This is a genomic window from Limnoglobus sp., assembly GCF_059499385.1.
Window position 1 is genome coordinate 59566 of sequence record NZ_JCABYM010000018.1, and the last position, 56916, is coordinate 116481.

Annotated in this window: 53 protein-coding genes and 1 pseudogene (1 of these 54 only partly in view); 23 read left to right on the forward strand and 31 right to left on the reverse strand. The window is 66.8% G+C overall.

Features of this window, described 5'->3' with window-relative positions:
- Positions 1-139: 139 nt before the first annotated feature.
- The 10 genes and pseudogenes from AC5JJ2_RS03050 to AC5JJ2_RS03095 all read right to left on the reverse strand — a co-directional run bounded on the left by AC5JJ2_RS03050 (position 140) and on the right by AC5JJ2_RS03095 (position 10204).
- Positions 140-4801 (reverse strand): efflux RND transporter permease subunit, encoded by a 4662-nt coding sequence (locus AC5JJ2_RS03050; RefSeq protein WP_495856483.1) that lies wholly within the window; start codon positions 4799-4801, stop codon positions 140-142.
- A gap of 12 nt (positions 4802-4813) precedes the next feature.
- Complete coding sequence (locus tag AC5JJ2_RS03055) at positions 4814-5599, reverse strand: anti-sigma factor family protein (protein ID WP_495856484.1); 786 nt, start codon at positions 5597-5599, stop codon at positions 4814-4816.
- On the reverse strand, positions 5596-6177 hold the full coding sequence (locus AC5JJ2_RS03060) for an RNA polymerase sigma factor (RefSeq protein WP_495856485.1): 582 nt from the start codon (positions 6175-6177) through the stop codon (positions 5596-5598). Before AC5JJ2_RS03060 ends, AC5JJ2_RS03055 begins: the two co-directional genes overlap by 4 nt.
- Positions 6178-6314: 137 nt before the next feature.
- The gene (locus AC5JJ2_RS03065) at positions 6315-6593 is read right to left on the reverse strand and encodes a TfoX/Sxy family protein (RefSeq protein WP_495856486.1); all 279 of its coding nucleotides are present in this window, start codon (positions 6591-6593) and stop codon (positions 6315-6317) included.
- A gap of 168 nt (positions 6594-6761) precedes the next feature.
- Positions 6762-7754 carry a DUF1559 domain-containing protein gene (locus AC5JJ2_RS03070; RefSeq protein ID WP_495856487.1) on the reverse strand — a complete coding sequence of 331 codons (993 nt, stop codon included), beginning with the start codon at positions 7752-7754 and terminating at the stop codon, positions 6762-6764.
- A 291-nt stretch (positions 7755-8045) separates the two neighbouring features.
- Positions 8046-8711 (reverse strand): nitroreductase family protein, encoded by a 666-nt coding sequence (locus tag AC5JJ2_RS03075; RefSeq protein ID WP_495856488.1) that lies wholly within the window; start codon positions 8709-8711, stop codon positions 8046-8048.
- A 62-nt stretch (positions 8712-8773) separates the two neighbouring features.
- On the reverse strand, positions 8774-8944 hold the full coding sequence (locus tag AC5JJ2_RS03080; protein WP_495856489.1) for a hypothetical protein: 171 nt from the start codon (positions 8942-8944) through the stop codon (positions 8774-8776).
- 18 nt (positions 8945-8962) lie between these two features.
- Positions 8963-9106, reverse strand: coding sequence for a hypothetical protein (locus AC5JJ2_RS03085; protein ID WP_495856490.1), 144 nt, complete (start codon positions 9104-9106; stop codon positions 8963-8965).
- A 63-nt stretch (positions 9107-9169) separates the two neighbouring features.
- A pseudogene (locus AC5JJ2_RS03090) lies at positions 9170-9523 on the reverse strand (peroxiredoxin family protein); the annotation flags it as partial.
- 12 nt (positions 9524-9535) lie between these two features.
- Entirely contained in the window at positions 9536-10204 is a 669-nt protein-coding gene (locus AC5JJ2_RS03095) for a HEAT repeat domain-containing protein (protein WP_495856491.1), read from the reverse strand.
- A gap of 319 nt (positions 10205-10523) precedes the next feature.
- Between AC5JJ2_RS03095 and AC5JJ2_RS03100 the strand changes: the two genes are divergently transcribed.
- From AC5JJ2_RS03100 to AC5JJ2_RS03110, 3 genes are all read left to right on the forward strand, one after another.
- Positions 10524-10994, forward strand: coding sequence for a thioredoxin family protein (locus AC5JJ2_RS03100; RefSeq protein ID WP_495856492.1), 471 nt, complete (start codon positions 10524-10526; stop codon positions 10992-10994).
- 1447 nt (positions 10995-12441) lie between these two features.
- The gene (locus AC5JJ2_RS03105) at positions 12442-13218 is read left to right on the forward strand and encodes a glycosyltransferase family 2 protein (RefSeq protein ID WP_495856493.1); all 777 of its coding nucleotides are present in this window, start codon (positions 12442-12444) and stop codon (positions 13216-13218) included.
- On the forward strand, positions 13215-14888 hold the full coding sequence (locus AC5JJ2_RS03110; RefSeq protein ID WP_495856494.1) for a hypothetical protein: 1674 nt from the start codon (positions 13215-13217) through the stop codon (positions 14886-14888). The genes AC5JJ2_RS03105 and AC5JJ2_RS03110 overlap by 4 nt, the downstream gene beginning before the upstream one ends.
- Before the next feature lie 6 nt (positions 14889-14894).
- Here the strand turns inward: AC5JJ2_RS03110 and AC5JJ2_RS03115 are convergent, their stop codons facing one another.
- Positions 14895-15059, reverse strand: coding sequence for a hypothetical protein (locus AC5JJ2_RS03115; protein WP_495856495.1), 165 nt, complete (start codon positions 15057-15059; stop codon positions 14895-14897).
- Between the two features lie 175 nt (positions 15060-15234).
- On the opposite strand from AC5JJ2_RS03115, the gene AC5JJ2_RS03120 reads away from it, so the two are divergent.
- The 8 genes from AC5JJ2_RS03120 to AC5JJ2_RS03155 all read left to right on the forward strand — a co-directional run bounded on the left by AC5JJ2_RS03120 (position 15235) and on the right by AC5JJ2_RS03155 (position 23218).
- Entirely contained in the window at positions 15235-16077 is an 843-nt protein-coding gene (locus AC5JJ2_RS03120; RefSeq protein WP_495856496.1) for a DUF547 domain-containing protein, read from the forward strand.
- 74 nt (positions 16078-16151) lie between these two features.
- Positions 16152-17105 (forward strand): DUF3179 domain-containing (seleno)protein, encoded by a 954-nt coding sequence (locus AC5JJ2_RS03125; RefSeq protein ID WP_495856497.1) that lies wholly within the window; start codon positions 16152-16154, stop codon positions 17103-17105.
- Positions 17106-17154: 49 nt separating this feature from the next.
- Positions 17155-18330 carry a DUF8838 domain-containing protein gene (locus tag AC5JJ2_RS03130; protein ID WP_495856498.1) on the forward strand — a complete coding sequence of 392 codons (1176 nt, stop codon included), beginning with the start codon at positions 17155-17157 and terminating at the stop codon, positions 18328-18330.
- A 46-nt stretch (positions 18331-18376) separates the two neighbouring features.
- Positions 18377-19327 (forward strand): DUF1559 domain-containing protein, encoded by a 951-nt coding sequence (locus tag AC5JJ2_RS03135; RefSeq protein WP_495856499.1) that lies wholly within the window; start codon positions 18377-18379, stop codon positions 19325-19327.
- A gap of 33 nt (positions 19328-19360) precedes the next feature.
- The gene (arsS, locus tag AC5JJ2_RS03140) at positions 19361-20404 is read left to right on the forward strand and encodes an arsenosugar biosynthesis radical SAM (seleno)protein ArsS (protein WP_495856500.1); all 1044 of its coding nucleotides are present in this window, start codon (positions 19361-19363) and stop codon (positions 20402-20404) included.
- On the forward strand, positions 20401-21051 hold the full coding sequence (locus AC5JJ2_RS03145; protein ID WP_495856501.1) for a TIGR04282 family arsenosugar biosynthesis glycosyltransferase: 651 nt from the start codon (positions 20401-20403) through the stop codon (positions 21049-21051). The genes arsS and AC5JJ2_RS03145 overlap by 4 nt, the downstream gene beginning before the upstream one ends.
- 4 nt (positions 21052-21055) lie before the next feature.
- Positions 21056-22141, forward strand: a complete 1086-nt coding sequence (locus AC5JJ2_RS03150; protein WP_495856502.1) for an inorganic phosphate transporter — start codon at positions 21056-21058, stop codon at positions 22139-22141.
- Positions 22142-22507: 366 nt separating this feature from the next.
- On the forward strand, positions 22508-23218 hold the full coding sequence (locus AC5JJ2_RS03155) for a Crp/Fnr family transcriptional regulator (RefSeq protein WP_495856503.1): 711 nt from the start codon (positions 22508-22510) through the stop codon (positions 23216-23218).
- A gap of 41 nt (positions 23219-23259) precedes the next feature.
- Here the strand turns inward: AC5JJ2_RS03155 and AC5JJ2_RS03160 are convergent, their stop codons facing one another.
- The 12 genes from AC5JJ2_RS03160 to AC5JJ2_RS03215 form a co-directional block, all read right to left on the reverse strand.
- On the reverse strand, positions 23260-24918 hold the full coding sequence (locus AC5JJ2_RS03160; protein ID WP_495856504.1) for a VTT domain-containing protein: 1659 nt from the start codon (positions 24916-24918) through the stop codon (positions 23260-23262).
- A gap of 135 nt (positions 24919-25053) precedes the next feature.
- Positions 25054-25854 carry a class I SAM-dependent methyltransferase gene (locus AC5JJ2_RS03165; protein WP_495856505.1) on the reverse strand — a complete coding sequence of 267 codons (801 nt, stop codon included), beginning with the start codon at positions 25852-25854 and terminating at the stop codon, positions 25054-25056.
- Positions 25854-27227 carry a radical SAM protein gene (locus tag AC5JJ2_RS03170; protein WP_495856506.1) on the reverse strand — a complete coding sequence of 458 codons (1374 nt, stop codon included), beginning with the start codon at positions 27225-27227 and terminating at the stop codon, positions 25854-25856. Before AC5JJ2_RS03170 ends, AC5JJ2_RS03165 begins: the two co-directional genes overlap by 1 nt.
- A gap of 185 nt (positions 27228-27412) precedes the next feature.
- Complete coding sequence (locus AC5JJ2_RS03175; protein ID WP_495856507.1) at positions 27413-28066, reverse strand: hypothetical protein; 654 nt, start codon at positions 28064-28066, stop codon at positions 27413-27415.
- Between the two features lie 78 nt (positions 28067-28144).
- Positions 28145-28480, reverse strand: a complete 336-nt coding sequence (locus AC5JJ2_RS03180) for a four-helix bundle copper-binding protein (protein WP_495856508.1) — start codon at positions 28478-28480, stop codon at positions 28145-28147.
- A 126-nt stretch (positions 28481-28606) separates the two neighbouring features.
- Positions 28607-29668 (reverse strand): NADPH-dependent FMN reductase family protein, encoded by a 1062-nt coding sequence (locus tag AC5JJ2_RS03185; protein ID WP_495856509.1) that lies wholly within the window; start codon positions 29666-29668, stop codon positions 28607-28609.
- Positions 29668-30840: a haloacid dehalogenase type II gene (locus AC5JJ2_RS03190; protein ID WP_495856510.1), complete on the reverse strand. Its 1173-nt coding sequence runs from the start codon at positions 30838-30840 to the stop codon at positions 29668-29670. The genes AC5JJ2_RS03185 and AC5JJ2_RS03190 overlap by 1 nt, the downstream gene beginning before the upstream one ends.
- A complete protein-coding gene (locus tag AC5JJ2_RS03195; protein WP_495856511.1) occupies positions 30819-31694 on the reverse strand; it encodes an HvfC/BufC family peptide modification chaperone in 876 nt (291 codons plus the stop codon). The genes AC5JJ2_RS03190 and AC5JJ2_RS03195 overlap by 22 nt, the downstream gene beginning before the upstream one ends.
- Positions 31695-31707: 13 nt before the next feature.
- On the reverse strand, positions 31708-32781 hold the full coding sequence (locus AC5JJ2_RS03200) for a DoxX family protein (protein WP_495856512.1): 1074 nt from the start codon (positions 32779-32781) through the stop codon (positions 31708-31710).
- A 46-nt stretch (positions 32782-32827) separates the two neighbouring features.
- Positions 32828-33751 (reverse strand): MNIO family bufferin maturase, encoded by a 924-nt coding sequence (gene bufB / locus AC5JJ2_RS03205; RefSeq protein ID WP_495856513.1) that lies wholly within the window; start codon positions 33749-33751, stop codon positions 32828-32830.
- Positions 33752-33824: 73 nt separating this feature from the next.
- Positions 33825-34259, reverse strand: coding sequence for a hypothetical protein (locus tag AC5JJ2_RS03210; protein WP_495856514.1), 435 nt, complete (start codon positions 34257-34259; stop codon positions 33825-33827).
- A 344-nt stretch (positions 34260-34603) separates the two neighbouring features.
- A complete protein-coding gene (locus AC5JJ2_RS03215) occupies positions 34604-35620 on the reverse strand; it encodes a DUF1559 family PulG-like putative transporter (protein ID WP_495856515.1) in 1017 nt (338 codons plus the stop codon).
- Positions 35621-35891: 271 nt separating this feature from the next.
- Here AC5JJ2_RS03215 and AC5JJ2_RS03220 point away from each other — a divergent pair, with 271 nt between their 5' ends.
- From AC5JJ2_RS03220 to AC5JJ2_RS03255, 8 genes are all read left to right on the forward strand, one after another.
- Entirely contained in the window at positions 35892-36635 is a 744-nt protein-coding gene (locus tag AC5JJ2_RS03220) for a Crp/Fnr family transcriptional regulator (protein ID WP_495856516.1), read from the forward strand.
- An 86-nt stretch (positions 36636-36721) separates the two neighbouring features.
- Positions 36722-37093: a hypothetical protein gene (locus AC5JJ2_RS03225; protein WP_495856517.1), complete on the forward strand. Its 372-nt coding sequence runs from the start codon at positions 36722-36724 to the stop codon at positions 37091-37093.
- A 78-nt stretch (positions 37094-37171) separates the two neighbouring features.
- On the forward strand, positions 37172-37894 hold the full coding sequence (locus AC5JJ2_RS03230) for a TIGR04283 family arsenosugar biosynthesis glycosyltransferase (RefSeq protein ID WP_495856518.1): 723 nt from the start codon (positions 37172-37174) through the stop codon (positions 37892-37894).
- Positions 37891-39408, forward strand: coding sequence for a mercuric reductase (locus AC5JJ2_RS03235; RefSeq protein ID WP_495856519.1), 1518 nt, complete (start codon positions 37891-37893; stop codon positions 39406-39408). Before AC5JJ2_RS03230 ends, AC5JJ2_RS03235 begins: the two co-directional genes overlap by 4 nt.
- Before the next feature lie 192 nt (positions 39409-39600).
- Positions 39601-39828, forward strand: coding sequence for a hypothetical protein (locus AC5JJ2_RS03240; RefSeq protein WP_495856520.1), 228 nt, complete (start codon positions 39601-39603; stop codon positions 39826-39828).
- A gap of 379 nt (positions 39829-40207) precedes the next feature.
- Positions 40208-41236 (forward strand): DUF1559 family PulG-like putative transporter, encoded by a 1029-nt coding sequence (locus tag AC5JJ2_RS03245; protein ID WP_495856521.1) that lies wholly within the window; start codon positions 40208-40210, stop codon positions 41234-41236.
- A gap of 84 nt (positions 41237-41320) precedes the next feature.
- A complete protein-coding gene (locus AC5JJ2_RS03250; RefSeq protein WP_495856522.1) occupies positions 41321-42448 on the forward strand; it encodes a transglutaminase-like domain-containing protein in 1128 nt (375 codons plus the stop codon).
- Between the two features lie 75 nt (positions 42449-42523).
- Positions 42524-43384, forward strand: coding sequence for a hypothetical protein (locus AC5JJ2_RS03255; RefSeq protein WP_495856523.1), 861 nt, complete (start codon positions 42524-42526; stop codon positions 43382-43384).
- Here AC5JJ2_RS03255 and selD read toward each other — a convergent pair.
- The 4 genes from selD to AC5JJ2_RS03275 form a co-directional block, all read right to left on the reverse strand.
- On the reverse strand, positions 43371-45608 hold the full coding sequence (gene selD, locus AC5JJ2_RS03260) for a selenide, water dikinase SelD (RefSeq protein WP_495856524.1): 2238 nt from the start codon (positions 45606-45608) through the stop codon (positions 43371-43373). The genes AC5JJ2_RS03255 and selD overlap by 14 nt on opposite strands.
- A gap of 64 nt (positions 45609-45672) precedes the next feature.
- Positions 45673-46572 (reverse strand): DUF547 domain-containing protein, encoded by a 900-nt coding sequence (locus tag AC5JJ2_RS03265; protein WP_495856525.1) that lies wholly within the window; start codon positions 46570-46572, stop codon positions 45673-45675.
- A gap of 36 nt (positions 46573-46608) precedes the next feature.
- Complete coding sequence (locus tag AC5JJ2_RS03270) at positions 46609-47484, reverse strand: sulfurtransferase (protein ID WP_495856526.1); 876 nt, start codon at positions 47482-47484, stop codon at positions 46609-46611.
- A 16-nt stretch (positions 47485-47500) separates the two neighbouring features.
- Positions 47501-49810 (reverse strand): NAD(P)-binding domain-containing protein, encoded by a 2310-nt coding sequence (locus tag AC5JJ2_RS03275; protein ID WP_495856527.1) that lies wholly within the window; start codon positions 49808-49810, stop codon positions 47501-47503.
- A 429-nt stretch (positions 49811-50239) separates the two neighbouring features.
- On the opposite strand from AC5JJ2_RS03275, the gene AC5JJ2_RS03280 reads away from it, so the two are divergent.
- Complete coding sequence (locus AC5JJ2_RS03280; protein ID WP_495856528.1) at positions 50240-50572, forward strand: hypothetical protein; 333 nt, start codon at positions 50240-50242, stop codon at positions 50570-50572.
- Positions 50573-50951: 379 nt separating this feature from the next.
- On the opposite strand, the gene AC5JJ2_RS03285 is transcribed toward AC5JJ2_RS03280, so the two are convergent.
- The 4 genes from AC5JJ2_RS03285 to AC5JJ2_RS03300 form a co-directional block, all read right to left on the reverse strand.
- Entirely contained in the window at positions 50952-51296 is a 345-nt protein-coding gene (locus AC5JJ2_RS03285; protein ID WP_495856529.1) for a hypothetical protein, read from the reverse strand.
- A 162-nt stretch (positions 51297-51458) separates the two neighbouring features.
- Positions 51459-51797, reverse strand: a complete 339-nt coding sequence (locus AC5JJ2_RS03290; RefSeq protein WP_495856530.1) for a hypothetical protein — start codon at positions 51795-51797, stop codon at positions 51459-51461.
- 228 nt (positions 51798-52025) lie between these two features.
- Positions 52026-53246, reverse strand: a complete 1221-nt coding sequence (locus AC5JJ2_RS03295; protein WP_495856531.1) for an aminotransferase class V-fold PLP-dependent enzyme — start codon at positions 53244-53246, stop codon at positions 52026-52028.
- A 24-nt stretch (positions 53247-53270) separates the two neighbouring features.
- Positions 53271-54188 carry a hypothetical protein gene (locus AC5JJ2_RS03300; RefSeq protein WP_495856532.1) on the reverse strand — a complete coding sequence of 306 codons (918 nt, stop codon included), beginning with the start codon at positions 54186-54188 and terminating at the stop codon, positions 53271-53273.
- Positions 54189-54335: 147 nt separating this feature from the next.
- Between AC5JJ2_RS03300 and AC5JJ2_RS03305 the strand changes: the two genes are divergently transcribed.
- The 3 genes from AC5JJ2_RS03305 to AC5JJ2_RS03315 all read left to right on the forward strand — a co-directional run.
- Positions 54336-55334 (forward strand): tyrosine-type recombinase/integrase, encoded by a 999-nt coding sequence (locus AC5JJ2_RS03305; RefSeq protein ID WP_495856533.1) that lies wholly within the window; start codon positions 54336-54338, stop codon positions 55332-55334.
- Positions 55335-55652: 318 nt separating this feature from the next.
- On the forward strand, positions 55653-56642 hold the full coding sequence (locus AC5JJ2_RS03310) for an AAA family ATPase (RefSeq protein WP_495856534.1): 990 nt from the start codon (positions 55653-55655) through the stop codon (positions 56640-56642).
- A gap of 15 nt (positions 56643-56657) precedes the next feature.
- Positions 56658-56916, forward strand: the 5' portion of a protein-coding gene (locus AC5JJ2_RS03315; RefSeq protein WP_495856535.1) for a S8 family peptidase. 2300 nt of this gene lie beyond the right edge of the window; only the first 259 of its 2559 coding nucleotides appear in the window; the start codon lies at positions 56658-56660; its stop codon lies beyond the right edge, outside the window.

Here is a 56916-nt window from a genome sequence, read left to right on the forward strand (position 1 = left end):
CCGCGCGGACACAACTTGTATCGGCCGCGCGGCCGGGGAACTTGCGAATCCTTCGCAAGCCTGGAAAACCAGTGAAGCTGGAGACGTGAGTCGGCTCGGGTCGCCACCGGCGACCGACACGCCTTGCTCGCCTACCAGCCTACTTCACGACTTCAACTGCTTGGCCGTCGCGGACGCCGTCCTTGCCGTCGGCGATCAGTGTCTCGTCGCCGGTCAGTCCGGCGGTCACCTGCACCCGGATGCCGTCGTTCAGCCCGACGGTCACGTCGCGGCGGACGGCCTTGCCGTTCTCGACGATCAGGACCGCCGGCTTCTCGCCCGCGATCAACACGCTCGCGGGGATCATCACCGCCCCTGGGTGGTCGGCGAGGGTGATCGCCACCGTTCCGAACTGCCCGGCCCGTAGCCCGGCTGGGAGCGCATCCGGCTCGACCTCGACCCGCATCGTCCGGGTCGATGAATCGAGCGCGTCGGCGAGCCGCATCACCCGGCCGGGGATCGTCTGCCCGCGGAGGGCGTCGATGCGGATCGCGGCCGGCTGACCGACGGTCACCGCCGCCGAGTCCGTCTCGGGAACGTCCGCGACCACCCGCACCCGGTCCACACGGGCCAGGGTGAACAGCGGCTTCGCCGGGGTCGTCGTGCCCGAGCGGACGAACGCCCCCCGGTCCACCGCCCGGCGGGTGATCACTCCGGCGAACTCGGCACGGACCTCGGTGTAGGCGTAGAGTGCCTGGGCCTGGCCGTGGGCGGCGGCGACCACCTTTGTGCGGGCAGTTGCCGCCTCGACGGCGGCTGCCGCCTCGACCCTCTTCGCCTCGGCGACGGCCAGGTCGGACTCGACGGACGCCAGGTTCGACTGGGCGGCGGCCTGGCCGGCGACCGCCGCCCGGTACTGGTTCGTCTTCTCGGCCGCCTGCTCCGGGGTGGCCGTCCGCTCGGCCGCCAGCCGCTCGTACCGCTGCGCCTCGCCCTGGCGGAACTTCACCTCCGCGTCCCACTTCGCCAAGTCGGCCTTGGCCTGGGTGATGCGGGTGGCCGCCGCCTTCGCCGCCGCGTCAGCCGACAGCTTCGCGGCCTCGGCCTGCTTCACCTCCGCGTTCGCCCGCTCGATCATCGCCCGCTTCTCGTTCACGTCCTGGCCCAACTCGGGGGCGGAGATGACCAAGAGTAGTTGCCCCTTCTCGACGCGGTCGCCGATGTCGATGTCCCGCTCCTTGCCGTCCGGTCCCTTCACCGGGCCGAGCCGGGCGACGTAGCCGGACAGGTTGGCATGAACGTCGATCTTCTCGAACGGCTCGACGTGGGCCGGCTGGGTTGTCACCCGTTTCAGGTGTTCGCGGACCGTGCGGACCGTGCGGACCCGCACCCCTTCGCCGGTCAGAGACGGTGCTGCCTGCACCGTCGCGGGGTGAGTCGGCTTCCCACGGTCGCACCCCACGCACAGGGTGGTGGCGAGCAGGATGACCAACCCGACCGCGGCGGTCCGGCCGGGGGCGGCCCGGTTTCCTCCAGCCGCGGCCTTCCGGCCCTTGAACAGGACGTACAGGCACGGGACGACGAACACCGTCAGCACCGTGGACACGCTCAGCCCGCCGATCACCGCGCGGGCGAGGGGCGTCGTCGCCTCCCCCTCGTGCAGGGCGAGCGGGAGTAACCCGACGACGGCGGCCAGGGCGGTCATCAGGATCGGCCGCAGCCGCACGGCGCTCGCCTCGAACACGGCGTCGCGGGGGGACAGCCCCTTCTCGGCCCGAAGGCGGTTGGCGAACTCGACGATCAGGATCGAGTTCGTGACCGAGATGCCCACCATGAAAATCACGCCGATGATCGACTGCACGTTGATGGTCGTCCCGGTCAAGAGCAGCACGGCGAACACCCCGATCAGCCCGAGCGGGACGGCGATGAGGACGATGAACGGGTCGAGGAACGAGCGGAACTGGGCGACCATCACCAGGTAGACGAGCAGCACAGCCAGGACCATGCCGAACCCCAGGCTGGTGAACGACTCCTTCGTCCGCGACACCTCGCCGCGGAGCTTGACGGCGTACCCGCCGAGCGACTCGCCCGGCTTCTTCGGGTCGGGCACCGACCAGACGCCCACCCCGCGAACGTCGGCCCCGCGCTTCCCCCACTTCGAGAGCACCCGCTCGATGTCGGCGGCGACCGACCCCACGTCCCGCCCCGGCCCGACGTTCGCGTACACGTTGATCACCCGCGCCAGCGAGACGTGGTTCGCCTCCACCGCCGAGGTGGTCAGCTTCGGGTCGGCCACCAGGTTCTGGAGTTGCACCGGCCCGGTCGCGTCCCGGCCGGTGATCGGCACCTGCTTCAGCGTCTCGAACGACTTGATGTCGGCCTCCTTGTAGGTGACGCCGACGAAGTAATGGTTGCCGCTCTTGTAGTCGAGCCAGAAGGCCGGGTCGAAGGTGGTCGAGCTGTTCAGCACGCTCATCAGGTTCTTGGCCGCGTCGTCCTGGGTGATGCCGGAGTAGGCCATCTTGGTGCGGTCCGGGTCGAGCTGGATGGTCGGGTAGTCGATCAACTCCTGCACCCGCACGTCCACCGCCCCCGGCACCTCCCGGCGGATCAGGTCGCGGAGTTCCTTGGCGATGCGGTACTGCTCCTTCATGTCCCGCCCCTCGACCTGCACGTTGATCGGGGCGGGCAGGCCGAAGTTGAGCGCCGCGGCGACCATGCCGCCGGTGTTGAACGCGAACTCGACGCCGGGAAACGTCTCGGCGAACCGGCCGCGGAGCCGGCTCGCGTACTCCTGGCTGGACACCTTCCGCTCGCCCTTCGGCTTGAGTTGCACCAGCACCGTCGCGTCCATCGGCCCGGAGTTGCTCGTGTACCCGGCGGGCCAGTCGTACAGCACGCCGATATCGACGACAATCATCTCTCGGTCGGCCTCCGGGATGACGGCCTTGATCTCCTGCTCGATCCGCTTGGTCAGCTCCTCGGTCTTCTCGATCCGGGTGCCCGACTCGGCCCGCACGTTGATGACGATCTGCCCGGCGTCGGTGACGGGGAACAGTTCCCGGCCGAGGAACGGGTAGATGAGGAACGACGCCCCGAACAGCCCGACCGCCCCCAGGACCGTCAGCCACCGGACGCGGAGGGCGACGCCGAGCAGCCACCGGTAGCCGGCGAGCAGCCGGGCGTACCCGGCCTCGAACACCCGGAACAGCCGGGCCGGCTTCTTGGCGTGGTCGTGGGCCTTCAGGAAATACGCGCAGTACGCCGGGGAGAGGGTGCGGGACAGCAGGTACGAGGCGAACATGGCGAACCCCACCGTCAGAGCCAGCGGGGTGAACAGGAACTTGCCGATGCCCGACAGGAACACCACCGGCAGGAACACCACCACGGTGGCGATGGTCGCCACGAGCACCGGCATGGCGATCTCGGCCGCGCTGTCCAGCGCCGCCCGGACCGGCGGCTTGCCCATAGCCAGGTGGCGGAACGTGTTCTCGATGTCCACGATCGGGTCGTCCACCAGCCGACCCATCACCAGCGCCAGCCCGCCCAGGGTCATGGCGTTGAGCGACTGCCCGGTGAAGTAGAGCGCGGCGATGGCGATCAGCGCCGACAGCGGGATGGTGAGGGCGATGACCACCGTGGACCGCACGCTGCCGATGAACACCAGCACCATGAGGCACGCGAGCACACCCCCTAATACACCCTCCCAGGCGAGGTTGCTGATCGCCTGGCGGACGAACACCGACTGGTCGGCCACCACGTCCAGGTTCAGCCCGGAGTCGGTCCGCCCCTCCTTCACCGGCAGCCGCGACTGGAACTCGGGGATGCGCTGCTTCACCCCGTCCACCGCCTCGATGGTGTTCGCCCCCGGCCGGCGGAAGATGGGGATGAACACCTGCCGCTTGCCCTCCCAACTCGGCCCGCGGCTGATCCGCACCACGTTCGTCTGGATGGCCGCCGTGTCCTTCACCTCGCCCACGTCGCTCACGTACACCGGCTTGCCGCCGTCCATCTTGACGACGACGTGGCTCAGGTCGTCCACCTTGTGGACCATGTTCGCCATGTCCACCATGTAGTCGCGGTCGCCGATCTTGGCGTTCCCGGTGGGGATCATTAGGTTGGCCCGCTTGATCGCCTGCTGCACGTCCATGAGGGACAGCCCGCGGGCCTGGAGTTTGACCGGGTCGAGGTAGACGTAGATGCGGCGGAGCTTGCCGCCGAACACCGCCGGGGCGACCACGCCCGGCGAGCCGGACAGCATGTTCCGCACGTTGAAGTAGGCCAGGTCGTAGCTCTCCTTCTCGTCCAGCACGTCGCTCGACGCGGCCAGCAGCGCCGTCGGCGTGGGGGCAGCCGGGTCGAACAGCATGACCATCGGCGGAACGGTGCCCGGCGGCAGGTAGTACAGGTCGCTCATGGCGTAGCTCGTCACCTGCGAGAACGCCGTGTTCGGGTCGATGTCGTCGCGGAAGTAGTCCTTGACGACGGAGACGCCCATCATCGTCCGGGACTCTTGATGGGCGATGCCTTCGGACTGGCCGGTCCACCGCTCGATGCGGTTGGTGATGTCCCGCTCCATGATCTCGGTCGGCATCCCCGGATAGAGCGTGAGCACCTGGACGGCCGGCGTCTTGAAGGACGGCAGGATGTCCACCGGGATCATGGTGATCGTGATCCCGCCGATGACCGCCGTGAGCAGGCAGAAGACGATCACCAGGTACGGGTTGAACACGGCCGTGCGGACGAGCCAGCCCGCGCGGCCGGACTCGGGTTCGGCCGGGGAGAGGGGGACCATCGCGGGTTCCGTCGTCGGTGCGTCCATGTCGCGTCCGCCTCAGTTGTGGTCCGGGTACGAGCCGTAGGCGTTCACCACCCGCTCCAGGGCGGGCGGGTCGGCCCGGCCGACGACGACGATGGCGTTCCGGTCGAACTCGCGGACGACCATCGCGTAGGGGCCGGCCGGCGAGTGCATCAGCCCCCGCTCGCGGAGGGCGGCGTGCTGGGCCGGGAAGGACGGCAGGGAATCGCGGGGCAGGACGAGGATGGACACCGGCACGTCCCCGACCGTCCCGCTCAGGTACGCGGCCGGCCGTCCCTCGACCTCCCGCACCCCGGCCCCGCGGACCGCGAACCCGGCGTCCTTCCGCGGCGGGCACCGCACCGGGAACGGCACCCGGCCCTTCAGGTACGCCTCGACCTCGCGGTCGTCGGTGCTGGCGAACTGGAGCGGCTCGCCCCCCGACTGGAGGCGGTCGTGCCAGGACGCCGAGACGGCGGCGAGATCGGCCGACGGGCCTCGGCGACCGAAGTGGCCCAGGCCGCCGACAAGCAGCAGAACCACAGCCGCGGCGGCAGCCACGCCGGAGAGCCAAAACCACGGCCGCACCGACCGCGGTTGCCGCAGTCCCGCCCCGACGAGCACCTTGCCCCACAGGGCCGCGTCGGCGGCGGGTTCGGCCAGTTTCTCGGCGACCAGCCCTTCGAGCCGGCTTTGCAGGTGGAACCACTCGGCGCACGCCGGGCAGCCGGCCAGGTGGTCCTCGACCTCCAGGTGGAGCCGGGCGTCCCCCTCGGAGTCGTGGTACAGGTGCCAGTGCTGTCGGGCTTCGGTGCAGGTCATGACTCACCTCGCTTCCGGGTCGCGTCGGCAGAGGGCGCGAGCGACGCCAAGTGCTCGCGGACGTGCTGGCGGGCGCGAGCCAGGCCGCTCATCACGGTCCCGATCGGCACGCCCAGGATGTCCGCCACCTCGCGGTACTTGAACTCGCCGACGGCGTGGAGCAAGAGGACCGACCGCTCCAGCGGCCGGAGCATTCGCACTCCCCCAGCCAGGTCGGCGTCGCACCGGTCCAGGACGACCTCCGGCGCGTCGAGCAGCAGCCGGTGGACCGGCAGCTCGTGCGGCGGCGACCAGTGGTCCGGGGCGGTCACGTCCGCGGGTTCGCCGTCCCCCTGGTGCTTGCGGTGGCGGCGGTTGGCGTTCTGGATTTCTCGGTGCAGGTAGCCAAACACCCAGGCCGGAAAGTTGGTCCCCTCGGCGTACAGGTCGAAGTCCCGGAAGGCGGTGGCGACGGCGGATTGCAGGATGTCGGGCACGGCGTCGGCGGAGTACGCCATGCGGCGGCAGTACCCCTCCAGCTTCCGCTGGAGCGGTTGCAGGTGTTCCAGGAAACGTTCCGCCTTCGCGGCCTTCGCCACGCGGCCACCTCCGGGGCAGAATCGCCGGCCGTACCCTTCTTGGTAATGTCCGACCCTGGCCGGATTATTCCGACGGGCACGACCATTCCGGCCCGCGAGCGGGGAAATGCGATGCCGGGCGGAAAGTCACGACGGGATCACGATCCCGACTTGAAATGCTCGTCCACCTGACGTTTGAGGTCTGCCTTCGTCGCGGCCGACAGCTTCGCCCAAGATGTGCGGGTGACGGCCCCGTGGAGGGCGTACAGCAAGTTGAGCGTGGCCTCCGGCCTCCGCTGCCGGACCATCAGGTACGCGGCGACGACCCCGACCTGTGTGAGGTCGTGGAGGGTCCGAATGCCCGCCTCGGCCAGCCAAGCCGCCGAGGTCGGGCCGAGGTTCGGAAGTTCGTCGGTCGGCGTGTCGTCATCGGTCATGGCGCAGGTCACACGAACTCGAAGGTGCCGTTCCGGTCGAGGAATCGACGAGCCTGGTGTGGGACATCAGTTTCCGGAAGAGGCGATGCGGCTCGTTCTGGTCGCGGATGCGGGCGTCTCGACGTTCATGTTCGTCACCGTTCGGACAGCGGATGGGAAAGAGGCTGGTTAGTAGTCGCCACTAAGAATCTCGCCGCCGTTGCGGCTGCACAGCGCGCGGTAGTTCTCGATGCTCACCGACGAAGAGACGAAGCGGGACGAGCCGTCCATATTGAGGAACTGTGCCCCCCCTTGGTGGCTGGAGAAGAAGCTGCCCGGACTGTTGTCCGGGTGGTTCGGCTGGAGCGACGTGATGCGGACGTGGACCAGAACCGCCGTCGGGGTGGCCCGCACCTGGAAGCTCGGTTGCGCCGGATTGTAGCGTGGTGCTGTCGGGGCGTAGACCGTCTCTTGCTGCCACACCGGGCCGACCCAACTGTTCGGCGAGAACCGGCTCGTCCGCTCGCCGACGCCGATTGTATTCGACGAGCCGTCGGTAATGTCCTCAACCCGCACTTTGCTGTTCCGGTGGAACACCCCGGTGAACGGCTGCTCCTCGTACCCGAGCGTCCCCAGGCACCCGGCGTAGCTCGACACACTCGCCTGTCCCAACACGGTCAGCGGGCTGGCCGGAGGCGGATAGTTGAAGGTGTTCGGCGGCGTCCAGGTGGTGTTCCCCGAGTCCGTGAGGTTGATGAGCCGCGGGGCGTCGTCACTCGGGCAGACGTAGACCGGCACGATGGTCTCCCGCCCGGCCTTGTTCGCCGGGTCGAGGATCGGCAGGTTCTGGTTGATGGTGCGGTGAAGGTTGTCCTGCTCGACATAAGGGAGGATGTGGTAGAAGAAGCTCCAGCCCGGCGTGAAATCCGACTGCCGGAGCAGGGTGTTCGGGGCCGTGCTGGCCGAGAAGCCCGCCGGAAAGTGGCCGTAGGCCGCGTGGTAACTGTGCAGGCCGAGGCCGATCTGCTTCAGGTTGTTCAGGCACTTCGCGCGGGCGGCGGCCTCGCGGACCTTCTGGACGGCGGGGAGGAGCAGGCCGATCAGGATCGCGATGATCGCGATCACCACCAACAACTCGATCAGCGTGAACCCGGCGAGGCGGGATTTTCTGGACCGGCACATCAGCTTCACCCGTGAGATAGGATGGGCGAACTCGGATTGTTAGTCTAGACTAATTAAATCAGTAGCTTCGACTAAGTCAAAGGCGTTTTTCTGGAGTATGCCGCTGATCTCCGCGAGCCGTATCGGGCGAGCGAGGTGTGCGCTGGCGAGCCGAAGTGGACCTGCGTTCGAGGCCGATCACCAGCGGGCGGTGCGAAATCGAAAGCCACGCTCCAGACAAGGTTCGAGGCGCTTGTTGAGAAAGCTGGGCTGGAAGTGTGTTGGTTGTGGAAAGTGAAGCCCCCACCACCGCTACCGGAACGTGGCGATCTCGTCCAACCGCTTCTTGGCGATCTTCGGCACCACCGCGTCGTCGGCCGGGTAGCCGACCACCAGCAGGAGGAACGGCCGTTCGTGCTGCGGCCGGCCGAGCAGTTCGGTCAGGAACCCCATCGGACTGGGCGTGTGCGTCAGGGTGGCCAGCCCGGCGTGGTGCAGCGCGGCGATCAAGAACCCGGTGGCGATGCCGACCGACTCCTGGGCGTAGTAATGCTTGAGCGGTCGGCCGGTCGCGGTCAGCCCGTGCGGTTGAACGAACACGGCGATCAGGTACGGGGCGACTTCCAAGAACGGCTTGTTCGCATCGGTCCCGAGCGGGGCCAGCGCGTCGAGCCAGTCCTGGGGCGCGCGGCGGGCATAGAACTCCCGTTCCTCGTCCTCGGCGGCGCGGCGGATGCGGGCTTTCAACTCCGGGTCCGCCACGACAACGAAGTGCCACGGTTGCAGGTTCGCCCCGCTCGGTGCGGTGCCCGCCGCCCGCAGACAGTCCTCGATCACCGGGCGGGGCACCGGGCGATCGGAAAAGTGGCGGACGGTTCGCCGGCGGCTGAGTTGCTTGTGGAATGCCGCCGCCCGCAGGGCCGTCTCCTCGGCCGGGTAATGTTGGAAGGCGAGCGGCTCGAACGTCGGTGCGGGCACGATGCTCAACCTCCCCGGAAACGAGGGCGGGATACCGACCGGACCCCGCCCGAAGTCAACGATCAGTCCGGCTTCTGCTTCCACTCGCGCAGGTGGGAGTTGGCCTTGGCCAGTTCGTCGAGCTTGGCCGTCAGCTCGGTTTCGGATTTCGCGTAGTTGAACCGGCAGGTGGTGTTCGCGATGTCGGTCTGGACGTTCGAGAACCCGTCGGCCGGGGTCAGAGCGCCTCGCACGGAGGCGGCGCACCCCCCTCAGGTCATGTTCGGGACGAGCAGGGTGTACGCCCGGCCGTCACTCTCGCCCGGCGCGGTCGCGGCGGACGGGGTGGGGGCCGGCGGCGCACCGTTGCAGCCGGCGAGGGCGATCAGCCCGACGAGACAGAGCGGCTTGTGCATGGAAACACTCCGAGGGATGAAAGGGACCGAAACACGGGGCGTCTTGCCGCGAACCGGGCGGCGTCAGTTCCGCTTCGCGAGCTTGTCGATCTCGGCGAGGAGGTCGGCCGGCTTCGGCCGGTCGCCGAACGCCGTTCCCCGCTTCTCGTATCGGATCACGCCGGCCTTGTCGATGACGAACGTCGCGGGGCGGTTCGACCACTCCGTGTGAATACCCATCTGGAACGCCACGCCGTAGGTGGCGCTGACGGCGTTCACCGGGTCGGCGAGGACGGGGTAGAGGACTTCGTCCGCCTTGGTGCCCACGTCCCGGAGCATGTGCCGGACGCGGTGTGACTCGTGCGGGTCGATGGCGAGGAGTTGGGCGTTCCGCTTCTCGAACTCGGCAACTTTGTCGCGCAACTGCGCGAGTTGGCCGTGGCAGACCGGTCAGGTGTCGCCGTAGACGAACACCAGCACCACCGCCTTCTGGCCCTTGAAGTCGGCGAGCTTGTACGCCTTCCCGGTCGCGTCGGTCAACTCGAACTCCGGGGCCGCCTTGCCGACGACGGCCGTATCCATTTTGGCGAGGTCGTACCCGGCAAGCGTCTTCCTCAACGCGGCGGGGTCTGGCTTGTCGTCGCGGTCGAGGGCGAAGCCGACGTGGGCCTTCACGTCCCGGTTCGCGTCCTTCTCCTTCATCGCCTTCAACTCGTCAGTCGGTGCCAACTTGCCGAACATGCTCAGGGCGTCGAGGGCGTACAGGCGGACGGCCGGCGTCTTGTCCTGCAACGCCGCTTCGAGGGCCGGCTTCGCCTTCGCGTCGGCCATCAGCCCGAGTGCCTGGGCCGCGAACACGCGAGTCTCTGGATCGCCCTTCGAGAGAGCCTCGGTCAGGGCCGGGATCGCCTTCTCGCCGGCCTCTGCGAGTCGCTTGAACGCCGTCATGCGGGCCTTCCACCCGGCGTCGTCGAGCGGGCGCATGTACCCCTTCGGGGCGACCCACACCTTCTCGAACGTGCGGATGATGTCCGCCGGCTCGGGCGGCGGATCCGCCGCGCGGGCATAGGTCGATCCGGCCAGCAGACCGACCAGGATGAATCGTGACACATACGGCATCGTTACGTCCTCCTGGAGGTGGTAGAAATCAGTCTGGGCGAGTTTTTGCTTCGCATCCGTGAGCTACCTCACAGACACGTCACTTGTCGATGATATCGCCTCCCCAATCACGTTCGCTGGTGAGGCGAGTTATGCCACTTTCGCCGAATTCGCCGGCGGTCGGCCGGATCGGCCGACGGGACGGTAATGCACCTCACAGTAGCGAATACGGTGAGTCGGCATAGTGCTCAACACGATGTTCCGAGTGCAGCCGGGCGCGGACTTCGGGTCGCGGACCCGATCCCGACGAACTGTCTGGACCGGTGAGGGAACCTGAGACATGAGAACTTCTCGACGAGCGGCGCTTCTGGTGTTCCTGGCACTCGCGGCCGGTCGCCGGCCGGCGTCCGCGGGCGACGAGCCGACCGCCTGGGAGACCGACTACGCCCGCGTCCGCCAGGCGGCGACCGACAAGAACCTCCCGATCGTGCTGTCCATCGGGTCGGACGACTGCTCGTGGTGCAAGAAACTGCACGCGACGACCTTCCGAAATCGGGAGGTCGCCGAAACACTCGCTCGCGGGTACGTCACCGGCAAGATGGACGCCGCCCGAAACCGCGAACTGGTGCGGGCGCTCAAGGTCGAGGCATTTCCGACCCTCGTGTTCGCCGCACCAGACGGCACTATCCTCCACACGGCGCGAGGGTATCAGACGGCGGACGAGATGGCGGCCGCCCTCCGCCAGACCGAGAAACTCCTCCGCGCGCACCGGGAGAAGGCCACGCTCACGAGCCGGTCTATGCAGAAGTGAACCAAGACAGCGGGTGTCCCGGAATCCGTTGAGTGTGCGGAGCCTCACACAGACGCGACCCTCGGCGGGTCGATAACGACTTCGGCGACTGACGTCGGGGCAACCGGCGGCGGTTCCCGGGCCAGGACGGCTCGGGCGTGATCCAAGCACAAAGGATGTTCCGATGATTCAGAAGTCCCGACTGATTCTCGCCGCCTCACTCGTCGCGGCCGCCGTCACCGGTTGCCGGTCCGATTCGGGGTGCCGCAACGGTTCCTGCGGCGCGGCCCCCCGGTACGCACCGGCCGCGGCGAACCCCGGCTACATGCCGGCCAATCCGACGTACGTGCCGTCGGACGGTTCTGGCTCGCGGTCGCCGGTCGTGCTCCCCCCGGCCGCGGGTGGCTCACGCGGCGAAGGTTCGGGTTCCCGATAACCGATCACGGCGGAAGTTCCCACACGTTCTTCGATGCCTTCGGGTATGGTCCCGTTCGGGCGTCGTTCACTCCACGCGAACGAAAGGAAGGCTCTGATGAAACGCTCATGGAAGTTGGCCCTGCTGATCGCGGTCGCCGTGATGGCGACGGCGGCCGGTTGCCGCTCGACCGGTTCGAGTTCCGGCTCGTCGAGCGGGGGCGGGGGCGGGATCTTGTCCCGAATGACGGAGGGGTCCGGCGGGCGGTGAACGCCCGTCGGGTCATGACGTCTCGTACGAGTCCGTCGGCGGTCGGGTGTCCGTGTACGCCGGACTTTCCGTACCTGACCGCCGACGGGCCGCGATCACCACCGCGACCCCCGTCACAACCAGTTGAATCGCCGGTACCTCGGTCCTCGTGGCCAGCGAGTAGCCCGCCCGCCGAACGGCGTAGCGAAGATATTCCGGGTCCGCGGGCGAGTACCACCAGTCCGTCAGCCCGCCGCCCACGACGCAGGCGACGGACAAAAGGCCGATGACCACGAGGAACGCACCCGAACGGCGGGCGACCGCGCCCGGCCGACGACGGGCGAGGGCTACCGCCGGTGGCATGAGGGCGGACAGCCACAAGAGGTGGAGCGATACCAGTGCCTGGACGGGCGGGAAACAGCCCCAGACCCCGCACAGGGATTCCCCGATATAGTCGCCGGGGATGAGACCGATGCCAACCGATGCGGCAAGGCACCCAACCCAGGCCAGTCCCCCGAGCAAGTGGCGCGTAGTCATCGGTTCCCTTTCGCTAGCAAGGCTGCCACTCACGGAGTCGTGGCGGAAGCGTGGTTCGAGCGGCCGGAGTCGAGTGTATTTCCGCCACCCGGGGCGAGTCTGTGCGTTACCTCACGGATCGCGTTCGCCGTCTCGGCGATGATGTGAGCCAGTTCACCGAACCGCGGCCCACACTCGGGTAGACTTGCCCAACCGAGTCGAACTGAACACCCGTGGGTCACCGACTCACCTCTCGAAATAAGGCAGGATGCCATGACCGAGTATTTCATGACCGAACTCGCAGCCGACACCGTCGCGGTCGTGATCCCGGCCTTGAACGAGGAGCGGTCGCTCCCGCTCGTCCTCCGGGACATCCCCCGCCCGCCGGTCGGGGAGGTGGTCGTCGTGGACAACGGGTCCACCGACTGGACGGCCGAGGTGGCCGCCGCGGGCGGGGCGCGGGTCGTTTACGAGCCATGCCGCGGGTATGGGGCGGCGTGCCTACGGGGCTTGGCCGAACTCGCGGAGCGGTCGAACGGCCCCCCGGACGTGGTGGTGTTCCTCGACGCGGACTACAGCGATCACCCGGACGAACTCGAACTTCTCCTCGCCCCGATTCGATCCAGCGAAGCGGACCTGGTCATCGGGTCGCGGCTGGCGGGGAGGCGGGAGCGCGGCGCGATGCCCCTGCAAAGCGTGTGGGGCAACCGCCTGGCCTGCTTCCTGATGAAGCTCCTGTTCCGTGCGAACTACACCGACCTCGGCCCGTTCCGGGCCATCCGTTGGGACGCACTCTGCCGACTCGGCATGTGCGACCGGAACTACGGCTGGACGGTCGAGATGCAAATCAAAGCGGTTCGCGCCGGCCTGCGGGTGCGGGAGGTGCCCGTCAGCTACCGCCGCCGGATCGGCGTCAGCAAGATCAGCGGCACCGTCGGGGGGACGATCAAGGCCGGGTACAAAATCCTGTCTTTGATCGCGCGGTACGGCTTCGCCCCACTGCGACCGGCCGTCGAGAGCAGCCCGGTGCCCAGCACGGATGCCGTGGAGGTCTCCGTGCGATGACACCTCCGCCCCCCGCGGGCGGCCGGGTAGGAAGCGACCCGGTCGCCCGCTTCATCTCTCGGGCGGGCTTCGTGTCGCTGGTCTGCTACGCCGCCGTGCTCGGGCTGAGCTTTCAGTTCCGGTACGGCGAGGGACACGCGGACCGACCGATCCCTGCGGTCCTCGCGTCGTTCCTCGTCGCGTTCGTCGCGTACCTGGCCGTGGCGCGGCGGTTGCTCGTCCGGCGCGCACGCATCCCTGCAATCGGACCGTCTCACCTCTGGCAGATCGTGGGCTACGCGGTCGCGTTCCGACTACTGCTCCTCCCCTCGGTGCCGATCCAGGAGATCGACTACTACCGCTACCTGTGGGACGGGCAAGTCCTGGCGTCGGGCGTCAACCCGTTCCGGTATTCGGCGAGCCAGATCGAGGAACTCGGACCCGCGCTGCCACCGGAGAGCGAAACGGCGAGGCTGTGGGATTTGGCCAACCGCTCGGCGACAGCGCGGACGGTGTTCGACCGTGTCCACCACCGGGAAGTCCCCACGATTTACCCGCCGGCCGCTCAGGTCGTGTTCGCGACCGTGGCCGCAGTCACGCCGGCCGACGCCTCGCTCGAAACGCACACGCTCGTCCTGAAGCTGTTCCTCCTCGCGTTCGACCTGGGCACGCTCGCCGTGGTGATCGCCATTCTCCGACGGCTCCGGCTTCCCGACTGCTGGTGCGTCGGGTACGCCTGGTGCCCGCTCGTCATGAAGGAGTTGTCGAACTCGGCCCACCTCGACGCGATCGCCGTGTTCTTCACCACGGCCGCGGTCTACGGCTTCATCTCGATCCCCCGGCGGCCGAAGGCCGGCGCGTGGAAGCCCGCCGCGGCCGGCGGGTGCCTGCTCGGGTTGGGGGTACTCGCCAAGAGCTACCCGGTCGTACTCGGCCCCGCGGTCGCGGCGTACCTGCTGGCCCGGTGGGGAAGGCGAGGCGTCTTGCCGCTGGTCGCGTGCGCGGCGGTCGTCCTCGGCGGTTACGCCCCGTTTCTTTCCACGCGTTCGGCGGAGTCGGGGAATACCCCCGTGACAGGGCTGGGCACGTTCCTGGGCCGGTGGGAGATGAACGACTTCCTGTTCATGATCGTTCACGAAAACGTGCGGCCCGCGTCGGCCGGTGGCGGCGAGCGGTGGTTCGTCCTGACCCCGGACGGCACGCGAGTGCGGTGCGTGGCGGCGGTACGCGACGCGCTCGGGGCCGCGGGCGTCTCGGTGACAGAGAAGAAGGCGGCGTTTCTGATCGCCCAGGGCGTAATGGGCTTCGCGCTCGTGGTCTTGGGGCTGGGGTTGGCCATCGGCGTGTACCGCAGGCCCACGCGGCGCGGCCTGCTCCGGGCCGCGTTCCTGACGCTGGGATGGGCCTGGCTGATGACCAGTGCGGCCAACCCGTGGTACTTGCTCTGGGGGCTGCCGCTGATCGCGTTCGCCGGGCGGCGGGCGTGGTGGCTACTCCCCGGCCTCGCCCTCGGCTACTACGTGCGGTTCTGGATGGAGTACCGGGCGGCCGGGACCGAGGAGTCGCTGCGGGCCGCCCACGACTCGTTCGACTTCGGGGTCGTCTGGCTGGAGTACCTGCCGTTCTTCGCGATCCTCGCGGTCGAGACCTGTTGGGCGCGACCGCGAGGCCGCCGGACGGGAGCGACATAGCGTCGGTTACTTCGCCCCGCTGCCGTCGGCCGCCGCGGGCGTTCCCTTCCCGTCGGCCTGCGACTTGGCGGACGAACTCGTTTTGTTCGTCGGGCCGGACGAGTCGGTACAGCCGACGGCGGCCAGCGTGAACAGTCCGATCAGGGCGGCCAGCAACTTGACGCGGAACATGACGCGGTCCTTTCAGATCGAAGTGGGGGGAACTCCCCGGAATCAACACGGTCGCATTCTCGGCTTGTGAATCATTGGCGTCTGTGGGGTAGCTCACAGACCCCCGCGGATGAAGCGCTTACAGTTAGCGAACCGACCTGACGGATCGTGTCGGGCGAACAACGGAGGGCGACAGATGCCGGTTTCCATGCGCATTGCGGCCGTGTCCGCGGTGGTTTTCTTCGGCCTCGCCGGCGTGGGCCGGGCCGGAGACAAGGTGCAAGTCGGCCGGGCGTGCAAGGGCAAGGACCGCCTGGCCCTATCGGCCGTGGACCACTCGTCGTTCGACACCCTGCTCCAGAAGTACGTCGATGACAAGGGGATGGTGGCCTACGCCAAGTGGAAGGCGGCCGACGCCGACGTGAAGGCGCTCGACGACTACCTCGTGGCGCTCGGGTGCGTGGACCTGGCCAAGGCGGCGACGAAGGAGGGACAACTCGCGTACTGGATCAACGCCTACAACGCCGTGACCATCCGGGGCATCCTGCGGGAGCACCCCACGACCAGCATCCGCAACCACACGGCGAAGGCGGTCGGGTACAACATCTGGAAGGATCTGCTCCTCGTCGTGGACAGCCGGCCGGTGTCCCTCGACGACATCGAGCATCAGGTGCTCCGCAAACTCGGCGAGCCGCGGATTCACTTCGCCATCGTCTGCGCGTCGGTCGGTTGCCCGCCGCTGCGGAACAAGGCGTTCACCGCCGACAAGTTAGGGGAGCAACTAGACGAGAGCGCGAAGGCGTTCTTTGCCAACTCGGCCAACCTGAAGTTGGATCCGCGGACCCGCACGGTGCAGATCTCCCAGATCATCGAATGGTTCGGCAAGGACTTCGCGGCTACCACCCCCGAACAACTGGCCGCCGTCCGCAAGCACTTCCCCAAGCCGGACGATACCGCATGGGTCGCCGGGTCGGGGGTGACCGTGAAGTACCTCGACTATGACTGGGCGCTCAACGACCAGTCCCCGGCCCGGAAGTAACCGGTCGGGCCTTTCGTCTCCCGTCCATCGCTATGAGGTGTTCCATGCGCCGGAATCACTCCCGAGCCTTCTTGATGTACGCTCTCGCTGCGGTCGGACTCGCCGGGAGCGCGAGTGCCGTCGTCGCCCAGCCCAAGGCCGGCGAATTCCGGCCCCAGAAAGTGCTCGACCCGCTCCCGCCGCTCACTGAGTTTCCGGTCAAGAAGGTGAGCGAGGTGGGCAAAGACCTGAACCCGGCCGAGCTGGTCATCGGGGTCACGGTCGGCAAGGAGTCGCGGGCGTACCCGGTCAACATGCTGACCGGGCCGCGGCGGGAGATCCTGAACGACACCCTCGGCGGCAAGTCGATCGCCGCGACGTGGTGACACCTCTGCCACAACGGCATCGTGTATGCCGCCGACGTGCAGAAGCAGAAGCTCACCTTCGGCGTGTCCGGGATGCTCTGGAACCGGAGCCTGGTGATGTACGACAAGGAGACCGGAACCCTGTGGAGCCACATCCTCGGGGAGGCGATGCAGGGCAAGCTGAAGGGCGAGACGCTCGAACAGGTGCCGTGCGTCATGACGGACTGGAAGACGTGGAGCAAGGAGCACGCGGACGGGACGGTGGTGATGCTGAGCCGGTCGAGCAAGGAGTACAAGACCGACTTCTACCAGAAGCCGGAACGCTTCGTCCTCGGGATCGCCAGCGGCGACAAGGCGAAGGCGTGGCGGTTCGACGCGCTGGCGAAGACCCCGGCCATCAACGACACCTGGCGGGACAAGCCGGTGGCCGTGCTGTTCGACGCGGGGAGCGTGACCGCTAGGCTGTTCTCCCGCAAGGTCGGCGACAAAGAACTGACGTTCGAGGGTGGGGCGAAGGGGATCCGCGACAAGGAGACCGGAAGCGCCTGGGAGCCGACGAGCGGGCGGGCGACCGCCGGGCCGCTCAAGGGCGAGTACCTGGCCCCGCTGAACGGGATCGTCTCGTACCGCGACGTGTGGGTGAAGTTTCACCCGAAGACCGAGACGTACTCGTCCGAAAAGTAGAAACCGGTGTCCCGCGAGTCGGGACCGCTCGTGAAGGAGATGAGAGAGCATGAGCACGCGACTACAGACCGATCCCGGACGGTTCGTCGAGGACGCGGTCCGCGAGCGGTACGGAGCCGGCGCGAAGGCGGTCGAACCAGCGCTGTGCTGCCCGGTGAAGTACGACCCGGCGTACCTCGCCGCGATCCCCGACGAGGTGATCGAGCGGGACTACGGGTGCGGCGACCCGACACCGTTCGTGCGGCCGGGGGACACGGTGCTCGACCTCGGGGCGGGCGGCGGCAAAGTGTGCTTCATCGCCGCCCAAGTCGCCGGGGCGAGGGGCCGGGTGATCGGCGTGGATTGCAACCCGGACATGCTGGCCCTCGCCCGGCGGAACAAGCCCGAAGTCGCCCGCCGGCTGGGGTACGACAACGTCGAATTCCGCAACGGCATGATCCAGGACCTCGGCCTGGACCTCGACCGCCTGGCCACGGACCTCGGCGCTCACCCGGTCGTCTCGGTGAGCGACTGGCACCGCCTCCGGTCCGCCGAAGCCCGCCTCCGACGGGAACACCCACTGGTCCCCGACGAGAGCGTTGATTGCGTGGTGTCGAACTGCGTCCTCAACCTCGTCCGCCCGGAGGACCGGCGACAACTGTTCGCCGAGATCTTCCGCGTCCTCAATCGCCACGGCCGGGCCGCCATCAGCGACATCGTCGCCGACGAGGACGTGCCGGACGAGCTGCGCCGCAACCCGGAACTGTGGTCCGGGTGCATCTCCGGGGCGTTCCGGGAGGACCAGTTCCTGAAGGCGTTCGAGGATGCCGGGTTCCACGGCATCGAGTTGGTGAAGCGGGAACGGCAGCCGTGGCGGGTGGTCGGGGGGATCGAGTTCCGCTCGGTCACAGTGCTAGCCCACAAGGGGAAGCAGGGGCCGTGCCTGGAGCGGAACCAGGCCCTCGTGTACCGCGGCCCGTTCAAGGCGGTGGAGGATGACGACGGCCACCGGTTCGTCCGCGGGGAGCGGATCGCCGTCTGCGACAAGACGTTCCACCTGCTGCGGCGTGACCCGTACGGCGAAGCCTTTGAGCCGGTCGAGCCGCTGGAAGTCGTTCCGCCCGACCAGGCGGGGCCGTTCGACTGCAAGCGGTCGGCCCGCCGCCACCCGCGCGAGACAAAGGGACAGAACTACGACGCGACCACCGAGTCGGCAGGCGGTTGCTCGGGCCAGGCGTGTTGCTGACCGCACCCAGCACCCATCACCCCCCCGAGCGTTTGGAGGAGCAAGGATGATCCGCAGAGTCCGAGCGAGAAGTGCTTGGTTGTTGCAGTCGCGGCGGAGCGGGTTCACGCTGATCGAGTTGTTGGTGGTGATCGCCATCATCGCCGTCCTCATCGGCCTGCTTCTGCCCGCCGTGCAGAAGGTTCGTGAGGCGGCCAACCGGGCGAAGTGCCAGAACCACCTCCGGCAACTCGGCATCGGCCTGCACAACTACGAGAGCGCAAACGGCTATCTGCCGTCGAGCGGCCAGGGCACGAACTACGCAACCAGCCCGCCCTCGGTCGCGTTCGAGTTGCACAGCACGTTCACCCTTTTGCTCCCGTACGTCGAGCAGGATAACGTCTACCGGCAGTTCGACCTGACGAAGGCGTACAACGCCACGCCAGGCAACCAGACCGCGGCGAAGACGGTGCTCTCGATCCTGATCTGTCCGAGTAACCCGCTCCGCCCGCGGGCAATCGACTCTCAGGGCTACGGCTGCACGGATTACGGGCCGATCTACTACACCGACATCGACCCCACGACCGGTCTCCGAAACAAGTTCTCCCGTGCCAACGGCGGGTTGATTTTGGGGCGACAGTCCGTCCTGTCGATCACGGATGGTACGAGCAATACGATCGCCATCGGGGAGGACGTGGGGAGGAACGAGTCGATGACCATGCCCTATCCCGACCCGCTCGGCGGGATGCGGCAGGTGTACCGGTGGGCCGAGCCGGATTGCGCGTACGGGATCTCGATGGGGGTGAACAACAGCCGGACTCCGTTCGGGGGGCCGGCGAGTTGCTCGTGGACGGTGAACAACTGCGGGCCGAACGAGGAGATCTTCAGCTTCCATCCCGGCGGCGGACACGTCGTCTTCTGCGACGGTCACGTCGCGTTCCTGAAGGAGTCCATCGACCCGCGCGAACTCCGAAAGCTCGTCACCCGCAGCGGCGGCGAAGTCTCTACCCAGGATTAACACACCCGCCGGATCCACCAACACGGAACTGTCATGACGAATCTCTCGCTCCATCGACAGGGGCACCCTCTCGCCCGGCCCGCGCTCCAGTTGCAGGTCATTAACGCGCCGGGGGGACACCCCCGGTTCGACGACCACCTCGCTCGGGCCGGACTTGGCGAACTCCGGGCGACGGGCATCGGCGTGCTTCAGGTGAATGTCGGCAAGAAGTGCAATCAGACCTGTCGCCATTGTCATGTGGACGCCGGGCCGGATCGCCGCGAGGCCATGACCCGTGAGACGATGCAATTCTGCCTTGATGCGATGGAGAGCGGGGGCATCCCGACCCTGGATGTCACCGGTGGCGCGCCCGAGATGAACCCGTACTTCCGCTGGCTGGTGGCCGAAGCCCGGAAACTCGGCCGGCACGTCATCGACCGGTGCAATCTGACCATCCTCCTCGCACCCGGATTCACCGACCTGCCCGAGTTCCTGGCCGAGCATCGCGTCGAAGTCGTCGCCTCGCTCCCGTGTTACGGCCCCGATAACACCAACCAGCAACGCGGCGACGGCGTGTTCGAGAAATCCGTCACCGCCCTCCAACGACTCAACGTCCTCGGTTACGGGAAACCTGAGAGCGGGTTGAGCCTTTCGCTCGTGTACAACCCGCTCGGGCCGAGCCTGCCTCCCCAGCAAGCGAAACTGGAAGCCGCGTACCGAAAGGAACTCACCGAGCGGTTCGGGATCGAGTTCACGCGGCTCTACACGATCACCAACATGCCGATCAGCCGGTTCCTGGACGATTTGCTCCGGAGTGGGAAGCACGATGCGTACATGAACAAACTGATCGAGGCATTCAACCCCGCCGCCGCCGAGGGTGTCATGTGCCGCACCACGCTCTCGGTCAACTGGGACGGAACGCTGTCCGACTGCGACTTCAACCAGATGCTCGAACTACCCCTGGTGCCGGGGCAACCGCGGCACATCCGCGACTTCGATGCGGCGGCGCTGTCGGCTCGACGGATCGTGACCGGCCAGCACTGCTACGGCTGCACGGCGGGTAGCGGGTCGAGTTGTCAGGGGGCCATCGCGTCATGAGTCTCCGGAGCGGAACGGTCCTCGTCTACCTCAAGTACCCCGAACCGGGCCGGGTGAAGACGCGATTGGCCGCGACGGTCGGGCCGGATCGGGCGGCCGACCTCTACCGCGGGTGGATCGGGCAGGTACTCACCGCGCTCCAGCCGCTCCGCCCTTCCGTCGCGATCATCGGGGCGATCGACGGGGCTGACGCCGAAGCGTTTTTCCCGTGGGCTTCATTCGTCGATGGTTGGTGGCGGCAGCCGGCCGGCAATCTCGGGGATCGGCTTGATGCAGGGTTCCGGCGGTTTCACCAGACGAACGCACCAGTTTTGGCCATCGGGTCGGATTGCCTGGAAATCGACGCGGACCTAATCCGGCAAGCCTTCGTCCAACTTCGGGAATACGACGCGGTCTTCGGCCCGACCAGCGACGGCGGCTACTACCTGGTCGGCACGGCCCGCTACCTAGACGGCTTCTTCGACGCCATCCGCTGGTCGAGTCCGGATACCTTGCACGATCACTTCCTCCGCTGTCACGACCACAACTGGCGAACCGACCTCCTGCCTCCCCGGGACGACATCGACACCTGGGCCGATTGGGTTGCACATTGTCGAAGCACTGGCACAGCAATCACCTCGCCGACCGCAACCGGAACGGGGGGCTAATCGCATGACAACCCTTTCCGCGTTAATCGTTATCACGATCGCGTTCCTGGCCTACTCGAACGGGGCGAACGACAACTTCAAGGGGGTGGCCACTTTGTACGGGAGCGGGACCACGGGATACCGCACCGCCCTCGCTTGGGCCACGATCACGACATTCGCCGGTTCTCTGCTCGCGCTTCAGTTTGCCGGTGGCTTGGTTGAAGTGTTCAGGGGAAAGGGGCTGGTACCAGAGGCTTTGACCCATGAACCGAGTTTCCTGCTGGCCGTTAGTCTTGGTGCGGCGTTGACAGTGCTCCTCGCCACTCGTTTCGGATTGCCGGTCTCGACGACACACGCATTAACCGGCGGCCTGGTGGGGGCCGGTCTCCTAGCCGCGTCGGGTGACGTGCGTCTGGCTGCACTTGGCCGGCAATTCGTGTTGCCGCTTCTCTTCGCACCCGTCGCCTCATTACTGCTATCCGCGATCGCCTACGTCGTCTTACTGCGCGGCAGTCGGGTGTTCGGCGTCGCTCGGAGTTCTTGCGTATGTGTGGGCGAAGTGGTTGAGGAAGTCATCCCGCATGTGGACGGTACACTCCGGCTGGTTCGGACCGGGGAAGTCGTGATTGGGCAAGTGGAAGACTGTCGTTCAAGTTACTCCGGTCGAGTTCTGGGTGTTGAGGCCGGGCAGGTATTGGACGGGCTGCATTTCCTGACGGCCGGAGCAGTCGGGTTCGCTCGCGGTCTAAACGACACGCCAAAGATGATCGCGCTCGTAGTCGCGTCCGAAGTCATAGCACCAACGGCCGGGCTGGTGATGGTCTCCGTGGCCATCGCCGTCGGTGGTCTCGTGAACGCACGGAGAGTTGCTGAAACGATGAGCCAGAAGATTACCCGCATGTCACCTGGCCAGGGGTTCGCCGCCAATCTGGTGACTGCCCTCATGGTCACACTTGCGAGTCGCCTCGGGTTACCGGTCTCAACGACACACGTTTCCGTCGGCTCGCTGTTTGGAATCGGATTGGTGACCCGCACCGCGCGTCGCGACATAGCAGGGCGGGCGCACTATGAACCCCTGAAATCACAAGGGATTGCGGTGTTCCAGGGCTGACAACCACTCGATTTCACGGGGATCAGTCGTCGGAACCCCTTGTTTCCCAGGCGGTTTCATAGTGCGCCCGCCCTGCGCGACATAGTGACATCGATCATCACCGCATGGGCGATCACCCTTCCGGTCGCGGCCGTGCTTGCAGCAGTGGCGTATTCCGGGTTTGCTTTGGTCATTCGCTAGACGGTGCCACGGGCGTGTAGACTCTCGACCAATGGACGCTTGTGATGAGGAATCTACGCCGAAGAGAAACGGCATAGTCGATTGCCGCAGGTGTGAACTACCTCGCAGAATGTGCCGACCACATCAACGAGGTACAGTCTTATCGACACGCATTCCGGGCGATTGTGCCCCGTGCCGGAAACAACTATGTCGCTGGTCATTCGCGAACTGAGTAAGTGTGCTCCGCTCCAATCGCTCTCGGCGTCCGAACTCGGGCAACTAGCGACTCGGGTGAAGTGCCGTGCCTACCCACGCGGGTCGGTCATCTACTCCCCGGCCCAGCCAATGAGCGGAGTTCTGGTACTGGTTCGCGGCCGTGTGAAAATCAAGATCCCAGCGACGGTACGAGACGGGGGAGACATTTCGTCCGATGACGCTCGGGAAGCGGTCCTGGCGTACGTGTCGGCTTCGGAGATGTTCGGCGAGTCCGCATTGCTCCCGACCCGATCACGGCCGGAGTGGGCCGAGGCGGCCGAAGAGTCCGAAGTGCTGGTGATCCCCAGCCTTGACTTGTGTGCCTGGATGGAGGAACGGCCGGAACTCGCACGCTCACTCTTGGACCTGATCGGCATCCGCCGTCAGCGAGTTGAAATCCGATTGGCGGGCATGTCCTTGTTGACTTGCCGGAGCCGCGTTGTCCGGTTGCTGCTGGAACTGTGTGAAACGAACGGGGATGCCACGGGGGATCGGGTCGAAATCCGCATTCCGTTGTCGCACCACGACCTCGCGGGCCTTGCAGGCATGAGCCGCGAAACTGTCACCCTTGCCCTCGGCGAACTGCAATCGGTCGGGCTGGTCGAGGTCTCCCGCCGGCGGATTGTCGTAACCAACGTCCGCCGGCTGAGGCGGGAGCAATGACCGGGGGCATACGACCAGTGCAGATCACTGTGGTCGTCGGATCATGGGTCGTGCCGCTGGCCGTTGAGTGCCCAGTCATACGTCAACCACTCGATCCTGGGTGTTGCCCCGGCGTCCAGCAACCGTTGCAACTCGGGCGAGTACCGCCCGGCGAAGTTCGGGACCGACCCGGCGACCTGGCGGAAGTCGCCGCCGTACCAGAGGTAGAGTCGCGTCAACCGCAAGACGCTGTTGTCGGGCGAGAGCCGGAGCCAACGGTCGTGGCCGTGGACGTAGCGGGCCTGGTCTTCGAGTTGTTCGTCCAAGCGATCCGCCATGTACGCCTCGTTCCGCAGCTTCGGACAGCCGACCGCGGCGCACACCAGGGCGAAGTGGATCCGCGGCTCGCGGAACATCGGCCGAATCTGCTCGTGCTCGATCTGGTTCAGACTCCAGCGGTGGGGGCCGACCCGCCAGCGCACGTCGTCCCACCGTTTGGTGGCCGGGATGTCCTGGATGGACGCGACGGGATAGTGGTCCAGAATCAGGCGGAGGGTGAAGGCGTTGTAGGCGTTGATCAGCAGGGCGAACTTCTGGTTGCGGCCCATCTCGTCGAACGGGGCGTCGGCGAGGGCCGCGAGGTACGAATCGAGTTTCGAGCCATCCTCCCTCAACCCCTCGTAGTCCACCCAGCCGTCGGGATCGACGTGGCGATTGAGCAGGTCGTTGAGAGCCGCGTGGTCAACGGTGGGACCGTCGGGCTTTTCCTCGTAGGCTTCGCGGAGTGTCACTTCGGGCGGGCCGAGGCTGCCGCCGACCCACCGGGCGAGCAGGGCAGGGTCGAAGTGGACGACGGCCGCCGCCGTAGCCGCGACCGCCGCCAGTCCGACTGCGGCGGTCGCGCCCCACGGCCAGCGCTTCGGCGGCGGATGGGATCCGACCTCGCTCGTCGGAGTCGATTTGTGCGTCGCCCCCAGGTCGGCTTGCTCCCGGATTGCCCGGCGGGCCAACCGCGTGGCATACACGGTGACCGCAATCGTGGCCAACAGGCCGACGGCCATCATGGCCCACTCGGCCGGGCTGCGGGACCGGCCCTCCCCGGCGGAAGCTTCCAGTCCGGCTCGGCCCACGTGCCCCAGGTAGACATAGAGGAATGTCCCCGGCAGCATGGCCGCCCAGCTCGTCAGCACGCACGGCCAGAACCGGATGCCGGAGATGCCATACAGGTAGTTTTGCAGGTTGAAGGGTACGGCCGGCGACAGCCGTAACAAGCCGACGATCTTCCATCCGCCGACGGTGACGGCCCGATCGATCGCGGCGAACTTCGGATACCGCGCGACCCACTTAGCGACCCGGTCGCGGGCCAGGTAGCGACCGACGAGGAACGACAGCGCGGCCCCGGTCGTCGAGGCGACCGACGCAACGGCGGTGCCGCCCGCGAGGCCGAAGAGGGCACCGGCGGCCAGGGTGAGCGGGGAGGCGGGGAGAAGGAGTACCACGGCGATCACATACAGCACCACGAACACCGCGACCCCCCAGATTCCGAGGCCCGCGATCCACTCCTCCAACGCCTGGACCGCCGGGCCGAGGGGCAACCGCCGGACGATCAGGATCACGCTCACCGCGATGAGCACGGCGGACAGCCATTTGGCGGCGCTCGCGTAGCGGTTCGCAGTCGCGGCGAACCCGTGCGCTTTTCTTGTATCGCCGGCTTCATTCATTTGTCGTCCCGGTATCGCGTCGAGTTGTTTCGCCCGCTCGTCACCAGCATCAGTCTGCTTGACGATACCCAACGGATGTATCGCTGAACGCACGGATTGGAACGATCACATACGCTCCTCTGACAACAGACGTTGTCAATCGCGGTCGGCCTTGGCGAACATCAGCCGGGCGAACTGCACGGTGCCATCTTTCACCAGTTCACCGGCACGGTTCAGCAGCCCCCGCAGCCCGGCAAGGTCCAATCCCTCCAGCCCCGGGACGGCCCCCAGCGACCGGCCCAACCCGGCCACCAGCAGCTTCCGCTTCAGGTCGGCGACGAGCCTTCGCAGCGCCGACGACTCGTCGGCGTACTCCACCGCGAGCAAGCCGCCGGACAAGAACAGGGACTGGTAGCCGATCACGGATCGGGCGGCGGCGAGACACGCCCACGGCGCGATCAGGCCCGCGAGGTCGTTGGGCAGTTCGCCCTCGACCACCATGTCGGTGACGCCGACCACCCCGCCGGGCTTCAGCACCCTGGCGAACTCGCCCACTACGCGGGGCTGATCCGCAAAAGTGCTGACGGCGCACTCGCACACAACCGCGTCGAACGAGTCGTCGGGGAACGGCAACTCGGCCGCGTCACCGACGACGAACTTTGTGGCTGCGTCCGCCGACAGCCCGTCGGCTTTCGAGACGTTGACCCGGCTGGCGTCGAGGCCGACGACTTCCAGGCCGAACTCGCGGGCCATCAGGCGGGCGGTCGTCCCGATCCCGCACGCCACGTCCAGCACCCGCGCGTTCGCGGGCAGGTGCAAGCCACGGATCAACCGCGTGGACAGGTCCGTCCCGCCGGGATGGAAGCTCTCGCCGAGAACCGTCTGAACCCAGTCCTGCTCGTAGAACGCGGCACAGCACGCGGCAGGCGTCAGTTCGGTGGCGGTCGGTGGCGGCATCACAGTCTCCCCTGCGGTCGGTGGACGGCGTTGTACTCGCAGAAGGACACCGGCGTCCCGTCGCGGGCGACGATGTGGACGCAGCACTTGTCGATCCGGTCCTGGTCGTAGGTGTGCGCGTCCATGAACGGCTTGATGCCGATGGCGAACAGGCCGTCCCAGGTGTCTTCATGCTTGGCCGGCATCGTGGCGACGAGGTCGAGCAGCCTGTCCACGGCGGCTTCGTTGAGGCCGTCCAACGCCCCCGACGCGAACACCCCCTGGATCAGCCCGGACAGTCCGTCGGCGGCGTCGAACGTGTCGGCCACCGCGGCGATCAGCGCCCGGTTAGCGGCGTCCGCCCATGCCGAATACCGGGGCAGGTAACGAGAGACGGGGATCAACCCGTCCGGGCCGCGCAGGGCGACCGCCATGCTGAAGCAGTTCGGGTCGGAACACGGGATCGGGGTGAAGTCGTCCTCGCGGAACAGCCCGTCCGTCTGGGCCGCGACTCGTTTCGCCACGTCGGCGACGGTGAGCCGGCGGACCACGCGAGGGTTGTCGTACCGGCCCGAGTACATGGCCGGCTGGATCATCACCTTGCGGACGCTCCGGGGAAGCCCCGCCGCGAACCGCACGAACGCCCCGAGTTCGTCGTCGTTGACCCCCGGCGTGAGGGTCATCACCGGCACCGTGTTGATGCCAAACTCTTCGCAGTAGTCCGCCGCCCGCAGCTTCGTTTCCAGCAGTTCGCCCCGCCCGCGGAGCAGTTCCAAAGTGCTTCGCTTGAAGCCGTCGAACTGGAGGTAAGCGGACACCCGCGCGCCCCTCGCCGCGAGTTGCTCCGCGAACCGCTGATCCGCCAGTCGGATGCCGTTGGTGTTGACGTACACCTGCCGGACGCCGCACGCGAGGGCATGGTCGAGGATGGCGAATAACTCCGGGTGAATCGTCGGCTCGCCTCCGGAGAGTTGGATCAGGTCGGCGTCCCCCTTGCCCTTCGCCAGCAGGCCGTCGAGGAGTTCGGCGAACGCCGCGAGCGAAAGGAACTCGTCGCGCTCGGGCGACGACCCGGCGTAGCACGTCGGGCAGGTCAGGTTGCACCGCTGGGTGATCTCGATCAGCAGGTTGCAACTGTGGTTGGCCGTCTGGTCGCCGCAATGCCGGCCCGGCCCACAGCAAGACCCGAGGGAACTCACGGTCGGGTCGGCGACGTAATAGTGCCGAACATCGCTCGCCAGCAGGGCCGAGAACGGGCCATGGTCGGGACACGTCTTGTCCATCCAGATTTCGCCGCCCCGGTCGAACACGTCCGCGGGAATGCGGGACAGGCACTCGGGGCACAGGCTGGTCGTCGATTTGACCCGCCGCCCGCGACCGAAGTCCGCCGACAACGCGCCCCTGCCCCCTCTGTCGATCAGTAAGGGGTGCATCCGGACTGTTCCTCCAGGTCGAAAATCCCGTCCAAGAAGTGATGTTACCGATCCGCGCGGGTCAGGTATGTGAGTTGGCTCACATCACGGCGTGTGTCGTATCCGGAATCACCGGGCGAGCACCGGAGTGGTCGCCCGGTGCCGACTCACTCTTTCTTGAGCGGCTCGTCGGGGTCGGCGGTGCCGCCCTTCGCCGCCTGGTGGAAGACCAGCTTCTGCGTGTACTCGTGCTTCTCGCCCTTCATGAAGGCCATCGCCACCTTGCCGTAGAACTTCCGGGCCTCCTCCACCCCCATCTTGCCGGTGACGATGTCGTTGGCGAGGTTCAACGCCAGGTAGTTCATCTCCTCCTTGTCGCACATGGCGGACATCTCGCCCTTGGTGCGGCGGACCGTGACGCTCCCGTCGTAGGCGGCCAACTCGTCGAACTTGTCCGGCGGCACCTTGTAGTCGATCACCTGTTCCAGCACGTCCGTGTGCTTCATGGGGAAGTTGTGCGGCACCTCCTCGCTGAAGAGGATGGTGTACTTCCACGGCCCGTTCTTGAGCCACACCAGATGGGTGGGCGTGGCCTCGTTCGGCTGGCCGTACTGCTCGACCATCTTCTTGGCGACCTCCTTCGGCTTGGCCGGCCAGTCCGCGATGAGCTTCTCGACAGCCTCCTTGCCCACCTTGGCCGGCTCCTGCCCGGCCGCACGGCCGACCGCGAGAAGCGACCCGAGGCCGGCGACCGAGCCGGCGACGGCGAGGCCCAGGAACTCGCGCCGCCCGTTGGGGCGCTCGTCAGCGTGACGACACATTCGACACCTCCTCTTTCGGGTTGAGATCGGGCGAATTCCGGACGCTGTCAGGGCGAGCGGATAGAGTCGGAGAATCCCCTACACGGCGGCACCGGCCATGCGGCGGCACTCCTCGGCGCACCCGCGGCAGGCTTCTGCGCACCGTTGGCAATGATCCTGCTCATGTTTGGCGCACTCCTCCCCGCAGTCCTCGCAGACATCGGCGCACACCCGGCAGAGGTCGGACGCGAACCGCGACCCCCGGCTCATGAACGCCGCCGCCAGCCAGCAGATCGCGGCGCAATCCCGGTCCAGCCTGATGCACTCGGCCATCATCTGCACGTCCGGTTCGCTCAGACAGGCGTCGGCGCAGTGCTCGCACTCCTCGGCACAGCGGACGCAAGCCTCGATGCACGCTTGGTGTTTCTGATGCACGGGACACCTCCGGTGCTGGAGCTTCGGTTGGAGCTTTGGGTAGAGCGGACACGGGCGCAGTGAGATGTGCCAGCACTTAACGCGCCGGCAATCCGGCCTGTCCTTGGGCGGGATCGGAACTTCCGGCTACTGCTGCTCGGTCGTGCTGCGGCTCGGGAAGAAGGTGGCGTCGCGGTTCAGCCCCTGCTCCTGCTGGGCCGCAGCGGACGACCCCGCCGGAGGCAGGCCGACCGCCATCCGCAGCGCCCGCCACTTCAGCTTCAGGTCGGCGATCCGGTGGCCGGGCGGCTCGTACCCGTAGGCCCGGTACTCGCCCGGCTCCACCTTCCCCTTGTCCCGCACGAACCCGGCGAACGCCTCGACCCAGGCGTCGAAGTCGCGGAACACGTCCGGCTCGGCCGCCATGTGTTCGGCCTGATTGTCGCTGTACGGCTTGCCGTGCCCGAACTCCTTGTACCGCCACAGGTGGTCCGGCACCTCGATGCCGCTGAACCGGCACTGCCAGACGAGCGGGGCGTAGGCGTCTCGGTCGTCGTCGAACGGCTCCTTCCCTGGGTCGAAGTAGCCCTTGTGCCGGAGCATCCGGGGCCGGCCGTCGGCCCCCATTTCGTCCCCGCCGCCGTCCCCGTAGCAGAAGAAGGCGGCCGTCCGCCCCTCCAGGTGGTTGCGGCTGAGCCGTTCCCACTCCGGGGAGTGTTCCAGGGCGCGGGCCTTCTCCGGGTCTTTGTGGTCGATCAAGTCCTCCCGCGGGTTGCCGCCGTTCATGCACACCAGCCGGTCGAACATCAGTTTCAGGTTGCTGCTCGGGGCGTACCAGTTGATCGGGCCGATGACGGCCCAGGCGTCAGCCAGGTCGAGGCGGGCGTACAGGTCCAAGTCCCACATCAGGTCCGGCTCGGACCGGTTGCCCTTCTCGTAGCAGTTACACGGCCAGCAGCAGAGGGCCATCGACGAGGACACGCAGGCGTTGCAACTCTGAATCTTGACCCGCTCGTACACGTTCCCGAGGTCTTCGAGGTCGATCTCAAACTCCGGCGGCAGCCGGTCGGCCATGCGGAGCAAGAGCGTGCGGGCCTTCGAGTCCACGCCGGGGCAGTTGTACTGCCGGCGGTCGGACCCCGCGACCACCAGCACCCGGAAGGGGCGGTCCGCCGTCAGGCGTTTGCCGTTCTCGTCGTTCGGTTTCATCACCGCTTCTCCCCGGCCGCGGGTAGGGCGAGCAGACCATCGACGACTTCCTTGAGCGACGGTCCCTTGACATCGGGCGGGTCCATTGCCGGGTGGAAGCCCTTGCCGCCGCGGGCGACGAACCCGGTCACCAGTCCGGCCCGGGCCGCCCCGTGGCAGTCCCAGTCGTGGGCCGCGACCAAGGCCATCCGGGCCGGCTCGACCTCGGCCACCTTCGCGGCGTGGAGGTACACCTCCTTGGCCGGCTTCCACCGCTTCACCTCGTCGATCGTGACGACCCGCTCGACCAACCCGTCGAGCTTGGCCCGGGCGAGCAGTTTTCCGGTGTTCTCGGCGCTCCCGTTGGTCAGGGTGATGACCCGAACCTTGGCCTCCCGTAGCCGCTCGAACGCGGGGGCGACATCCGTGTGCGCCGGGAGATCGGCGAAGCCCGCGAGGACGGCGTCGATCCGCTCCGCTTTCGCGTCCAACTTGGCCTCGGTCAGCATCACCTCCGACGTCCCCTTCGCAACCTCTCGGAATGGCTTGTAGACGCCCGTCAGGCTCAGCGCCATCGTGTCCCGCAACATCCGGGCGAACCACTCTCCGAGCGCGTCCGCCGGCAGCCCCGCCCACTTGAGCCGGTCCCGCATCGGGCCGAGGTCGAACAGCGTCTCGATCACATCGAAGGCGACAACAGTGGGGCGCTTGGGTTTCCTTTCCTTCCGATCCGGTGCGGCCCAGGCCGGCTCGCCAGACGATATCGCCAGTGCCGCGGCGAGGCCGCCTGCGGCGGTGAACACTTTCCGTCGGGACAACCCCGGCGAGTCGGTTGTGATGTGATTCATGACGCGGCCTTCGGTTCGAGTTCTCACTGCTCGGCATGGACTGCGGTTGGGTTGTCGCGTCCGGACAGATCCCCGGTCGGCCACTGGCCGACTCTGCCACGGAACTTCTAAGCAGGATGCATACCGAGGCGGCGATGGTCTTTCGAGTGCCGGCCCCGCATGTGGCGGGATGGCAACAACGCCCCCTGACCCCCATTGAAGGGAGGGCATCGCAAATAGTGGATTTTTCCGCCTGGATGTTGACTCGGCGGTGACTGAATTCAACCACCATTCGGCCGCTCGGAAGAAGGGAACCGGGATTCCCACTTCGACAAACGACGGCGTTAGGACGGCAACTCGACACATAGGAAGAATCCTTCCGCCGCCCAATCGCAGAACCACGCTCGCAAACCAGCGGCGAACACGTCTAGGTCCGGGCCGTGCAGCTCAGCCGCCCGGCCGATCGCGGTCCCGATCGATTCGCCAGCCAGGAGCGTCCGCAGTAGCACGTACTGCGGACGGAGGAGTGGGTGCCGGCGGACTACATAGTCCCGGCGGTGGACGGCGAGCAGGGTTTCGGCCGAATTCGGCGGGGACGGCTCCTCGTTCCGCCGAATCGAGGTGATGTATTCGTGTACCGGGGACCGAAGTTCGACGAGCCGAAACCCGTCCGCGAGGACGAGCCGGGCATACGGCCACCGGTCCGGCGGGAGCGCGAGGAGATGGTCGGCGGTCAGGAGTTGGCGGCCCTCCACCCCGGGGCCGTCGAACACTTCGTTGTAGACACGCTCCAGCGAAGCCAGGTCGATCAAGAACGCCGCCCACGCGGGGTTCTCATCGGCCGGGCACGTCTCCGCGAGGAACTTCGGAAAGTTCGATCCCAACTCTTGCAGCGTGTAGCTCTTCGGTGGGTGAGCCTGGAGGTAATCGACCGCGAATCCATCGAACACGTCCTGTCCGAGGGTGTGAACCAGTGCGGGGAACTCCTCCCGCAGGCATTCCAGCAGGCGGGCGTAGTAGGCGTTGGCGTACACCCCCAGGCGGTCGGCCGCGGAGAGCGCCCGGGACCGCGTGAGCACTCGCCCGAGTTCGTCCGGGCCGACTTCGATCTCGCCCCGTGCTTCGGGCGAGCGCATGCCCCCCGCCACACCGTCGGGGTGCGTCAGCACGGCCTGCATCCACCGCTGGATGACGCCCAGGCTGGGTGGGTCTCCCGTCATGAGGTCACTCCGGTTAGCTCTTGGGGCAGTTCGGTGGAGGCCCGCCGACCACTTTGCCGGCCAGCTTCGCCAGCTCCTCGAACCGTTTCCGGGCCTTGGGCCAGGTGTCGCGTTTGAGCGGCACCGCGCACGCCCCTTTGCCGTCGCAGGCGTTCTGGCCGGGGTACTCGCCGCAGCCCCCTTGCCCCTTGCAGTCGTTCTGGGCCTGGCAGACGTGCCCCTTCGCCGTCGCACAGGTTCCCTGACCCAGACAGGCGTTCTTACCGTCCCTCGCTCGGCCTTTGCACGTGTTCAGGCCACAGCAGGTGTGTGGCTCCTCCAGCAACAAACTCGGCTTGATCTCCGGCGGGGCCGCAGCGTCAATCGCTTGGATGGCCTTGACCTCCGCGGTCGGTGTCGGACCGCCCTCCGGGCCGACGAGGGAAGTGCCGCTCCCGGCAGGAGGCGCAGTTTGTTCCGGGCGCATCAGCCCTCGCAGACCGAGGCCGGCCACCAGACCGCCGACCGCTGCGGCCGTCAACCGTGCCACATCCCGCCGGGTCACCCCGTCACCGTCTGGCCGGGTGGTGTCGCTCCCAATCCCACCGCTCGGATCGGCCGGGTTCGCAGCCAACCCGAGCCGAGGCATGTATCGCCGGACCAGGGTGTCGAGCGAGACAGCACCCGGGCCGAAGAGGAGGACGATCACGCCCGCCATCAGAAAGGTGAAGGGCGGAGAACCGAGGAAGCGGGACGGCTCCGAAAGCACGGTCCGGACATCCCCGGTGTGCGCCGTCAGCAAGGCGACGAGCATGTTGACGACCACGACCATCGCGGCCGGCCGCGACGCCAGGCCGCCGATCAACAGGATTCCCCCGCCGAGTTCGCCGCAGCCGGACAGGATCGCGTTGAACGTCGGCAGGGGGATGCCCAGTCCCTCGAAGAACTGGGCGGTCGCGGCCACGTTCATCAGCTTGCCCCAGCCGGCTCCGATCAGTTGCCAGCCCCAGTACAACCTCACGAGGAGCAGGAAGCCGTCCTGTGGGTAGGTGAGGAGTCGGGCGAAACGGGCGTAGTACCGTACTGTAGTTTCGATCCACTGAGGCATCGAAGTGTCCTTTGGCCGGGCGAGGAGACGAAACACGGAAGCACCGCTACATCACCTCGACGAGACCGTGCGTGAGCGGGTGGTGAACGCGCGGTGTGATATTTCGTGGCTCGTGGGCCGGCGTTGGCAATGCGGAGCCGAGTGCCCCGGCCATGTACTCTTTGGCCTTTAGCACCTCGGCGTGAACGACCGGGAATTCCGGTATCTTCGCGTCCCACTCCAGGAGCGTGGCCGCCCCGCCGGTCAGGCGGTGGGCCAGGCGGTACAGTTCCCAGACCGGGTCGATCACGTGGTCGTCGTGCGTGTCGATCCGGTGGGTTCCGCAGTCCGAATGCCCGGCCAGGTGGAACTGCACCACCCGCGAGTGGGGCACGTTGCGGATGTATTCGGCCGGGTCGAAGTCGTGGTTGACCGACGACACGAACACGTTGTTGACATCGAGCAGCAGGCCGCAGTCCGCCCCCTCCGCGAGCCGGGCGACGAACTCCCACTCCGGCATCGTCGATGAGGCGAAGCCGACGTAGGAACTCGGGTTCTCCAGCACCAGCGGCCGTTCGAGGAAGTCCTGCACGGTGCGGACGCGGGCCGTCAGGTGCCGGAGCGTCTCCTCGGTGTACGGCACCGGTAGGAGGTCGTGGGCGTTCCGCCCGGCCACGCCGGTCCAGCAGACGTGGTCCGACACCCAGTGCGCCCGAACCGCGTCCGCCAGCGCCTTGAGCTTCCGTAGGTACTCGAAGTCCAGGGGGTCGGTGCTGCCGATGGAGAGCGAGACGCCGTGCATGACGACCCGGTATCGCTCGGCGATCTGTTCGAGGACGTGGCGGGGGCGGCCCCCGGAGTCCATGTAGTTTTCGGAGATGATCTCGAACCAGTCCACGGCCGGGTTCTCCCGCAGGATGTGCGGGTAGTGAGTCGAGCGGAGGCCCACTCCGAGTCCCAGGTTCGGAAGCCCGAATCGCGGCTGTCGCATGGCGTTCTCGCGGAAAAGACGATCCCGGACGGCGGAGCGGAGTCGGGCCGTCCGGGGAGGGTCAACCGGGCGGCTACTTCTTCTTCGGGGCGTCGCCGTACTTCTTCCCGTCCTTCTTCATCAGTTCCTCGAACCGCGCGCGGGCCTTCTTCCACGTCGCGTCCTTCGTGACCGGGACGGCGCACTTGCCCATCCCCTTGCACTCCTGCTCGCCCGGCTTCTCGCCGCACCCGCCCTGGCCGCGGCACTCGTTCATCGTGGCGCAATCGTGGGCCTTGGCGGTGGCGCACTCGCCCATGCCGGCGCACTCGTTCTTGCCGCCGGCCCCCTTGCCCTTGCAGGTGTTCAGCCCGCGGCAGATGTGCTTGTCGGAGAGGAGCGGGTTCTTCTTCTCCTCCTTCTTGTCGTCCTTCTTGTCCTGGGCGAGCGCGGTGCCCGCGACCAGACCGCCGAAGGCGGCGGCGGCTAGCTTGGTGAAATCGCGGCGGTTCGGGTCCGGTCGGTGCATCTGATCCTCGTTGTCTCGGTCTCACCCCGATCAACACGGGGCCGTTGGTGGCTGCGGGGCGATCCCGCGACCTCGGGGACATTGTTGCTCTGTGACAGTTCACAGTCTGTGAGCCACATCACACGGGTCCCCAAATCCGACGGCCTCAAGTCGGCGTTCGCATTCACACCAGGGGGTATTGAAACGGCTCACCGAATTGATGCGATGACCCACCCGCCAGCGAGGAAGGACACCGGCGGGCACTGGAACGGAGCTGCGAATCGAGTTGATCGAACAGCTACAGAAAAAAGAGGCGCGGCGCACCGAGAACCCAAGCGTTCCCGAAGCGTACTTCGAGAAAGGAGTCACTCCTCACGTGCAACGTCGCCCCCGTCGGGGGTCAAGAGCGCCCGGTAGGTGTCGCCGGAGGTTGAATCCCGCAAGAAGCGGACGCTGCCGTCGCCCATCACGGCGTTCACGCCGCCGGGGTGGAACCCGAACGCTTCGCCGTTCGGTCCGCAGTTCAGCCGCGTCCACGGGCAGGTGCTCGGCCCACCGCGGGGGGTGGCGTTGTTGTTAATCAACTGATCCACGTTGAAGGCATTGTCCGGCTCCGCCCACGCCCAGAACCGCCGCCCGCTCGGGTTGAGTACGTTCAGGCCGTTCGACGATTTCGGCATGAAGTCCCCGCGTCCGCCCGCCTCCAATATCAGGACCGTGTTGCTCAATCCATCGGACACGGCGAGGAAGCGCCGTGGGGCGTCGGCCGCGAGGACACACCGCACACGTCGGCCGCGGGGGAGGACACACCCGTTGGCGTCGGGGATGCCGTCCCGCGGCGTGGCCCCGTCCACGACCACCGTCAGTGGGGTGGAGTAGTCGGTGTACCCGTAGGCCGCCCGGTCTCGGTCGCCGTTCCGGTTCGACACGGACGGGCAGAGGAACACGGGGATGGCGGTCTGTGCCGCCAAGATGTTCGATGGGGCCGCCGGGTCGTTGAAGGCCCGCCCCATGTCCATCATCCGGCAGACGGACTCCTGCTCGACTTGCATCAGGAGCCAGGTGTGGAGGGAGTGGGACACGCCGACCGCCGGGTTGGGGACCGTTGGCTCTTGACGTCCGTCGGCGGTCAGAAACACGTCGGACAAACCGGTGGCGTCGCGGGCCTTCCCCGCGCTCGGCAGCCGTCCGTTGGCCGCCTCGTGGCTGTGGACCGCCAAGCCGAGTTGTTTCAAATTGTTCTGGCACCGGGTCCGGTTGGCGGCCTCACGCACTTTCTGGACGGCCGGGAGCAGGAGGCCGACGAGAACCGCTAGAATTGTGATGACCACGATCAGTTCGACGAGGGTGAACCCCCGACGGCGTTCCGATGAATCCCTCAACTGCGAAACTCCTCGACGAGACGCGGCTGCGACCCCGACCGACGGGCCGGGGGTTCGCGAGCAGACGGCACGGTGAGCTAGCTCACAGAATGCCTCTCGGCGTTCCGCTATCTTGGCAATGATGCGGATTTCCGGACAGGCCGGAACGCGGGCGACCGCCAGTCATCGGGGTGTGCCACCGCACGGGCCGGGTGTCACGTGGCCGGCGGGCGGCGAGTACAATCCCCCTGTTTCCTCTCCGTGGGGGTCCGGGGTCCAAGGGCGACAACTGATGGGCGGGGGCGTCTGGTTCCTGAAGCAGTGCGGTCTGTTCGAGCGGCTGTCCGAGGCCGAGGCCGGACAGCTCAACCGCCGCGCCCTCAACCGCACCTTCAAACGCGGTTCCACGATCTACGCGCCGAATCAGGCTGGCGAAACGGTACTCGTGCTCGCCGCCGGACGGGTCAAGATCAAGGACATCACACCGGATGGCCGTGAGACGATTCTGGCGTTCATTGAGGAAGGCGAGTTGTTCGGGGAGTTGGCCATCCTCGACGGCCAGTCGCGCCGCGAGTACGCCGAGGCGGTCGATGCGTGTCAGGTGTTGCTCATCCCGCGCGGCGACATCGTCGCCCTCATGGAGAGTCGGCCCGACATCGCACTGTCCGTCACCAAGTTGATCGGCTTCCGCCGGCTGCGGATCGAATCCCGGCTCCGCAATCTACTGTTTCTGTCGAGCCGGGATCGGATGCTCCACATCCTCCTGGAACTGGCCGATAGCCACGGTGACCGGAACAGGAACCGCGTCGAATTGCGAATCCCCCTGACCCACCAGGACGTGGCCAGTCTGATTGGGGTGACGCGGGAGACGGCGACGCTCACGCTCGGACAACTTCAGGCGGCCGGACTGGTCGAAGTGTCTCGACGACGGCTCGTGATCAGTGACATCCGCCGACTTGTGGCCGAAGCCGGCGGATCGTCGCCACAGCCTGAGAACGGCCGGCCGCTCCCAATTCCTCCGAATTCCCCTCGGTAGTGTGAGGTGGCACACGGAGGGGCTGCCGCAGGCGTGCGATAGTAGTTATTGAGTACACCGTACTGGGCCGCAACGTGAGACCGGCGATGTCCGCAAACCATCAACCCGACACCCCTCGACCCGACGAGTGGTCCCCGCTCCCGGAAGGTGAAGTCGCGCGTCTCGGCAGGAAGCTTCGTGGCCGCAAGTCTCGCCGGGTCTTCCTCCGCGCTACGGTGGCGACGGCGGCGTCGGTCCTCGCGGCCGGCGGTGGCGCGTGGCTCCTGCTCGGCCGGCGGGGCGACGGTCAGTACGACTACGGCGGGATCGTTTGCTCCGAGGTCGTTCGCCAGGGCAAAGACTACATGGTCGGTAAAGTTACTGAACCGACCAAGTCTCAGATTGCGGAGCATGTGGCCCGCTGCCCGCGGTGTGGTCCGCTGTTCGAGCAGATGCGCGAACAGATGGGACGGATGTGAACGCCGGACTGGGGGACGGTTGGTTGCTTCACGGCAGCCGATTCGTAGCTCACAGTCTCGGCCCTGTCTGGTGGTCTCGTGCCCGAATCACCCCTCCTCACCCTCGCCGTCGTCATCCCGGTGCTGAACGAAGCGAGCGGCTTGCCGGCTACGTTGACCTCGTTGCAGCAGCAGACCGTGCGCCCCGACTGCATCATCGTTGTCGATGGCGGCTCATGGGATTCCACGACTGAGGTTGCCTGCGAGTCCGGTGCGACCGTGCTCGCCTCCGCGGCCCGCGGCCGGGGCAACCAGACGGCGGCCGGAGTCAACGCCGCCACGGAGGACATCGTCGTCGTCGGGCACGCGGACATGGTGTTCCCGCCCGACGCACTGGATCGCATCCGCCGACATTTCCTGTCGCACCCCCGGTGCCCCGGCGGATGCCTCGGTCACCGGTTCGCATCGGACCGCTGGCCATACCGCCTCATCGAGTGGTTCGATCGCCGCCGGGCCGTCGCCGGGCACTCCTACGGCGACCAGTGCCAGTTCTTTCGTCGCATAGTGCTGGCGACCGTCGGAGGGTTTCCGGCCCAGCCGATCCTGGAGGACGTGGAACTGTCGGCCCGCTTGCGCTCGCTCGGGCGGCCCGTCTTCCTGGATTGCCCGGTGACGGTTTCGCCCCGCCGCTTCGAGCGACTCGGGGTCGCCCGCACGCTCTGGCAGAACTGGCGGTTCCGACGGGCGTACGGGCGCGGCGGGGTCGCGGCGACCCGCGCGATCTTCGACCGCTACTACCCGCCCTCCAAGGACGCGCCATGACCGCCGCAACCGTCCCCGGTGACGCCCACGATACGCGGTTGCTCGGCCACACCCACCCGTCGGACTGGGTGAATCCCGAGCCGGCCGAGCGGTACAACCTCGTCGTGATCGGGGGCGGGACCGCCGGACTCGTGACGGCGGCCGGGGCGGCCGGGCTGGGCGCAAGGGTCGCCCTGGTGGAGCGGGAGTTGCTCGGCGGCGACTGCTTGAACGTCGGCTGCGTGCCGTCCAAGTCCTTGATCCGGTCCGCCCGCGCGGCGGCGCAGGTTCGGGACGCCGGGCGGTTCGGGGTTCGGGTGCCCGACGGGTGGCAGGTCGATTTCGCCGCGGTGATGGAGCGGATGCGTCGGCTCCGCGCCGACCTGAGTCCGCACGACTCGGCCTCCCGGTTCAAGGGCCTCGGGATCGACGTGTTCCTCGGTGCGGGGCGGTTCACCGCACCGGACGTGGTCGAGGTCGCAGGCCGGTCGCTCCGCTACAGCCGTGCGGTGATTGCCACCGGCGCACGAGCGCATCGGCCGACGACACCGGGACTCGCAGAAGCCGGATACCTGACGAACGAGTCCGTGTTCGCCCTGACCGAGTTGCCCCGCCGTCTCGCCGTCATCGGGGCTGGGCCGATCGGGTGCGAACTCGCCCAGGCGTTCGCCCGGTTCGGGTCGCACGTCACGATCATCGGGAACCACCCCCAGGTGTTGCCGAAAGAAGACCGTGAAGCCGCAGACCGGGTCGAGGCGGCGCTCCGCCGCGACGGGATCACGCTCACACTCGGCTGTGATGTCACACGGGTCGAACGGCGCGGGGCGGACAAGGTGCTGCACCTCGTGTTTGGCGGGGTGCCCCGCGAACTGGCGGTCGATGAGATCCTCGTCGGTGCCGGCCGGGTGCCGAACGTGGACGGACTCAACCTCGAAGGGGTCGGCGTCGCGTTCGACCCGCGGACCGGCGTGACTGTGGACGACCGGCTCCGGACGACAAACGCCCGCGTGTACGCCGCCGGCGACGTCTGCTCGCAATACAAGTTCACCCACGCGGCCGACGCGATGGCCCGCGTCGTCATCCAGAACGCACTCTTCCGGGGCCGGGCGAAGGCCAGCGCCCTCACGGTCCCGTGGTGTACCTACACCGACCCGGAAATCGCCCACGTGGGCCTGTACGAGCACGAGGCGAAGGAGCGGGGGATCGCCTACCGCGCGTTCACACAGGAGTTGAGCCGCGTCGACCGCGCGGTCCTCGACGGCGAGGACGAGGGCTTCGTGAAGATTCTCGTCCACCCCAGGAAGGACACCATCCTGGGCGCGACCGTGGTGGCGGCCCACGCCGGCGACCTGATTTCTGAGATCACCCTGGCGATGGTCGGGAAACTCGGGCTGGGCATGATCGCCAAAACCATCCACCCGTACCCAACGCAGGGCGAGGCGATCAAGAAGGTCGGCGACGCCTACAACCGCACGCGACTGACGCCGACCGTGAAATGGCTCTTCGACAAGTGGCTGGCCTGGGGCCGATGGTGACTCGGAACCGGTGATTCTGCTGCGACGTGGGCTGCCTCACAGACGGACACATAGCACGAGTTAGCATGGAACCATGCTCAGGTGGATGACGCTCTCTAAAAAGAGGCCGCAGCCGCCGACAGCGAGAGTCGAACGCCATCGCCGTTTGGGCAACTCACTGGCAACGCCCGATCCCAGTGCGGAGGGTTACAGATGCGTCCGCTGAGGAAATGCCAAGCCGATCCGGTCGATCCCGTGCGGGGGGTGACAGAGCAGTTCGCCGCACTGTTGACACAGGTCGCCTATGACGTGGCCCTCCGGCACGGGGTGGCGGGCTCGTTCGCAGACCTCGAACTGGATTTGTGGAAGCGGCTTCGAGCCGTGGTTGCCGAACACATTCCCGAAATGTGCCGACCGGTGTGCCTCTCTTCCGGTGGCTGAGTCGGCGGCCGCGGTGTGATTGTTCGATCGGGAACGACGAGGCGACCCAGGTGGCCGGAGACGCCTTCAACCGCCACCGGTTGCCACCGGCTCTCAAGCGTCCGCCTGGAGTCGAGCGTGAGCGGAGCGAATTCCGGAAAACTGTGATCTGCCTCACAGAGACCAGTTCGGGGCGAGATAGGATAATACCTCCTGCTCCTGCGAAACATTGGTGGTATCCCACTCGTAGCCCGCAGGTTCGGTTCGGGCACTTATCGCCCGAACCCTCCGATCCGAGAGTTCATTCCCAGTTGCCCCGTGGTGGCGTTCCGCCCCCGGTCCGGGCGCGGGGCATGTTGGGTGAACACTCCCCCGCTATTCACGAAGGTGCAGCACCCCCATGCCCGGACCATCCCGTCGTTCAGGGTTCACCCTGATCGAGTTGCTCGTCGTCATCGCCATCATCGCCGTCCTCATCGGCCTACTCCTTCCCGCCGTCCAGAAGGTGCGGGAGGCGGCCTCTCGCCTCACCTGCCAGAACAACCTGAAGCAGATGGGGCTGGCTCTGCACAATTACGAGAGCAGTTACGGCCGGTTCCCGCACGGCGGGCAGGGGCGGAACGCCGCCGGCACTGCCAACGTGTTCTACACCGACAGGTACGTCGAGGAGGCCACCCCGACACCGATCGTCGGGCAGATCTCGCACTCGCTACAAACCCGCCTGCTACCGTACCTGGAACAGGACAACGTGCTGCGACTGATGAACCTGGACTACGCGTACAACGACCCGTCGTTCCCCAACAACCAGGTGGCCGCCCGCACCGTAATCAAGATCTTCATCTGTCCTTCCACCGCGAACCGGTCCGGTAACGCCGATGCGGCCGGGTTCGCGTACACCGACTACGCCAACCCGGCGACGGCGATGATCAACGCCAACACGCCGCCGAACATCGCCATCACCCCGGCTCCGGCCTACGGCGTGCCCGACCCCACCTGGGCCGGCCCCCGACTGGTCTGCCTGTTGAACGGCTCCCACCCGCGGTCGGCCGGGCAGGTGCCGGACGGCACGAGCAACACCATCGCCATCTGCGAGATGGCCGGGCGGAGCGACGCCATGCCGTTCAGCCCGAAGACGGTGAACACACTGAACCCGAGCGGGCGGCGGTTCTGGGCGTGGGCGGAACCGGACAACGCCTTCAACGTGGACCAGCTCATCAACAACAACGCTACCCCCCGCGGCGGCCCCGCCACCTGCCCGTGGACGCTACTCAATTGCGGGCCGAACGAGGAGATCTTCAGCTTCCACTCAGGTGGGGCAAACATGGTGATGGGTGATGGCAGCGTGCGGTTCATGCGGGAGAGCACGAACGGGGCCGCCCTGCGGGCCTTCCTGACGGTGGACGGCGGCGAAGTCACTCCGGCGGATTGAACACCGGACGTCGCGGTGCGGGGCGTTTCCCCGCGCCGCGGCGGGGTTCCATTCCTCTAACTCACGCCTGCCCCACCCACACACATGCTCCCACTCCTGCTCGCCTCCCTCGCGCTCGCGGTTGACCCGACCGCGAAGCTCGATCCGACCCAACCGTACACGGCCGAAGCGACTGATCCGGTGACGTACTTGGTGGACTTCCGCGCAGTCGTCACCGCCCCACAGAACACCAGGAAACTCGCCGTTTGGGTGCCGGTGCCGCCGTCGGACAACGCCCAACGTGTGAGCGAGTCGAAGTGGGCCAGTTTCCCTACCGACGTGAAGCCGGCATTGCACACCGAAGCCGTGTTCGGCAATACGTTCGCCTACTTCGAGTTCGAGAACCCGCAGGGCGGGCAGATTATCACCCACACGTTCACTGCGAAGGTGAGCGAGTTGCGCTGGAATGTGGACGCGCTCAAGGTGGAGCCGGTGGCCGAGTGGCCGAAAAAGTTCGCGCCGTTCCGCCGCGGTGAAGCACTCATCAAGGTGGACGATACGTTCCGCAAACTGGCCGCCGAGATCGCGGCGGGCAAATCCAGGGCGGGCGAGCAACTGTTCGCCGTCACCGACTGGGCGCAGCAGAACCTGACCTATGACCACAGCAACACGTCGCTGGTGGCCAGCAGCGAACATGCCCTGACCAAACGGCGAGGGGACTGTAGCGACTATCACGGACTGTGCTCGTCGTTCGGCCGGTCGCTCGGGGTGCCGACGCGGGTGACGTACGGGCTGCATTTGTTCCCGAAGAACCTGCCGTGCCACTGCAAGCTGGAGGCGTACTTGCCGCCCTATGGGTGGGTGAGCTTCGACGTGTCCGAAACCCAGCGGCTGGTGAAGCGGATCGCGGATGCAAAGGGGCTAACAGCGGACGAGAAAGCACGGTTGACCAAAGCGGCCGGTGAGCGGTTCCGCCGAGGGTTCCGGGACAACACCTGGCTGTTGATGACCAAGGGCACCGATTACGAACTGGCACCGAAGGCGAGCGGGAGGGTGCCGCTCATCGGCACCATCTACGCAGAGGCGGATGGCAAGCCGCTACCCACCCCGGACCCGGCCGACCCGACCAAGCGGGAGTTCGGGTGGATGACCGCCCACAAGTACACAGCCGACAAGCCGACCGTGTACCCGTTCAAGGACGAGCAGACCCTCGTCCGTGATGGCGGGCGGTGAGGCCGTTCTTGCCTCGTCCCGCCCCTGCGTTTCGAGTCTGGGCTAACAGGATACGAAGGAGCGAGGATTTTACTGATGAACGCGCAGAAATGCCTATTGGTCGGCATGCTAATCTCGCTCGTGGGATGCTCCGTTACTACTTCGCGTGGTGCAGACCCGCCCAAAGCCGTCCGGGTGGGTGAAAACGACCAGAAGGCCTTTGTGGAGGGGATCGAGGAAGCGGAACAGTTCCGCCGCTCCCTCCTGACGACGGACTCGAAAGACGTTCGCCGCGCGACCCTCCTCTGCCGTGCCATTTCTCGGTTCCCAGCCCTGACCGAAAAAGCTCTGAAAGATCGGCCGACACTGAGCGACTTCAAGCTGACCGAAACTCAACTGTTACAGCAGGTCGAAGGAACCAGCCCGACGAAAGGCTCGGATGCCTTTGGGACTTTCCAAGGTCGTTGGTACGGCGTGTGGGACAAATGGAACGTCGATCATGACTGGGCGGAAGTGACGAATTACAAGCAGCCGAAGCGACTGAGCGACACCAACGAACTCGGCCTTCGCGCCGTCCAGTATGCGTGGATCGGCGACGGCTTCGGCTGGAATGTCGTCGCCGTTCCTGCTGGTAATATGACGGGCGATGTAATCCTGGGAAGCGTCTACCACCTGGCCGATGCCGACCCCAAGCGGGTTCGATCGCGGCAGCCCCACGTCGGAATCGCAGCGGGTGACGGCCGCCTCATCTGGCTCACGAAACAGGAAGTCTTTTTCGAGCAGGCCTTGCCCGGCAAAACGGCCAAGGATGACCGCTATTCCATCACGGGGTTCCGGTATCGAATCGACGGCGGCAAACTGTCGGCCGACAAGAATGCGTTCCAGGCCGTCTACACCCGTGACGAAAAGACGCGGCCCGCGTGGTTCCCGTTCGAGATCGACCTCAGTGTGAAGTGATCGCTTCGGACCGGGATTGTTGACCGTGATCGAGCAACAGGAGAGGTGCTCCGTCATCTGCCGCCATCACGTCGCCCACCACCGAAGCGGCAACGTACCCGGCCGAATGGAGTTCGCGGAGAACTTCAGTCACTTGATCGGCGGGGACACCGGCCAGCAATCCGCCGGAGGTCTGTGGGTCGAACAACCAGGCCGGAAGAGGCTGAGGCCCGCCGATCCGACAGGCGACTTTGGCGTTGTCGCGGTGGAGGGTGCTGACGATTCCGGCGGCGGTCACGTCGAGGACGCCGTCGAGCAGGGGCACCCGGTCCGCGTACAACCTCGCCCCAACGCCGCTCGCGTCGAGCATTTCCAGGAGGTGTCCGGCCAGACCGAAGCCGGTGACGTCCGTGCAAGCTCGGACGCCGAACCGCTCGAACACCCCGGCCGCGTCCCGGTTGTCCCACAACATGGTGCTGATGGCCGCTGTGTACCACTCGGCTCGGCAGTGGCCGCGCATCCACGCCGCGAGCAGCGCCCCGGTGCCGAGCGGCTTGGTCAGGATCAAGCGGTCGCCGGGCGTCAGCCCTCCCTTGCGAAAAAGCCGGTTCTCCTCCGCCAGACCGGTCATCGCGAACCCGACCGCGAGTTCGCTCCCCTCCGTCGTGTGCCCGCCCGCGAGGGTGACGCCGAGTTCGCGGAACGCCCGCTGCGCGCCGGCGAGCAACTCGAAGAGTTGGGCCTCCTGGATCGGCCCGCGGGCGTGCGGGAGCGTCGCGATCGCCAGCGCCGCGAACGGGCGGGCGTTCATCGCGTACAGGTCACTGACCGCATGCAGGGCCGCGACGCGGCCGAACAGGTACGGGTCGTCTGTGAACGACCGGAAGTGATCCACGGTCTGCACCTGGACCGGCCCGCCGGCCTCGCCGCGGAACACGGCCGCGTCCTCGCCGTGGCGAGCACCGATCAGCACCCGAGGATCTTGTTCTGGGTCGAGCCGCTTCAAAACGGCCGAGAGCACGTCCCCGGAGACCTTCGACCCGCAGCCCCCGCACCGCATCTGCGGGAGTGCGTCGTCCACTTCACCCGGAACCGCGGGCATCTCCGCCGGCCGGAATGATTCGACCCACCGGCGGTCGATTCGGTCCTTCAGCCGCCGGACCCAGCGAGATTTCCAGGCGACCGGGCCGTAGTTCAGGACCGCCGTCCCGTCGCCGACGTTCAGCAGATAAAGGCAGCGCCGCTGGGGACGGAACCGGCGGAGGGATCGGCCGTGCAGGAAGGAGGCGATGTTCTCAAACAGGATCTCGCCTTGCCGGACGGCGTACACTCCGCTGCGGGCGAGGTCCGGGTACGCCGCGAACGACACGCAATCCCCGGTGCCGAACGTGGCCGAGTCGGACTCGGCCTGGAGGGTTTCCCGGACGCGAAGGAAGCCGCGGTCGTCGGTCACCAGCCCGCTCTCGCGGACGAGGTCCGGGGGAGCGCCGGGCGTCGCCCACAACACCGCGTCGCACGCCAAGCTCTCGCCGTCCGCCAACGCCAGCGTGCCCGCCTCCCGACCGGACACGCGGCAACTCAGCCGCCAGGCGATGCCGCGAGAGCGGAACTCGCGTTCGTAGGCCGCCGCCGTCTTCGCCGGGAACCGTGGCAGAAGCCGGGAATTGGCCTGGAGCAGTGTGATCCGAAAGTCGGGGAGGTGGCCGAGGCGATTGTGGACGGCCACCGCCAGTTCGCACCCGCTCGCCCCGCCGCCAACGATGGCGAGGTGGAACGGTCGGAAGGCACTCTTGAGTTCCGCTTCAATCCCGTCGAGACGGTCGAGGAGCACGGACAGCGGGCGGAGGGGGATGGCGAATCCGGGAGTGGCCGCGCTGGCCAGGTCGGCCGGCACCGAGCCGAGGCAGAGGGAGAGCGCGTCGTAGGCGAGCGGCGGCCGGTCCGCGAGATTCACCTGCCGCGTTTTCGGATCGATGCCGACGACCCGCGCGGGGACGAACCGGACCCCGGCCGACCGGCAGAGCCGCACGAGGTCGATGGTCAACTCCTCCCGCCGGTACTCGCCGGCGATGTGGGCGGGCACCATCGCGGAATAGGGGACGGCCGGAGCCTCGTTCACGAGGGCGACGGCCACGCCGGGCAGCGGCCGCATCCGCCACTTCCGGACGAATACGAGGTGGGCGTTCCCGGCCCCGACCAACACGACCGATTTCTGCACCGGGATCGGCGGAGCGAGCGAGTTCATGTGATCGCCATCCCGCGGTCGTGGTCCTGGTGGGCCAATCGAGTCCGCATCATTCCGAATCTCCTCAGTCGTTGGGAATCGTCCCCGACCCGAAGCTCGCCTTCGGGGAACTCCCGCCGGCCGATCCGGGTGTCTGCCGGGAGTTTAACGACCAGTCGTACTCGGCGTACACCAAGCCGGTCGGATCCTGGACCTTGCGTCGCAAGGCCGCTTGCACCGCCGGATCCTCCGCCCGGTCGGCCAACCAGGAGAACACGCCACCGAACTCTTTCCAGTCTTCGGCGTACCACTTCAGGATCGGGCTGAGCGTGAGGGTATCCGGTAACAAATCGTAGGCGACGTACTTCGGGCTGTTGGAAAACAGAATTGATTGATCCCGTAGCTGCGCGTCCAAGTTTGACCCGGTATACGCCTCCGGCCGGATCGGGGGGCACCCGCGGGCGGCGCAGACGAGTGCGACGTGGACCCGCGGTTCCTTGAACGTGGGGCGGATCAGTTTGTGTTCGAGGTCGTTCAGGCTCATGGTCGCCCCGGCCACGAGGTGTTCCTTCACGTCGAAAAACCCCAGCCCGTAGTGTTGGTAGTTCATCACCGAATCCTTGATCCGGTGGGTGATAACGCCGTTCACGACCAGCGCGTTGTAGGCGTTGCAGTAGAAGGCGAGTCGGTCCTCGGGGGTGGGAAGGTCGTCCGGCCGCGCCGTCCCGATCTGCCGTAAGTAGGTGCGGAACAGGTGGTCGCGGGCCATCCCGTCGTAGTCGATCAGCCCGCCTTCGACGTAGGACTTGAGCAGGTAGTCCCAGAGGGCGTGGTCCACGCCGGACACGTCCGGATTCGGGACCGGCTTGGTCGTCGGCTTGGCCGCGTCGAACGCCTTGAGGGCGACGACGAGCGGGACCAGGAAGGAGACCACGCTCAGCCAGAAGAACGCGCCGTAGTAGCTCTTTTTCGCTGGTGCCGACATCGGCGATCTCCTTCGCAGTGCGATCAGGTTCCTTGGCTATTCGCCGCCGGTGACGAGTGGCCCGTCCGAGGCCGCGTACGCCCACATGCCGCCGTCGTCGTTCGCCGCGCGGCGGAAGCCGGCTTGCCGGAGTCGGACCGTCAGGTAGGACGACCGCACCCCGCCCGTGCAGTAGCAGACGATGATCGCGTCGCTTGGCACGGCGAGGGAGGACAGGTGGGCACGCAACGCGGCCAGGTCGTACGATCCGGTCGAAGGGTCGATGAAGCGATCCCAGGCTAGGTGCAACGCGCCAGGCACATGCCCGCCTCGCGCCTCTCCATATTTCGGCGTTCCGAGGAACTCGTCCCGACCGCGGGCGTCGAGGACCACCGCCCCGGCCGGTGCCGTCCGAACGTCGCGGCGGAGCGAGTCGTCGAGCGTGGGAACCCATTCGGGTGCCGCGTCGCGAACCGGCCGGAATCCGTGCCGAGTCCGGGTCCACTCCTCGACGCTCACGGGCTGCGCGTCGTTCACCCCGAGGAAGCCGAGCATCCAGGCGACCCGCCCTTCCTCGCCCCAGCCGTTGCTCCCGTCTCCGACAACGACCACCGGACGACCCGGCCGGACCCCGACCGCCGCGAGTCGGCGGCACAGTTCGGCGCGGTCGGGCAGGAGGTAGCCACGTCGCGGCATGGTCGGCTCGGCGAAGTCTTGCCACTGAACCCGAACCGCCCCCGGTAAGGATCGGCGCAGCGGCCAGGGACCGCCGCGGGCGTCGAGTAGCGTCACCTCGATGCCATCGGTTCCCGCCGATTCCACACCCGTTCCCCAAGCCCAGTACGCACCGCCGCCGATCGCGACGGCCCCGGCCACGCGAAGGAGACGCCCGAGGACGGCTCGGCGGTCCAAGCTCTGGTTCGTCAGCACCACGACAGGAACTCCCATTTCAAGGATGTCGGCTTCCGCCGGGTGTGCCAACCTTCGGAAGGCTCAGCCGCTCCGTTCCCAATTGAAGGAGGGGTGCCGGTGCCTCGCCGAGGTGGAGGATCTTCATCGGGCAGCGGACGACGCACTCGCCGCAGCCGACGCAGGGCGTGTCGGCGAGCGTCACGTCCTGGCCTCGCAGGGCGCGGGACTTGATGTCGATCCCCATCTGGCAGTACTGGTTGCACACGTTGCAGTCGATGCACTTACCCTTCTCGGCCGTGATCTTGAACCGCGACCAGCGGCCCCAGAAGTTCATCCAGAACGCGAGCGGGCACCACATCCGACACCACACCCGCTGGCCAAGGAACGGGTACAGCCCGATGGCGACGGCCCCAGCGAGGAACGTGCCGACCCACACGTTGTAAAGCCCGAGCGGCCCCTTGAACCCGTACAGATCGACGGCCGTGCCGACGGCGGCCAGGACGATGAACACGAACCCCGCCCGCTCCCATTTCCGCGGCCCATCCCCTTTCGGCCCGCGGTGCCGAAACCCGTTCCCGACCGTCTCGGCGAGCGCGCCGCACGAGCAGACGTAGGAGCAGTACAGTTTCCCCCAGCGGACCGTGACGAGGGGGATCACGACGAAGGTGAGGAATACCGCCCACGCCACGCCGACCACGGCGACCGTGTGCCACCACTCGGGGTCGCCCGGACCGACCGCCGGGTCGAGCGTGAACGCGCCGATGTTCAACGGCCAGGCGTTCAGCGAACGGGACAGGAGCGGCGTCCACGGGTTGCGGCCGAGCAGGACGACGAGCGCGGTCGGGATGCCCCACCAGAGGGTCCACTGCACCGCGATGATCGTCAGATTTCGCCGCCAGACGATGCGGTGACGGGCCTTGACCGCCCAGTACACGCCGAAGCCCGCGATCGCGGAAAAGTAGAGCAGGTAGTACAGGCCGGAGAGGTTGGAGAAGAAGGCAGGGACCACCCGGTAGACCCAGGCGAACCCCGGCAGGTAATAAGGCCCGGCTCCAGCGAGTTCGGGGGTGGTCGTGAAGAGGTTGGCGACGACGTGATACACCGAGAAAAGCAAGCCCGACGTCACCATCCCGCGAACGCTATGATCGGTTGGCACGAACGGTCGGCGGTCCGCCAGCCGGATGGAGACGTTGACCATCCATAGCGCGAAGTTCACGAGGAAGAGAATCGGCATGACGTACCCGAGGACGGTTCGGCTCGCGGAATCCAGCCACGCGCCGAATGACTGAGTCACACCGGGTACGAGGATCTTCCCGCCCCCCGCGTCTTCGGGGCGGAGCACGACGAACTTGGCCAGAAAGTACACCACTAGGCCGAGGAGCAGGCCCACCACCGCCCACCCGAGCCGCTTCCGCGTCCACACGCCGTCGAGTTCCAGTCCCATATCGAGCAGAAAGTCCACCGGCGGCAGCGTGCCGATCAGCACGATCACGTGGTCGTTCGGAATCACCTTCCGGTCGCCCGATAGGGCCAGCGAGACTTCGGCCTCCCGCACCTCGGCCACCTCGCTACCGTAAACGATTCGCACCCGTCCAGCCGCCACGGCCTCGTCGATCAGTCGGCGGTTTTCCTCCTTGGCGCGGAACAGGTCCGTCCCGCGGTAGGAGAGGGTGACGCGGTTGTCCTCCGCCAGCAACAGGGCCGCTTCGATGGCGGAGTTCCCGCCGCCGACCACGAGAATGTCTTTTCCCCGGTAATCCTCTGGGTTGTGAAGCCGGTAGGTCACCTTGTGGGCCAGTTCGGCCCCCGGACACTCCAGCAGGCGGGGTTGCCCCTGCCGCCCGATGGCGACGACGACGTTGCGAGTGGGGAAGTGGTGCCCAGACGCCGTTTCCACAGCAAACTGGTGCTCGCCGGTCTGTCGGACGCGCTTGACTTCGGTGTCTTCCTGTACGTGCAGTTGACGATCCGCGACGAGACGCTCGACCATCGCCACGAACTCGTCCCGCTCCAGGTCCGTGCCCGTCTCCAACACGCTGGCGTTCGCGAGGGAACGCGGCTCAGCGTAGACCTTCTTGCCCGGTGGGAACCCGCGAACCGTGCTGGCGAGTTTCGCCCGTTCCAGGACGACGTACCGCAGACCAATCTTCTGCGATTCGATCGCGGCAGACAAACCCGCCGGCCCGCCGCCGATGATGACCACGTCGAGCGGGCCATTGGCTTCAGCTGCGGGTCGCCGAAACTCGCCGCTCGCATTCATCGTGGCGATGACGGCCGCTCCCTGGTTGGCCGCCACCTTGACGAGCGGCGTTCCGGTCACGTCGCCGACGACAAAGATGCCCGGCAAGCTCGACTCGAAGCGGGCGTCGAGGACCGGGACGATCTCTTGGGGCGGGACCGTTGCCCAATACCGCGCGGGGTTACGAGTTGGGCGGCTTGAAGTTGCGGGCATCGACCATCCTTGTGCCAGATTCTGCGAGGCTGGAGTAAGGCACGAGCGTGCCCGAGTGCCCAAGTGGCCCGTGCCACCCGCAGCTCATCCCTTTTACCCGTGGGCGGCCCGAATCACTGTGAGGTGCCTCACCAACCTTGATCGACTTGGAATCGAAGTGCCGGATCGACGGGATTCGCGTGTTGGAGCAGCGACCGCGGATCGGAATCGGGGCGGTGTGAAGTGCCTCACAGACCGCGGCGGGCGAACCGCCGATACTGCCACCGCGTCAAGACGCGACCCGTCGTTCGGGTCTCACTCCTCACCCGGAAAGGTACACCACTGATGAAGCTCTCGCGTCTCGCCCCCGTTGCACTGGTCCTCGGGGTGCTGTGTCTCGTTCCCGCCGGCGCGTACGGCCAACACCGTCGGCTGTTCGGGCCGCGGTGCTCCAACTCGTACTCGCGTCCGGTGCAGATCGTACCGTCGATGACCTACTCGTCGGGCTGCCCGACCGGGAACTGCGACCCCGCCGGCCCGGTCGTCGGCTCGTACCCGTCGAACCCCTACGGCGGGGTCTCGTACCCGGCCTACCCCGCCGTCGGCTCGTACCCGTCCGGCCCGGCCCCGCGCCAGGGCGTGTTCGGCCGCATGCTTGAGGGGTCGGGTAGTCGGTAACGTGGCAACCTTGTAACAGCCGACAGTGCGTCAATCGGCATCCAGGATCACATACCAGGAGAACCGCCAGCTATTCGCAGAGCTTGTGCGACCTGACTTCACACCAGTTTCCTTTCGCTCTTTCCGGGTATGAATCCGCTTAGTGTTCATTTCTGCCGTCTTCTCGGTCGCCGGTGTGCGGGGATTCGCGGGCATGGGGCCCCCGCACACCGGCGGCCGAGACGGATCAGCACGGACCACTCTTGCTGGATTTCGTCTTCTCACCCTGCCGGATTCGAGGGAGTCGGGAGCGGGGATGGGCCGGTCGGCGGGATGTGTAGGCCGGGTCGTCGGTCGAGAGGCCGGTGACGCGGTGGACCTCTCGTGTGGTGGCCGTCATTCAACCGCTCGACCGGCCGATGCGGGCCAGCCGGCAGAACAGGACGGTTTCGCCCTCGGACAGTTGGCGGCAGAAGTAGCGGCGGCCGTCCGGCGTGTTCGCCGCCCAGAACAATCGGAGCGGGTCGGCCCCCTCGCCGAACGCGAACCCCCCGTTCCCCATCCCCATCCAGCGGGGCGGCAGCGCGTCGAGGAAGTAGTCGTACGTCTCGCCATCGACTTCGCAGACGCGGCCCTCGGTCGTGGTCCGGCCGATCATGCCGGCCCAGTCTTCGGAAACGGGGCGGGCGACGATGTCGCCCTGCTTCAACCGGGCAACGAGTTCGCCGATCGTGAACGCGGTCATGTGGCACCTCGGGTAAGTGGAACCGTGCAGAACCATGAAAAGCGTCACCGGCCTTTCGCCGGCGGGAGCCGACGCAAGGCGAGCGGGTGAGCGTCTACCCGAGTGAGAGAGTGTGGAGGCCCCCGTGGTGCGGGTGTGGGCCTCGGGAAAGAACCGGTGCGTTTACTCGTCGGCCTGGGCGTGCTGCTCGAACATCCAGTCGTGGCAGCGGTCGGCCACCTTCACCAGCAGCGGCAGGTCGGACTTGCCGAAGCTGTCCGCCCGCTGCCAGGTGCCGCCCTGGTCGCGGTAGATGCGGGCGAACGTGACGTTGTACCAGACGGCCCCGGACTCCTTGTCCGTGTTCGCCCAGACGGCCCCGACGATCCGGCCCATGCGGACCTCGTGGACCGGCCGGTTGCCGTTCGGGGCCGGGTCTTCGGCGGGGGACGGTTTCTTCGCGGGTTCGCCGGGCGGCTTGCCGCCGGCCCGCTTGTCGCGGGGTTGCGTGTTCGTGGACATGGTCGTGTACCATCCTTTCAAGTGTGAGAGTGACGCGGAACCTGATGGAACCTGAATTGCACCACGGGTTGCCCCGGACGGTTCGCTCGTCCGCGTCAGCCCATGCTCACGACTACCCAGCGGGGTTATGCGGGAATCCGCAGCCGACGTGCGGTTTGCGGCGGAACCGAGGGGCGATACTCGATCGAGTGAAGGGGAGGTCCGACAACCCCGCAAACCATCAGGCGATTAGTCGAGTTGTTCACGGGCAGTGCGGAGGGCGTGCCGGACACGTTCGAGATCCGCTTCGGTCAGCAGATCGAGGGGCATCGACAGTCGGACCCGTCCGCCGGGGTAGGTGGAGACGGACACTCCCTGATCGCGGATGGCCTCGCGGACGACATCCGGTTCGGCCAACCGCAACCCGTCCCCCTGGGCTTGGAGCATCAGGATGCCGGTTCGCAGGGCGCGGTTCGGCGCGAGTGGCACCCAGCCCGAGTCTCGCACAGTCTCTTCGATGGCCGTGGCGTTCGCCAACTGCCGGCGGTGCCCGTCGGGGTGAGAACCGATCCGGTCAACCGTGTCGCCCGCGGCCCCCTGGCAGGTCAGGAGTGCGGCGATGCCGAGCGTTTCCGGGACGCGCTGCTCGGCCCGCGAACCCGCTGTCCGGCGGAGCAGCGGGTCGTCCAGGTCGTCCGAATCGAGCATGGCGGTGAGGATCGTTTCGATCCGCTCGGCGGATCGTAGCCGGCCGTAGAAGCCGAGGCCGAGCGGGTGGTACGCCCCCAGCCACTTATGGGCGCTCGCTAGGAACAGGTCGCAGGCCCGGAAGTCGGACCGGGCATGGCAGAAGTCTTGGGCACCGTCCACGACCGAGAACATCACCCGGTCCGGGTCCAGCGATTCGACGATGTGTGAGATGGGCAACCGGATGCCGTCGTGGCTGACGGCGGTCAGGAACAGCCCGTCGCAGCCGTACGCACCGAAAGTCTTCTGGACCCGCTCCAGCAACTCGGGTTCGGTGAGTTGTCCGCGAACCGCGGCGTCCCGAACCGGGATGGTCGTGAGTCGCCGGCCGGCCCGCCGACACTCGGCCTCCAGGATGTCCCGGTAGCCGGGCCAATCGAGGTCGGTAGTCAACACGTTCCGGCACGGGTGGAACAACACCCTGGCGGCCAGCTTCATCAGTTGGGCGGATCGGTTCGCCAAGAGAACCGGGAATCCGGCCGGAGCGCCGGCGACGGTGCGGAGAGTTTGTTTGAGGTGGTCGATGCCGTGCCAGCCGGACAGGCGGGCGTGACGGCGAGCGATGTCCGCGGGGAGGTCGTGGATGCCAGACCGGAGGAACCGCTCGAAGTACACGGACCCGCCTTCCTCGGCGGCCCAGTCGGCGAAGGCGTGATCGGCCAGTCGGGCCTGCGGTGTCATCCGTCCGAGGCGAGCCGTATCGAGATACAGCACGTCACTCACAAGCCATGATCCTCCGATCCGATCCTAGCGGGTCGGGTCGGCCCGATCCAGTAGAGAATGGAACGGGGCGGCGTACACCGCCAGCCGTCGCCAGCGGTCCTTCGCCAGCCGCACCGCCTGGGCGTCGAAGTGGAGAAGGAAGCGGACGGTCCGTGACCGCTCGTCGAGCTCCTGCACGCCGCACGCCCGGTCGCCGTACACCCCCATGTCCCCGAGCAGGTCAGGTTCGGCGGCGAGCGCCGACTCGCGGACGAGCCGGAGGCTCAGCCCGTGGTTGTGCTGCTCCATTACCCACGGGAGGATTTCGCCGGCGGGAAGCAGGGCGTCGCTTGGCCACAAGTCGTCGCGGAGGACGATGATTCGTTCGACGAGTACGCCCCGGTGGGCAGCGGCGAAGTTGGCCGCCATGCTCTGGCAGCCGGGGGCGTCTCGCCAGTAGTCCCGGCTGCGGACCCAGGCAACGGACTGATACTCCTTGATGTCCGGGCTGCTGAGCAACGCCTCGTAGACGGCCCGCCACGTCTCGGTGCCGCCGAACGCAATAGTGCCGCCTGCCAGGGTAGCCACCTGGGCGTTGACGGAGGCCAGCTTCAGTCCGGCAATCTCGCGGAGGATTGGGTCGCGCTGGTCGGCCAGGTCGGTGAGCGTCTTGCAGAAGGCGAGGTAATGGGCGAACAGGTCGGGCTGGGCGGCGAGCGCGAGCGGCACGGCCAGCCGTTCGAGGGCGTCGTTCCGCTGGCGGTCGCGGTCGCGCTCCTGCTGCATGTAGCTGACGAACAGCCCGCCCAGGACGCTGACTAGTGCCCCCAAGACAGCGACCTGAGCCGGGAGCGGGGCGAACACACTCACCAGCGCCATCGTTAGCGAGCCAACCAGGGCAGTGCCGACGAACTGGAAGCTCCACAGGACGGACCGGCGGTGAGTGGGGGTCGGACGCAACATGCCGCCGACGGTACGACATGCCGATCCGAATGACAAGCCGAGGCAAACCCGCTCTCCGAATAGGCTGTGGTTTCAGGTCGTGAAACTCACTTTGCGCGACATAAAAAGTCGTGCTATCGTGGCCCGGAATCGCACCAATTCGACCCTATGGAACTGACCACCCGACCCGACCGCACCGACCAAGCTCCGGCCTTCCAACACCAGAATCCGGGCGACCCCCTACGTCTCCGCGGCCAACTCGAAGAAGCCTTCCAGGCGTGGCTCACCCGTTCGCCGTCGGTTGAGACGCGGGACGGATACTCCCGCGACCTGTTCCAGTTTCTTGACTTCGCCGGGGTGCCAAACGGCGAATGGGAGAAACTCGCACAAATTCGACCAGGAATCGTATCCGCGTGGCGGGATCACCTGCTTGAAGGCGGACTGTCGAACACGGCGATTGGCCGCAAGCTGTCGGTCCTCCGCAGTCTCTACGGCTACCTCCGCAAATACGGCTACACCGGGGCCAATCCGGCTGACACCGCGTTCGTCGCCGCCCCGCCAGTTCCGCGGGACGGCAAGACCGTGGCACTGTCCCCCGAAGACTGCCGCCGGTTGCTAGACTTCCCGACTGCCGAAACACCAGAGGGAGTGCGGGACCGGGCGATTCTGGCGATCTTGGCGTTTACCGGTTGTCGCGTCGGCGAGGTCTGTCGGCTTCGCATCGGCGACTTCAAGCGAAGTGGTGGCCATCAGGTGCTGGAGGTCCGCGGCAAGGGCGGCAAGGAGCGTCGGATGCCGCTTCATCCCGAAGCGGTCGAGCGGCTCGAAGCGTGGTTGGCCATCGTCGGCGACGGGGTGACGGACGCTCCGCTGTTTCGACCGCTGAAGACCGCACGCGGTCAGGGCAGGGACGGGTTTCTCACTTCCCCGCTCACCCGCCGCGGACTTCAGTATCTCGTGGAACGATACGTCCGAAGGCTTGGCCTCGACCCGAACGTGACGGTCCACTCGTTCCGGGTGACGGCCCTGACCACCGCCCGCGAGCGCGGGGCGGACATCGTGGACCTACAGGACTTCGCCGGGCACGCCGATCCGCGGACCACCCTCACCTACATCCGCAACCGCGACCGGCTCAGCCGTAGCCCGGCCTACGTCCTGAAATACTGATGCGACCGCCGACCTTGTGTCGTGCAGGGGGTACGGTCGGAAGACGAGCGGGTGTGGCGAACCGCGAGGCGACTCGGACGGTCCCGTTTTCAACGATGCCGATCCCCTCCGTTGGCTCGTGGGGCTATCTCCGTCGAGCTGGCACAGTCCGGCTTCTCAGAACCAGCCGAATGGGGTACACAGCGGCGGAAAACGACCTCGCTCGGCTCAACGATCCTGGCTTTCCTGGCGTGCGCAAGCTACGCTATAATGAGAGGTTCGGGAGCAAGCAGGAGGAGCGGTCGAAGGAATGGATACGACACGGGAACTCGGAAACGTATGGCCACTGCGGAGCAGATCAAAGCCCTTCTGAAGAGCTACGTCGATGGGGATGGGGAACAGTTCCTCACCGTGTCGATGCAGGTGGCCGCACACGCCGCTCGCCGTGGTCAAGGAAAACTCGCCCAGGACATCCGTGATCTGATCGACGAGGCCAAACGGCGCTCGTCCCAGCCGGCCATCCGTCCGGCCGTCCCCATCGCACGGCCGGCGGGAGAGCTGGCCGACCTGATCCAAGCGTCGTACCCGAAGACTCGACTGGCCGACATGGTTCTGGGACCGTCGGCCCAGGTCTCCCTCAACCGGATCATCGTCGAGTACCGCCAGCAGGACAAGTTGCGTGCCCACGGGATGTCGGCCCGGCGCAAGCTGTTGCTGGTCGGCCCGCCCGGTTCGGGCAAGACGATGACCGCGGCGGCCCTGGCCGGAGAGTTGAAACTCCCCCTGCTCGCCGCGAGACTCGACGGGCTGATCACCAAGTTCATGGGCGAGACTGCCGCGAAACTTCGGCTCGTCTTCGACGCGATGGTCGTCACCCGCGGGGTGTACCTGTTCGACGAGTTCGACGCCATCGGGTCGGATCGCGGGCGGCGCAACGATGTCGGTGAGATGCGTCGGGTGTTGAACTCGTTCCTACAGTTTCTGGAGTCGGACGACTCCGACAGCCTGATTCTCGCGGCGACCAACCACCAAGAAGCCCTTGATCCGGCATTGTTCCGCCGGTTCGACGATGTAATCCGCTACGGCCTGCCCGGCGATGATCAGGTTGAACTGCTGGCCAAGAACCGACTGAACTCGTTCGGCCTCTCGGGTGTCAACTGGGACGAGGTGCGTGCCGCGGCCACCGGCCTGAGCTACGCCGAAGTGACCCGAGCCTGCATGGAAGCGGCGAAAGCCGCCGTACTCGAAGAACGGGATCGGATTGCAACGGAAGACTTGTTGACCACCATCCGCGAGCGCTCCGCAATCCTGGGACGCGACAAGACGTAGCACCGAGTTGACCTGATGAGCAGCGACAACCTTCCGCACCTGATCGTCACCGGCTTCTTCGGGAAGGACAAGTACACGGCCACGCCGAGACTGGGGCCGAGTTTCAACCTGCCGGCACGGGACCGAACCGCGCACGGCACGTCGGTCCGAGAACAACTCCAGAAGGTGCGTGGGGAAAACGACGAGACCCGAGGTGTGTCGCCGGACCAAGAGGAGTCGGCACCGCTAGTGATCGAAGTGCGCAGCGAACCCGGCTTCCTGCTCAAATTGGAAA

Excerpts from the sequence above, each read along its gene's own strand:
- AC5JJ2_RS03050 (WP_495856483.1), bottom strand. The coding sequence starts at position 4,801 with ATGGACGCACCGACGACGGAACCCGCGATGGTCCCCCTCTCCCCGGCC.
- AC5JJ2_RS03055 (WP_495856484.1), bottom strand. The coding sequence starts at position 5,599 with ATGACCTGCACCGAAGCCCGACAGCACTGGCACCTGTACCACGACTCC.
- AC5JJ2_RS03065 (WP_495856486.1), bottom strand. The coding sequence starts at position 6,593 with ATGACCGATGACGACACGCCGACCGACGAACTTCCGAACCTCGGCCCG.
- AC5JJ2_RS03070 (WP_495856487.1), bottom strand. The coding sequence starts at position 7,754 with ATGTGCCGGTCCAGAAAATCCCGCCTCGCCGGGTTCACGCTGATCGAG.
- AC5JJ2_RS03085 (WP_495856490.1), bottom strand. The coding sequence starts at position 9,106 with ATGCACAAGCCGCTCTGTCTCGTCGGGCTGATCGCCCTCGCCGGCTGC.
- AC5JJ2_RS03095 (WP_495856491.1), bottom strand. The coding sequence starts at position 10,204 with ATGCCGTATGTGTCACGATTCATCCTGGTCGGTCTGCTGGCCGGATCG.
- AC5JJ2_RS03100 (WP_495856492.1), top strand. The coding sequence starts at position 10,524 with ATGAGAACTTCTCGACGAGCGGCGCTTCTGGTGTTCCTGGCACTCGCG.
- AC5JJ2_RS03105 (WP_495856493.1), top strand. The coding sequence starts at position 12,442 with ATGACCGAACTCGCAGCCGACACCGTCGCGGTCGTGATCCCGGCCTTG.
- AC5JJ2_RS03110 (WP_495856494.1), top strand. The coding sequence starts at position 13,215 with ATGACACCTCCGCCCCCCGCGGGCGGCCGGGTAGGAAGCGACCCGGTC.
- AC5JJ2_RS03115 (WP_495856495.1), bottom strand. The coding sequence starts at position 15,059 with ATGTTCCGCGTCAAGTTGCTGGCCGCCCTGATCGGACTGTTCACGCTG.
- AC5JJ2_RS03120 (WP_495856496.1), top strand. The coding sequence starts at position 15,235 with ATGCCGGTTTCCATGCGCATTGCGGCCGTGTCCGCGGTGGTTTTCTTC.
- AC5JJ2_RS03130 (WP_495856498.1), top strand. The coding sequence starts at position 17,155 with ATGAGCACGCGACTACAGACCGATCCCGGACGGTTCGTCGAGGACGCG.
- AC5JJ2_RS03135 (WP_495856499.1), top strand. The coding sequence starts at position 18,377 with ATGATCCGCAGAGTCCGAGCGAGAAGTGCTTGGTTGTTGCAGTCGCGG.
- arsS (WP_495856500.1), top strand. The coding sequence starts at position 19,361 with ATGACGAATCTCTCGCTCCATCGACAGGGGCACCCTCTCGCCCGGCCC.
- AC5JJ2_RS03145 (WP_495856501.1), top strand. The coding sequence starts at position 20,401 with ATGAGTCTCCGGAGCGGAACGGTCCTCGTCTACCTCAAGTACCCCGAA.
- AC5JJ2_RS03150 (WP_495856502.1), top strand. The coding sequence starts at position 21,056 with ATGACAACCCTTTCCGCGTTAATCGTTATCACGATCGCGTTCCTGGCC.
- AC5JJ2_RS03155 (WP_495856503.1), top strand. The coding sequence starts at position 22,508 with ATGTCGCTGGTCATTCGCGAACTGAGTAAGTGTGCTCCGCTCCAATCG.
- AC5JJ2_RS03160 (WP_495856504.1), bottom strand. The coding sequence starts at position 24,918 with ATGAATGAAGCCGGCGATACAAGAAAAGCGCACGGGTTCGCCGCGACT.
- AC5JJ2_RS03165 (WP_495856505.1), bottom strand. The coding sequence starts at position 25,854 with ATGCCGCCACCGACCGCCACCGAACTGACGCCTGCCGCGTGCTGTGCC.
- AC5JJ2_RS03175 (WP_495856507.1), bottom strand. The coding sequence starts at position 28,066 with ATGTGTCGTCACGCTGACGAGCGCCCCAACGGGCGGCGCGAGTTCCTG.
- AC5JJ2_RS03185 (WP_495856509.1), bottom strand. The coding sequence starts at position 29,668 with ATGAAACCGAACGACGAGAACGGCAAACGCCTGACGGCGGACCGCCCC.
- AC5JJ2_RS03190 (WP_495856510.1), bottom strand. The coding sequence starts at position 30,840 with ATGTGTCGAGTTGCCGTCCTAACGCCGTCGTTTGTCGAAGTGGGAATC.
- AC5JJ2_RS03195 (WP_495856511.1), bottom strand. The coding sequence starts at position 31,694 with ATGACGGGAGACCCACCCAGCCTGGGCGTCATCCAGCGGTGGATGCAG.
- AC5JJ2_RS03200 (WP_495856512.1), bottom strand. The coding sequence starts at position 32,781 with ATGCCTCAGTGGATCGAAACTACAGTACGGTACTACGCCCGTTTCGCC.
- bufB (WP_495856513.1), bottom strand. The coding sequence starts at position 33,751 with ATGCGACAGCCGCGATTCGGGCTTCCGAACCTGGGACTCGGAGTGGGC.
- AC5JJ2_RS03210 (WP_495856514.1), bottom strand. The coding sequence starts at position 34,259 with ATGCACCGACCGGACCCGAACCGCCGCGATTTCACCAAGCTAGCCGCC.
- AC5JJ2_RS03220 (WP_495856516.1), top strand. The coding sequence starts at position 35,892 with ATGGGCGGGGGCGTCTGGTTCCTGAAGCAGTGCGGTCTGTTCGAGCGG.
- AC5JJ2_RS03225 (WP_495856517.1), top strand. The coding sequence starts at position 36,722 with ATGTCCGCAAACCATCAACCCGACACCCCTCGACCCGACGAGTGGTCC.
- AC5JJ2_RS03235 (WP_495856519.1), top strand. The coding sequence starts at position 37,891 with ATGACCGCCGCAACCGTCCCCGGTGACGCCCACGATACGCGGTTGCTC.
- AC5JJ2_RS03240 (WP_495856520.1), top strand. The coding sequence starts at position 39,601 with ATGCGTCCGCTGAGGAAATGCCAAGCCGATCCGGTCGATCCCGTGCGG.
- AC5JJ2_RS03245 (WP_495856521.1), top strand. The coding sequence starts at position 40,208 with ATGCCCGGACCATCCCGTCGTTCAGGGTTCACCCTGATCGAGTTGCTC.
- AC5JJ2_RS03250 (WP_495856522.1), top strand. The coding sequence starts at position 41,321 with ATGCTCCCACTCCTGCTCGCCTCCCTCGCGCTCGCGGTTGACCCGACC.
- AC5JJ2_RS03255 (WP_495856523.1), top strand. The coding sequence starts at position 42,524 with ATGAACGCGCAGAAATGCCTATTGGTCGGCATGCTAATCTCGCTCGTG.
- selD (WP_495856524.1), bottom strand. The coding sequence starts at position 45,608 with ATGAACTCGCTCGCTCCGCCGATCCCGGTGCAGAAATCGGTCGTGTTG.
- AC5JJ2_RS03265 (WP_495856525.1), bottom strand. The coding sequence starts at position 46,572 with ATGTCGGCACCAGCGAAAAAGAGCTACTACGGCGCGTTCTTCTGGCTG.
- AC5JJ2_RS03280 (WP_495856528.1), top strand. The coding sequence starts at position 50,240 with ATGAAGCTCTCGCGTCTCGCCCCCGTTGCACTGGTCCTCGGGGTGCTG.
- AC5JJ2_RS03285 (WP_495856529.1), bottom strand. The coding sequence starts at position 51,296 with ATGACCGCGTTCACGATCGGCGAACTCGTTGCCCGGTTGAAGCAGGGC.
- AC5JJ2_RS03290 (WP_495856530.1), bottom strand. The coding sequence starts at position 51,797 with ATGTCCACGAACACGCAACCCCGCGACAAGCGGGCCGGCGGCAAGCCG.
- AC5JJ2_RS03300 (WP_495856532.1), bottom strand. The coding sequence starts at position 54,188 with ATGTTGCGTCCGACCCCCACTCACCGCCGGTCCGTCCTGTGGAGCTTC.
- AC5JJ2_RS03305 (WP_495856533.1), top strand. The coding sequence starts at position 54,336 with ATGGAACTGACCACCCGACCCGACCGCACCGACCAAGCTCCGGCCTTC.
- AC5JJ2_RS03310 (WP_495856534.1), top strand. The coding sequence starts at position 55,653 with ATGGCCACTGCGGAGCAGATCAAAGCCCTTCTGAAGAGCTACGTCGAT.